We start from the raw sequence: 56801 nt of genomic DNA on the forward strand, positions 1-56801 counted from the left end.
TGTTCATGCCAGCACCTCGGCTTCCGTACGGTCCCGCAGCTCTTCCACGCTCACTCCCGGTGCGCATTCCACCAGCCGCAACCCGTCAGGCGTGACGTCGAGCACGCCGAGGTCGCTGATGATCCGGTGGACGCACGCCTTGCCGGTGAGCGGCAGCGAGCACTCCTTGACGATCTTCGGTGAGCCGTCCTTGGCGGTGTGGTCCATGATCACGATGACCTTGCGCGCGCCGTGGACCAGGTCCATCGCCCCGCCCATACCCTTGACCAGCTTCCCGGGAACCACCCAGTTGGCCAGGTCGCCGCCGGCCGAGACCTGCATCGCCCCCAGCACCGCCACGTCGATGTGCCCGCCGCGGATCATGCCGAACGACAGCGACGAGTCGAAGAACGCCGCCCCGTCCCGCACGGTCACCGTCTCCTTGCCCGCGTTGATCAGGTCGGGGTCGACCTCGTCCTCGGCCGGGTAGGGGCCGACGCCGAGGATGCCGTTCTCCGAGTGCAGGATCACGTCCACGTCGGCCGGCAGGAAGGACGGGATGCGGGTGGGCAGGCCGATGCCCAGGTTGACGTAGTCGCCGTCGCGCAGCTCGGCCGCGGCGCGGGCCACCATCTCGTCACGCGTCCAGCTCATGAGCGCAGCGTCCCTCGTGTCGAAGATGCGGAAATTGTGCGCCGCTCGATGCCCTTGTCGGCGGCCTGCTCGGGGGTGAGCGGGAGCACCCGCTGGACGAAGACGCCCGGCAGGTGCACCTCGTCAGGGTCCAGCTCGGTCAGCTCCTCGACCTCGGCGATCGTGATCCGCCCCGCCATGGCGGCGAGCGGGTTGAAGTTCCTCGCGGCCTTGCTGAAGACCAGGTTGCCGTGCCGGTCGCCCTTCGCCGCCCGGACCAGCGCGAAGTCCGTCGTGATGCCGTACTCCAGCACGTACGGGCGGCCGTCGAACTCCCGCACCTCCTTGGGCGGCGAGGCGACCGCGATCGAGCCGTCCGGGTTGTGGCGCAGCGGCAGGCCGCCGTCGGCCACCGGCGTGCCGACCCCGGCCGGGGTGTAGAAGGCGGGGATGCCGCTGCCGCCCGCGCGCAGCCGCTCGGCCAGGCTGCCCTGCGGGGTCAGCTCCACCTCCAGCTCACCCCCGAGGTACTGCCGGGCGAACTCCTTGTTCTCGCCGATGTACGACGCCGTCACCCGGGCGATGCGTCCGGCCGCCAGCAGCACGCCGAGGCCGCCGCCGTCGACGCCGCAGTTGTTCGACACCACGCCGATGCCGGTCACTCCGGTGTTGTAGAGGGCCTGGATCAGCACGTTGGGGATGCCGCTCAGCCCGAAGCCGCCGACCGCGAACGACGCGCCGTCACGCACGCCGGCCAGCGCCTCCTCGGCGGTCGCGACCACTTTGTCTCTCCGCACGACGCTCCATTCACCGGGAGTGTTCGCATAGTGAACTTTTGTCCACTATTGTGTGGTCGAGTATCTGTAATGAGAGGCGCTCCTGTCAAAGGATCTCGAGGAGGTGGGCGATGGAACCGGCGGGAACCCTGGACCGCGGCCTGGCCGTGCTGCGCGTGCTGGCCGGCGACCCGCGCCGCCGCCTGGGGCCCACCGACCTGGTCCGCGCGACCGGCCTGGCCAGGTCCACGGTGGACCGCGTGCTGGCCACGTTCGCCCATCTCGGCTACCTCCGGCTGGAAGGGCGCGAGGTGCACCTGACGCCGCGCCTGATGGAGCTGGGGGAGGCCTACCTCGCCTGCGGCGGCCTGCGTGACGTGCTGTCCCCGCTGGCCGAGCGGCTGGCCGAGGACCTCGACGAGTCGGTGTCGCTGGCCGTGAAGGACGGCGCCCCCGGGCCGGAGCACGTGCGCTTCATCGGCCAGTTCACCCGGCGGCGCACCATGTCCGTGGCCTTCCGGGTGGGGGACCTGCTGCCCGCCGGCCGGTGCGCGGCCGGGCTCGCGCTGCTCGACCCGGCGGCGTCGTGGGCCGAGGACGACCAGCTCGTCGAGCCGGGCCTGGTGGCCGTCGCGGTGCCCGTACGGGATCCGGACGGCACGCCGGTGTGCGCGGTCAGCGTGGTCAGCCACACCAGCAGGCACACCGTCGCCGGGCTGCGCGAGCACGCCCTGCCCCGGCTGCTCAAGACGGTCGCGGAGATGGAGGCGAGACTGGCCCGGCCGGCCACTGAGCCTCGCAGGGGGATCGCCGCCGAGGACACCTCCCGGGCCGCCAAGAAGGAACTGGGCGCCGGCTACCTGCAGTCGCTGGCCCGCGGCCTGGCCATGCTGGTCGCGCTCGGCACGGCGCCGGGCGGCTCGACCCTGGCCGACGCGGCCAGGGTCACCGGGCAGCCGCGGGCGACCGTGCGCCGCGCCATCCAGACGCTGGAACGGCTCGGCTACGTGGCCGCCGACGGCTCCCGCTTCGTCCTGCTGCCCAAGGTCCTGGAGCTCGGCTACGCCCACCTGTCCGGCCGCGCCTTCCGCGCCGTCGTGCAGCCGCACCTGGCCGACCTGGTCGCCCGCGTCCACGAGTCCGCCTCGGTCGCCGTGCTCTCCGGCGACGACATCGTCTATCTGGCCCGCGTGCCGACCCAGCGCATCATGAGCGTCGACATCACCGTCGGCACCCGTTTCCCCGCGTACGCGACCTCGATGGGGCGGGTCCTCCTGGCCTCCCTGCCCGAGGAGCGGCTGGACGCCATCACCCCCAAGCCCCTGTCACGCCACACCATCACCACCACAGCCGAGCTGAAGGCCGCCGTCCGCCAGGCCGCCGCCGACGGGTACGCCCTGGTCGATCAGGAGCTGGAGGAGGGCGTGCGCTCACTGGCGGTCCCCATTAGGGACCGCGCCGGGCGGGTGGTCGCGGCCGTGAACGTCGCCACGCACGCCAGCCGCGCCACCCCCGATGACCTGGTGCGCGACGTCCTGCCCGCGCTCCAGGACGCGGCCGCCCGCATGGAGGTCGACCTGGCGTACGTCCACGGCCCCGCCTGGAACGGCGCCCTCCCCGAGGCCGCCCGTCTGAGCCGCTGAACCACGGCTCGAGTGGTGACCTAGACGTAGCCGGTGGAGCCGTCGGGCCGGATGGGCAGCACGCGTTCCCATTGGACGTAGTCGTCCGTCCCCAGAGCCGACTAGCGGGAGGCCATGGAGCTCAAGGTGTGGCGGCCTGGTCAACGGGATCCAGCGGAAGAGGGGCTCGCGCAGCTCGACCGCTATCTGGACCGGCTGGATCTCGAGACCGGCTACCTGGTGATCTTCGATCGCCGTCCGGAGGCGGCTCCGATGGAGGAGCGCGTCCGGTTCGATCAGGACCGCACCCCGGCGGGACGACAGGTCACCGTTCTGAGGGCGTAAGGAGCCGGCGGCACGCGGGTCACGGATCGACGGGCAGCCGCCTGGCCGCCACGCCGGCCCAGCCGAGCCCCAACGCGGTGACCAGGAGCACTCCGGCGGCGCCCATGCCGGCCGCCACCAGCCCGGCCAGGCCGGGCAGGATCAGCTGCCCGGTACGATTCCCGACCAGGCGCAGCGACATCGCCCGCCCGCGCAGCCCCGCAGGCGCGGACTCGGCCAGCCATGACATGGTCAGCGGCTGCCCCACCCCGAGCCCGAACCCGAGGATCAGCAGCACGAAGGCCAGCGCCCACAGCGGCATGGGCACGGGCGTGACCAGCATTGCGGCGGCCGCCGCCACCGTGCTCGTCACCAGCAGCCGCCGCCGGCCGACGGCCCGCGACAAGCGGCCCAGGAAGAAGCGAGAGGCCATCGACGCCACGCCGCGGATGGTCAGCAGCAGCCCGATCGTGCCCGAGGTGAGGCCCCGCTCGGTGCCGAACGCGGGCAGGTAGACCAGCGTGATGTCGAGCGCGGCGATGACCACGCAGCTCGTCACCAGGGCGTGCGGCAGGCCGGGCAGGCGCAGCAGGGAGCGCACGCTGCCCGCCGCCTCTCGTTCACCGTCGGCCGGGTGCGGGCTGCGGGTCAGCAGCGCCGACAGCACGACGAGCAGCACGGCCAGACCGCACGACCAGGCGAAGATGCGATCGGTGTCCGGGATCGCCCGCTCCCCGCCGAACGCCGCGATCAGCACCGGGCCGGCGGCCTGGCCCAGCGAGGCGGCGAACGTGTAGTGGCCGAAGGCGGTGTCGTGGCCGCCGCGCCGGGTGGTGTTGGCCACGAGCGCCTGCTGGGCGATCACGCAGCCCAGATGCCCGGTGCCCAGCAGCACTCCGGCCGTGAGCAGCCCCGGGACGGTGTGCCCGATCGTCAGGAACGCGACGCTGGCGGCGGTGAGCAGGATCGCACCGGTCACGGCCAGGCGCCGCTCGCCGTACCGGTCGGCGGCGTGCCCGGCAGGCAGCGCCAGCAGCAGCGGTGCGATCGCGAAGCTCGCGCCCAGCAGGCCGAGCAGCGCCGCGGGGACGTCGAGCTCGATCGCCCGGTACGACATGGTGGGACGCAGCACGAACGTGATGACCTGCGTGGCGGCGGCATGAGCCAGCAACACGGCGGTCACCCGCCTCCCGCGACCGCCCCCCTCAGACATCGCCGCCCCCGCCGCCGCCGCCGCCCCCGCCGCCCTGGTCGCTGCACTCGCCCCGGTCGCCGCGCCCGGCGCCGCCCCGGTCGCTGTGCCCGTCGCCGGGTCCGCAGCCCCCGCCGTCGGCCGGCCGCCGGACTGTGGCTACGGCGTCGATGTGCACACACATGACGCTCCAACCTATCGAGCCGCCTTGGTTGACATCGCAACACCCCTCCCTGGAAACTCTGCCGAAACACCACAAGGTGCCTTCCGTAAACGTTTACAGGAGCGGTCGATGCTCTTACCTCGCCGGCTCGGCGCCGCCACACTGGCCGCACTCGCCGCGCTCTCCCTCCTCGCCGTCCCCGGCGAGACGGACACCCGCGCGCCCGGCACGCTCATCACCGGCTCCGCGCCGTCCCCCGCGCTGGACGGGGAGCGCATCGCTTACACCGCCTACCTCCCGTACGGCTACGACCGCGGCGCCGCCCGCCACCCGGTCCTCTACCTGCTCCACGGCCGCGGCGACACCATGCAGGCGTGGACCCGCGTCAAGAGCGTTCTCGACGACATGATTCGCACCAAACGCATCCCGCCGGTCATCGCCGTCATGCCGGACGCGCCGTGGAGCGAGCGCGGCAACTGGTACGTCGACTCCCGCTACACCGGCGCCGACCTGCCGGGACGTCCGGTGGAGACGGCCCTCACCCGCGACCTGGTGGCCCACGTGGACGCCACGTACCGCACGGCACCGATCCGGGAGGCCCGCCTGGTCGGCGGCTACTCGATGGGCGGCGCGGGCGCGCTGCGGTTCGCGCTCGCCCACCAGGACGTGTTCAGCGCCGCCGCCGTGCTCAGTCCGGCCGTCTACACGCCGCTGCCGCCGTCCGACTCCTCCACCCGCGACTACGGCGCCTTCGGCCGAGGGGAGGAGAAGTTCTCCGACGAGGTCTACCGCGAGCTCACCTATCCGGCGTCGCTGCCCGATCTGGACCCCGATCTGCCGGTGCGGCTGTTCGTGGCCGTCGGCGACGACGAGTACGCCAACCCCGATCCCGCCGACGCCCGCCACGACCTGGACTTCGAGTCCGCCGCCCTCTATAACGCGGCCAGGCGCTCACCCGCCCTGTCCGCGCAGCTGCGCGTCATGGACGGGGGCCACGACTGGTCGGTCTGGACGCCGGCCTTCGAGCAGGCCATGGCCGAGCTCGGCCCCGGGCTGAGCGTCACGCCCCCGACCGGCCTGCCCGCCCCGCTGCACGGCACGGCCGCCACCGACTGGGCGGGCGGCGTCGCGGCCCACCCGGACGGGGCCCTGACCATCGGGTACGCGGCGGGCCAGTCTCCCTCAGGCCGGCTCGACGCCGTGGTGTCCCGGATCGGCGGCTGGACCAGGCAGTTCGGAACCCCGGCGGACGAGCGCCTGTACGGCGTCGCGCCGCTGCCCGACGGCGGCGTGCTCACGGCCGGGTACACGAAGGGCGACCTCGACGGCCGGCACCCGGGCAACGCGGCCGACGACGCGTTCGTGGCCAGGCTCGGCCCCGACGGCACGGTCCGGTGGATCACCCAGTTCGGCGCGCCGGACGCCGCCGACCGCCTCTACGGGCTCGCCGCCGCGCCCGACGGCGGCGCGTACGTGGCGGGCTATACCAAGGGCTCCCTGGACGGGCCGAACAACGGCGACAAGGACGCCATCGTCGCCAGGATCACCCCGGCCGGCGAGCTGTCGTGGCTCAGGCAGTACGGTGGCACGGGCGAGGACAAGGCGTACGGTGTCGCCGCGGACGCCACGACGCTCTACGTCACCGGCAGCGCCACCGCGGCCCCGCCCGGCACCACCGCGCTCGGCGGCCTCGACGGCTGGCTCGCCGCCTTCGCCGCCGCCGACGGCAGCAGGGCGTGGGCCACGACGGCAGGCGGTTCCGGCGACGACCGGCTGAATGCGGTGACCGTCACCACGGAGGGTCTCGCCGTCGCCACGGGCGCGTCGGGCGGCGACGCGTACACGGTGGCCCACACAGGGCAGGGCCGCCGCCGCTGGGAGCACACGCTCGCCACCCCGGCCGCCGACGAGGGCGCCGCCGTGGCGGCGCTGCCGGGTGGCGAGGTGGAGGTCGTGGGCTACACCCGCGGCCGGATCGGGGTGCCGGCAGGCGGCGCCGACGTGCTGACCGCACGCCTGGACGGCCGGGGCACGCAACGTGCCGCCGCCCAGCTCGGCACCGCCAGGGACGACGCCGTCGACCCCTTCGCCGAGCCGAACCTGTACGCCACCACGACCGCCGCCGGCCAGGTGGCGATCTCCGGCCTGACGTGCGGCGCCCCGTCCGGGGGCGCCGCACTGGGCAACGGCGACGTCTTCCTGATCAGCTGAGCTCAGAAGGTCACCAGCGGGTCCCCCACGAAGTCGGCGATGAAGTTGACGAAGAAGAAGCCGAAGAACAGGAAGTTCAGGACGAGGATGATGTAATGCCACGGCCGCGGGCGCGCCGGGCGCGGGAGCTTGCTGTTGAGATACATCAGCAGGAACGGATAGAACAGCGCGCCCAGGTTGGACATGTTGGCCGACCACTCCACCAGCCCCACCGGCAGCGACTGGAAGATGATGATCGAGATGATCACCAGCAGCAGGAGCATGAACGGGTAGTAGAACCGGCGCGGGTCGCCCTCGATCAGCCGGCGCAGGCGGGGGCTGGTGGCGTTGGCGGCGTCCGTCGTCACCCGCACCATCGCCTCGAAGATGCCGAGCTGCGTGGAGAACAGGATCAGCACGCCTACCACCAGCGCGATGTAGAACACCGTGCGCCCGTACTCGCCGCCCAGCGCGCTGGCCACGAACGTCGGGACGTTGGCGCGCGTGGGCCGCTCGCCCGACAGCTGCACCGCCTGGGCCATGAGGATCGTGGGCAGCAGCATGCCGAGGATCGCGCCGACGAAGAACACGCCCCACATGTCCACCATGAGCAGCCGATACCACCGGCGCCACAGGCCCCGGTTGCGCTCGTCGTCGGGGAAGGTGACGCCGCTGGCCAGGATCGGCCGCCGCTCGCCGCGCAGGCCCGAGATGTAGCCGACGCGGTGGCCCATGCCGTAGCCCTTGTCACGGTAGTGACCCATGACGTACCAGTTGAGTCCTGACGCCAGCGCCGTGAAGCCGGCCAGGGCGCCGAGCTGGGTCGCGGTGATCCCGGCGGGCGGCGCGGCGGGGGTGATGAAGCCGCGGATGCCCTCCCACCACTGGCTGAACGGCACCACGAGCAGGTCCACGGCCAGCAGGGCGATCAGGATCGTCCCGACCAGCACCCAGTTCGCCAGCTCCAGCGCGCGGCTGATGCGGCGCGCGGCGGCGGTGATGAGGAACACCAGCACCAGCAGGCCGATGGCCCACCAGCGTGGCTCCGCGTCCCCGGCCGCCGGGGGCACGCCGTGGACCAGTGCGTACACGCCCTGCCCCGCCGACGCGGCCCAGCCGCCCGCGATGAACGCGAAGATCACGATGAAGACCGAGAGCGGCACCCAGAGCGGCCAGCCCGGCGGCACACGCCCCCAGCCGACCACCGGGGTCTCGCCCGTGGCGAGGACATACCGGGAGCACTCGACGTTGTAGAAGGTCTGCAGCAGCGCCGAGACCAGGATGACCCAGCCGACGCCGACGAATCCGTATTGGCCGACGCTCAGCGGGCCCAGCAGCCACTCGCCGCTTCCGATCGAGATGCCGAGTGCGATCAGGCTGGGGCCGACGGCGTATTTGAAGAGCTCCTTGGTGCCGATCTTGGAGACCTTGAAGACCTCCTCAGGCGTGGGCAGGTCGGTGACTTCGAGATCCGGGCGGCTGACTCCGAGTGGGTGCGACATCACTGCCTCCTGTCGTTCAGCGTGATCCCGAACGACGGCCGCATCAAGACCCAATCGGCGATGGACGAACCACGCGTCCTGACGGCCAGCCTTGAAACCGCCCCTATCTCGTGATCTTGCGCAACAGCCTCCGCAACGCGACGCAACGATCTGCGCGTGGCGTTACCGCATGTCCCGGGAATGACTACTTAGAGTGATGATGTGTTGCCATAAGCGACCGCGGGGAGAGATCATGAAAGTCAACCTCATAGCTGCCGGTGGCGCCCTTGCCGCCACCGCGGTCGTCGCCATGGCGAGCCCGGCCGGCGCCCGCCCGGCCGAGTGTGAACTCACCATCGGCGGTCAGGTTCACACCCTCGGCAGCGGCGGCTCGGGCGTTTACGCCGCCCAGCACGAGGTCATCTCCTGCGAGGAGCAGTACAGCGACGACTCGACGAGTGGCTACGACGACGTCAGCACCGACAATGGCAGCAACACGGGCGATCCCGCAGGTTACAGCCTGGGCTACTAGTGGCCCAGGCAGCACCACGGCTCCCTGTCTCGCGCCTGCCCGCTGCGCGCCGCCTACCGGTCGACGATCTCGTTCTTGCCGATGACCACGACCCCGCCCCGGGTCAGGGCGAACCGGGTGCGATCGTATTCAAGGTCGAATCCGATCCGCGCCCCGTCCGGGATCACCACGTTCTTGTCGATGATCGCCTTGCGCACGATCGCGCCCCGCCCGACCTTGACGTTCTCCATCAGCACCGAGTCCTCCACCCGCGCGTGCGAGTGCAGCACCACCTTGGGGGACAGGACGGACCGGATTGCCGTGCCGCCGGAGACGATCACGCCGGGCGACACCAGCGAGTCGATCGCCCGTCCCACGCGGTCGCCGTCGTTGTGCACGAACTTGGCGGGCGGCAGCGGGTCGTGCCCGGTGAAGATCGGCCACTTGTCGTTGTACAGGTTGAACACCGGGTGCGCCGAGATGAGATCCATGTGGGCCTCGTAGTAGGCGTCCAGCGTCCCCACGTCACGCCAGTAGCCCCGATCGCGCTCGCTCGACCCCGGCACGACGTTGTTGGCGAAGTCGTAGACGTCGGCGCCGCCCGACTTGACCAGCATCGGGATGATGTTTCCACCCAGGTCGTGCTTGCTGGTCGGGTCGAGCGCGTCCTCCCGCAGCGCGTCGATCATCGACTGCGTCTTGAACACGTAGTTGCCCATCGAGGCGAACACCTCGTCGGGGGAGTCCGCCAGCCCCACCGCGTCCTTGGGCTTCTCCCTGAAGGCGACGATCCTGCGCCCCTGGGGGTCGGTCTCGATCACGCCGAACTGGTCGGCCAGCGACAGCGGCTGCCTGATCGCGGCCACCGTCACGTCGGCGCCGGAGTCCTCGTGCTGCTCGACCATCTGCCGCGGATCCATGCGGTAGATGTGGTCGGCCCCGAACACGATCACGTGCTCGGGCATCTCGTCGTAGATCAGGTTGAGATTCTGGAAGAGCGCGTCCGCGGACCCGGAGAACCACCGCGGCCCGAGCCGCTGCTGCGCCGGCACGGGCGTCACGTAGTTGCCCAGCATCGCCGACAGCCGCCACGTCCGCGAGACGTGCCGGTCCAGGCTGTGGTTCTTGTACTGGGTCAGGACGACGATCTTCAGGAACCCGCCGTTCGCCAGGTTCGACAACACGAAATCTATGAGCCGATATATCCCCCCGAACGGCACCGCCGGTTTCGCCCGATCCGCCGTGAGCGGCATGAGCCTCTTACCCTCTCCACCTGCCAGCACAACCGCAAGCACCCTCCGGGACCTCATGCCCGAGACGCTACCCTCAAATGGCCGATCTATCGACGAATCCCGGCACGGAGAAGTTCCTTCGTGTCCTGATTTGCCGTTCAATGGCCCGAGCCGGGGTTACCGACCTTGGGCTCGTCGATTGTGTTCCCTATGCTCAGGTTGACCGTAAGGTCGTCTCATGCGTGTTGATCTGCTCAGCCGGGAGTACCCGCCGGAGGTGTACGGCGGCGCCGGCGTGCACATGGAATACCTGGCCAGAGAGCTGAGGCGGCTGGCCGACGTGCGGGTGCGCTGCTTCGGCGCCGACCGCGACGAGCCCGGCGTCGCCGCCTACCGGGTGCCGGGCGGGCTGCAGGACGCCAACGCGGCCCTGCAGGTGCTCGGCGTCGACCTGGAGATGGCCGCCGCCTGCCAGGGAGCCGACGTCGTCCACTCCCACACCTGGTACGCCAACTTCGCCGGGCATGTCGCGAAGCTGTTGCACGGCATCCCGCACGTGGTCACCACGCACAGCCTGGAGCCGCTGCGGCCGTGGAAGGCCGAGCAGCTCGGCGGCGGCTACACGATCTCGTCGTGGGCCGAGCGCACGGCCCTGGCCGCCGCGGACGCGGTGATCGCGGTCTCGGAGGGCATGCGCCGCGACGTCCTGGCCGCCTACCCGGAGATCTCGCCGGACAAGGTCAGCGTCATCCACAACGGCATCGACACCGCCGAATACGTCCCCGACCCAGGCCTGGACGTCCTGCGGAAGCACGGCGTGGACCTGAGCCGGCCCTACGTCGTCTTCGTGGGCCGCATCACCCGCCAGAAGGGCCTGATCCACCTCCTGCACGCGGCACGCTCCTTCGACCCCGACGCCCAGCTCGTGTTGTGTGCCGGCGCGCCCGACACGACGGAGATCGCGGCCGAGGTGACGCAGCTGGTCCGCGACCTCGACCGCGACGGCGTCGTCTGGATCCAGGAGATGTTGCCCAAGCCCGAGGTGATCCAGCTGCTGACGCACGCGACCGTGTTCGTGTGCCCGTCGGTCTACGAGCCGATGGGGATCGTGAACCTGGAGGCCATGGCCTGCGAGACGGCCGTGGTCGCGACCGCCACCGGCGGCATCCCCGAGGTGGTGGCCGACGGCGAGACGGGCCTGCTCGTGCCGATCGAGCAGGGCGCCGACGGCACGCCGCACGACCCTGACCGCTTCGCCGCGGACCTGGCCGAACGCGTCAACACCCTGCTGGCGGACCCGGGCCGGGCCGCCGCGATGGGGAAGGCGGGCCGCGTCAGGGCCGTCGAGCACTTCTCCTGGGAACGCATCGCCCACCGCACCATGGAGCTGTACTCGGCGCTGCGCCCCTGAGCACGGGGGCGGTCAGACCAGGCCCCGGCGGCTGGCCTGGGCGCCGGCCTGGAAGCGGGTCTCGGCGTTGAGCTCGTCGAGGAGGTGGCGCAGGCGGCGGCGGAGGCTGCGCGGGCTGGTGCCGAGCTGGCGGGCGATGGCGTCGTCCTTGAGCCCGGCCGCCAGCAACGCCAGCAGCCTGCGGTCGTCGAGGCCGAGGTCCGTCGCCGGTTCCTCCTCCTGGGCGGGCTCCGGCGAGCTGTCGTGCGACCAGAGCTCGGGGCGCACCGGCAGGGCCTCTCGCCACAGGCGCTCGAACAGCTCCACCAGCGCCACGACCATGGTGGACCCCCTGATCAGCACGCCGCGTGTCAGCGGCGGGTCCATGTGCAGCGGCATGACCGCCCGCCGCCGGTCGACGAGCGCCATCTTGAACGGCAGCGAGGGCAGGATCCGCGCCTCCTCGCCCGCCCTGATCAGGCTGCCCACCTCATCGAGCGCCCCGGTGTGGTCGAACGCCTCCGGCACGTAGATGGTGCGGTAGCGCACGCCGCTGCGGAGCAGGTCGGTCTGCAGCGGGTTGTGGTAGTCCAGCACGTACGGGGGCCGGTCGAAGGTCAGCACCTCCTCCTTGGCCTCCTGCTGCAGCCGGACGTACCAGCGGGCCTGCTCCTCGGGCCCGGCCAGGACCTCGAACTGCCCGCTCCCCTCGGGGTCCGCGCCGACGTTGCGGAAGGCCACCTCCAGTTCGTCGGCCGTGTCGGTGAGCCGGTCCAGCTCGCTCTGCATGCCGCGGACCAGTGAGCGGATCGCGGTGCCCGGGTTCGTCGCCGTCCAGCGGGGCGAGCGCCCCCAGAGGCGGCTGATCAGGCCCCTGGCGCGGAGCCTGCTCAGCGACGACTGGATGCGCCCCGCGCTCTCGCCGCTCCTCATGACGAGCTCCTGCACGGTGATGCCGGGGCAGGCCAGCACGCATCGGTAGACGTGCTCATCGAACGCGCTGATGCCGACGATCTCCAGCGCCCGGCCGTCTTCTAGCATGGCCCCGATCTTGGCCATTTCCGGCAGTTGCCGCAATAGGCCACAGGAACCACCTTGTCCCCAAAATTCACTGGCAGTTAGAAAGCGGGGTGTGCAACAGAGAATCGCCATTCTGGGCGCCGTGCTCCTGGCCGTCACCACGGCCGCCGTACCGGCTCAGGCGGCACCCACCCCGCCCCCCGCCCAGGTAGAGCCCGCCAAGACGATCACCCTCATCACCGGGGACAAGGTCACCCTCCGCGCGCTCCCCAACAAGCAGACCCAGCTCGACATCGCTCCCGCCCCCGGCCGGGAGAAGATCGACTTCGTGCACCGCCGGTCCACGGAGGGGCTCAGCATCGTGCCCGTGGACGCCATGCCCCTCCTGGCGGCGGGCACACTGGACCCGCGGCTGTTCAACGTCACCAAGCTGGCCGCGCTCGGCTACGACGACGCCGCCAGCCAAGGGCTCCCGCTCATCCTGACGTACCCGGAGCAGGCCGGCGCCGCCACGCTCAAGGCCGCGGGCGGGCGTCCGCTGCCCGCGATCAACGGCGTAGCCAGGAACGAGCCACGTACCGGTGCGCTCTGGAAGACCCTGACCGCGCAGGCCAGGACGCTGGCGACGCCCGCGAAGATCTGGCTCGACGGCAAGGCCAAGGTGTCGCTCGACGTCAGCGTCCCGCACATCGGCGCGCCCGCGGCCTGGGCGGCCGGCCACACCGGCAAGGACGTCCCCGTCGCGGTCCTCGACACCGGCTACGACCCCGCCCACCCCGATCTGCAAGGCCTGGTCGCCAAGGCCGAGAACTTCACCTCCGAGCCGGACACGCGCGACCTGCACGGGCACGGCACACACGTCTCCTCCACGATCGCCGGCTCCGGCGCCGCCTCGGGCGGCACGCACAAGGGCGTTGCCCCCGGCGCCCGGCTGCTCATCGGCAAGGTCTGCGACCAGAGCGGCTTCTGTCCCGACTCGGGCATCATCGAGGGCATGACGTGGGCGGCGGAGAACGGCGCCCGCGTCGCCAACCTCAGCCTCGGTGGCCCTGACGCGCCCGGCACCGACCCGCTGGAGCAGGCCGTCGACAACCTCACGGAGAAGTACGGCACGCTGTTCGTGATCGCCGCGGGCAACGACGGGCCCCAGCACCTCGGCTCCCCGGGCAGCGCGGACAGCGCGCTGTCGGTCGGCGCCTCCCACCGCGACGCCGACACGGTGGCCGATTTCAGCAGCACCGGCCCGCGCCCCGGCGACGCCGCGGTCAAGCCGGACCTGATCGCGCCCGGCGTGGGCATCGTCGCCGCCAGGGCCGCCGGCACCGCCGCCGGAGCGCCCGCCGACGACTCCTACACGGCGATGAGCGGCACGTCCATGGCCACCCCGCACGTGGCGGGCGCCGCGGCGATCGTCGCCGGCCTGCACCCCGACTGGAAGGCCGGCCGCATCAAGGCGGCGCTCATGGCGTCCACCGCCCCCGGTGCCGAGCTGGGCGCCTACGTCCAGGGCGCCGGCCGCGTGGACGTCGCCCGGGCCATCACCCAGCAGGTCACGGCCGAGCCGGTCTCGCTCTCCATGGGAGACGTCGAGCTGCCCGACAACGAGCCGAAGGAGCGCACGCTCACCTACCGCAACGACGGCGACGCCGCCCTCCGGCTGGAGCTCGAGGTGACGGCCAAGGACGGGCACGGCGAGCCGGCGACGGTGTTCGCGCTCGGCGCCACCACGGTCGAGGTGCCCGCACACGGCACCGCCCAGGTCACCGTGACCGCCCGGCCCGGCGCCACCGGCATCTACAGCGGCACGGTCGTGGCCGAGGGAGGCGGCGTCACCGTACGCACCGGCATCGGCATGCGTGTCGAACCGGAGAAGCGCGGCCTCAAGCTGACCTTCACCGGCACGGACGGGCAGCCCGCCCAGAACGCCTTCGCCGGGGTGATCGACCTCGACGCCAAGGAACAGACCAACTACGACATCGCCGGCGGCACCCTGGACCTGCGGCTGCTCAAGGGTCACCGCTACACGGTCGTCACCTTGATGGCCGACCACGACGGCACGCTGGTGATGGCCGCCGAGCCGGAGTTCACCCTCGACGCCGACCGCACCGTCGCCGCCGACGCCGGCCGGGCCAAGCCGGTGGACGTGCGTACCGAGGAGCCGACGGCGCGGCTGGCCATCGGCCTGTTCGGCATGCTGCAGCTCATCGAGGGCATGCAGCCCTTCGGCGTGGACGTGGACCTGAACTCCCTGTGGGGCGCGGACCGCATCGAAGGCATCAAGGCCATCCCGACGACCCGCACGGCCAGCAAGAACTTCGCCTACTACCGGTGGACCCAATGGGCCAAGCCCAAGGACGACGGCAGCTATGACGACAGCCCGTACTTCTATCACCTGATGAAGGCCGAGCCGCGCATCCCCGCCGACCCCGGCTACCGCCCCCGCCGCCGCGACCTCGCCGAGGTCACCTCCACCTACGCCACGCAGCACGACGTGAAGTTCGGCGAGCACATGGCGCTGCCCGTGCTGTACGGAACGGAGCTGGCGTGGATGCCCTACAGCCACGTCTCCCGCCTCTCGCTGCCCTTCCGCAGGACCGAGTACTACACGCCCGGCGACACCGGCTGGTACCCGTCCTTCGTCCAGTACCGCACGCCCCCGGACGGCCTGAACGACCTCGACCAGTTCTTCTTCGGCAAGACCACCGTCTACCGGGCCGGCCAGAAGACCACCGACCGCTGGAACAACGGCGTCTTCGCGGCCGGGCTAAGCCCCGGCGGGGACCTCAACTGGCGTGAGGACAACATGCTGCAGTTCGCGGCCGGCCTGTTCGAGGACGGCACCCCCGACCGCATCTCCTACGGCGAGTACGCCTCCCCGCAGGCCAAGCTCTACCGCGACGGAAAGGAGATCTACGCCACCGACTACCTGCCCGGCTGGATCGACGTGCCCGCGGAGCAGAAGGAGAGCGACTACCGGCTCACCATGACCGCCGACCGCGCTTCCGCCCAGACCAAGGTGTCCACGCGGGTCAGCGCCGAGTGGCGGTTCCGGTCGAAGACCCCCGAGCCGGGCAAGCGGCAGGTGCTGCCGCTGCTCGCCGTCAAGATCAGCCCAGAGCTGGACGAGCGCAACCGGGCCGCCGTGGGCCACATGCGCATCCCGCTTCGTCTGCAGCGCCAGGACGGCTCGCCCGACCTGAAGCTGCGCACGCTCACAGTGGAGATCTCCTACGACGACGGCCGCACCTGGCTGCCCACGCTGGTGCATCCGTCGGCCAAGGGCGGCTGGTCCGCCGAGACCTGGCACCCGGCCGGGGCGCGCGGGAGGTTCGCCTCGCTGCGCGTCAAGGCCGCCGACACCGGCGGCAACGCCTTCGCCGAGACCGTCATCAGGGCGTACCAGATCAAGTGATTCAAGCGGAAGGCCCCGCTTCGGCGGGGCCTTCCGGCCATTTAGGTGATGCGCTCGAGGACGACGACCGGGATGTCGCGGTCGGTCTTGCGCTGGTATTCGTCGTAGTCCGGCCACGTGCTCGTCATGAGCCGCCAGAGCGCGGGCTTGTCCTCGTCGCTCGCCGTGTGGGCGCGGGCCTTGAACTTGTCGCCCTTGACCTGCACCTCGACGTCAGGGTTGGCCTTCAGGTTCTTGTACCACTCGGGATGGTCGGGATCGCCGCCCTTGGAGGCCACGACCACGTGGTCGTCGCCGTGCCGCTGGTAGATGAGCGGGGTCGTGTATGGTTTGCCCGATTTGCGGCCTTTGGTGGTGAGGAGGAGGACTGTGGTGTTGTTCCAGTCGTGTCCTTCCGCGCCGTCGGTCTCCTGATAGCGCCGGACATGTTCCTTGCCATAGAGCATGCCGTCCAGCTACCCACCTCCGGCGTGACCTCACCGTTACTCGACGGGGTCTGTACGAGAAGTTAACAAGGCTGGCACACTGCATTTGTGTAAGCGCTTACACCGCCCCATGATGAAAGCGCTTACATAAAGGAGTGGCTCCATGGACGTGACCATCTACGAGGTGGCCCAACGCGCCGGCGTGTCGATCGCGACCGTGTCCAGGGCCCTGCGCGGCACCGGACCCGTCGCGGCCAAGACCCGCGAGAAGGTGCTCAAGGCCGTCGAGGAGCTCAACTTCACGCCCAGCCGCCTCGGCGTCAGCCTGGCCGAGGGCCGGCACGCCGCCAACGGCGTCGTCTTTCCCGATCTCGCCGGCCCTTACTACACCGAGGTGCTGCTCGGTTACGAGGAGGTCGCCTCCGAGCTGGGCCGCTCGGTGGTGATCCTGTCGACCAAGGGCCGCACCAGGGTCAACGACCTGATCAAGGACCTGGCCGGGCGCGTGGACGGCCTGCTGGTCTTCGGCCACGCCGTCCCCGACCCGCTGATCGCCGAGCTGGTCCGGCTCGGCGTGCGGCTGGTGGTCATCTCCCGAGACCCGCTGCCCGGCGCGGACACGCTGCGCAGCGAGAACACCGCCTCGGCGCGGGCGCTGGCCGAGCACCTGGCCGGCCACGGCTACGAGCGCTTCGCGTTCCTCGGCGCGCCCCTGACCAGCGGCGACGACGTGGACGAGCGCTGGCGTGGCGTGCGGTCGGTGCTCGGCGGCGCGATCGAGGCCGTGGCCACGCGGGAGTACACCGTGGAGTGCGGCTTCGACGCCGCCAGGGCGCTGCTCAAGGACAAGCGGCCGGAGGCCATCGTCTGCTCCGACGACGAGGTGGCGCTGGGGGCGCTGCTGGCGGCCGAGGAGCTCGGCCTCGACGTGCCCGGCGACGTGGCCGTCACCGGCTGGGACGACATCATGGCCGCCCGCCACGCCAGGCCCGCGCTGACCACCGTGCGCCAGCCGATGCGCGAGCTCGGCGCCCGCGCCGCCCGCGCGCTCGACGAGCTGATCACCGGCGTCCGCGACACGCCGAGCCACCTCATCCTGACCACCGAGCTGGTCGTGCGCGCCAGCTGCGGTTCCCACCCCCAGGAGGTAAGAACGTGAACACCATCACCCGGCGCGCCGGAGTCCGCGCCACCGGCGGCCTGCTGGCTCTCGCGATCCTGGCCGCGGGCTGCGGCCGCGACGCCGCTCAGGCGCCCGAGCAGGCGCAGAACGTCACGACCGGCAAGGTCACGGGGGAGGTCACGGTCTGGGCGATGGGGGAGGAAGGCAAGGCGCTCGGCACGTTCGTCAAGGACTTCGAGAGCGCCAACCCCGGCGTGAAGGTCAACGTCACGGCGATCGGGTGGGACGTGGCGCACGACAAGATCACCGCGGCCATCGCGGGCGGCGCCACCCCCGACGTGAGCATGATCGGCTCGACCTGGTCGGGCGAACTGGCCAAGACCGGCGCCCTCGACCCCACCCCGCCCAATTTGGTGGACAAGGCGGCGTTCTTCCCCGGCGCGTGGCAGACGGTCGAGCTCAACGGCACGGCGTACGGGGTGCCGTGGTACGTCGAGACCCGCGTCCTCTACTACCGCACCGACCAGGCGAAGAAGGCCGGAGTGGAGCCGCCGAAGACCTGGCGGGAGTTCACCGAGTTCGCCAGGGCGCTCAAGGACAGGGGCGGGGCCAAGGACGGCTTCCAGCAGAGTTACACGCTCGGCGCGTCCTGGCAGGAGACGCTGCCGCTGATCTGGCAGGCCGGCGGCGAGATCGTCAAGGACGGCAAATACACCTTCGACACCCCCGAGGCGGTGACCGCGCTCAAGCAGTACGAGTCGCTGTTCAAGCAGAAGCTCGCCCCGACCAACACGGCCGAGGGCGCCTTCCCGCAGACCTTCATCAAGGGCGAGGTCGGCGGCTTCTTCTCAGGCCCGTGGATGATCGGGGTGCTCAACAACGACGGCGGGCCGGAGTTCAAGGACAAGTTCGACGTCGCCCCCTACCCCAAGGGCCCCGTCTCGGGCACCAGCTTCATCGGCGGCTCCGCCATGGCGGTGTTCAAGAAGGCGAAGAACCGTGACGCCGCCTGGACGTTCCTGCAGTGGCTGAGCGAGCCGAAGGTGCAGGCCAAGTGGTACACGACCGTCAAGGCGCTGCCTGCCGTGCAGGTGGCCTGGCAGGAGCCCGAGCTGACCGCCGACAAGCAGCTGGCCGTCTTCGGCGAGCAGCTCAAGGACGCCAAGACGCCGCCGCCGTTCCCGACGTGGGAGCAGGTGGCCAGGGTGCTCGAGGCGGAGCTGGAGAAGCTGGCCCGCGGCGCCCAGACCCCCGAGCAGACGGCCAAGTCCATCCAGTCGCAGGCCGACACGATCGGGACCGGCCTGTGAACCTGGCGGTTCCCACGACGGGACGGGCGGCGGACGTCGTCCGGATCGCGTTACGCCGGAGCTGGATCGGCTGGATGTTCATCCTGCCGTTCGTGGTGCTGTTCGTGGTGTTCTACCTGGGGCCGCTGCTCGTCGGCATCGGCATGAGCTTCACCGACATGCGCAGCACCGACGTGACGAACCCGTTCGCCGTCGACCTCGTCGGCGTCGACAACTACCTGCGGCTGGTCAACGACGGCGCCATGCGGCGGGCGGCGGTCAACACGCTCGTGTTCGTGGTCACGACGCTGCCGCTGACCATCGGGCTCGGGCTGGCCGCCGCCGTCCTGCTCAACTCGGGTATCGCCCGCCTGCCCGCGGCGTTCTTCCGGCTCGGCTACTACCTGCCGAACATCACCAGCATCATCGGCATCGCCGTGGCCTGGAAGTTCCTCCTGGAGCCGGAGGCCGGCCTGGTCAACCGGCTGCTGGAGCTGGTCGGCGTCCAGGGCCCGAACTGGCTGCAGAACCAGAGCACCGCCCTGCCCGCGATCATCGTCATGACCGCCTGGCGCAGCTTCGGCTTCAACATGGTCGTGCTGCTGGCCGCGCTCCAGACCATCCCGAGAGAGCTGTACGAGGCCGCGGAGGTGGACGGCGCCGGACGCTGGGCCCGTTTCCGCTCGGTGACCGTGCCCTCGCTCCGCCCCGTGCTGCTGTTCTGCACCGTCTACAGCTCGGTCGGGTTCATGCAGTTCCTGGAGGAGCCGCTGGTGATGACCCGCGGCGGACCGCTGAACGCCACGCTGTCGGCGTCGCTGGCGATCTTCAACCAGTTCGGGGTCGGCAACTACGGCTACGCCGGGGCCGCCTCGACGGTCTTGTTCACCGTGATCGTGGCGCTGGCCGTCCTGCAGCTGAGGCTGGGGAGGAACAGGTGAAGAGGACCCGCCGCCAGCACGCGGTCGTCTACCTCGGGCTCACCCTCGGCCTGGCGCTGGTCGTGGGGCCGTTCCTGTGGACCGCGCTCAGCTCGGTCAAGCCCGAGCGGGAGATCAGGCGCGACCCGCCGACGTTCTGGCCCGAGACGTGGACGCTGGACAACTTCGCCGAGCTGTTCGAGCGGGTGAACATCGGCACCGCGTTCGCCAACAGCGTGATCATCGCGCTCGTGCTGGTGGCCACCAACCTGCTGTTCTGCTCCATGGTGGGCTACGCCTTCGCCAAGCTCGACTTCCGCGGCAAGAATCTGGCGTTCGGGCTCGTCCTGGTCCAGCTGGCGATCCCGGCGATCGTGCTCATGATGCCGCAGTTCGTGCTGATCGCGAGACTCGGCATGGTCAACACCTTCATCGGGATCATCCTGCCGACCGTGGTGACCCCGCTCGGCGTGTTCATGATGCGGCAGTTCATCTCCGACCTGCCCGACGAGCTGATCGACGCGGCCAGGGTGGACGGCGCGCGAGAGTTCCGGATCTTCTTCAGGATCATCCTGCCGCTCTGCGGGCCGCCGCTGGCCACCCTGGGGCTGATCACGTTCCTCGGCTCGTGGAACAACTTCCTGTGGCCGGCCGTGGTCGCGCAGAGCGAGAACATGTACACCCTCCCGGTCGCGCTCAACATCCTCAACGGCAACGAAGGCACCCACTACAACCTGCTGGTCGCGGGGTCGGTCGTGGTGATCGCGCCGATCCTGTTCCTGTTCGTGTTCCTGCAGCGCTTCTTCATCCAGGGAATCGCCACCTCCGGACTCAAGTAAGAGGAGCCCCTCATGCGTAAGACCGTCCTGTCCGGCTTAGTCGTGCTGGCGCTCACGGTGCCGGCCGCTCCCGCGAACGCCGACAGCACGCTCCACCGCTACGCGAAGGACACCTGGCGGTCGATGGCCGCCATGGTCGAGCCGGCCACCGGCCTGCCCGCCGACAAGGTGACCGGCGACCTCAAGACCCGGGCGAAGGTCACCTCGCCCACCAACATCGGCACGTACCTGTGGAGCACGCTCACCGCCCGCGACCTGCGCCTGATCACCGGCCAGGATGCCGCCGCCAGGATCGGCCGGGTCCTCACGGCGCTGGAGCGGCTGGAGCGCAACGCCCCGACGGGCCAGTTCTACAACTGGTACGACCCCGCAACCCTCCAGCTCGTCCGCACCTGGCCGGAGACGGGCGACCCGGTCCGCCTGTTCGCCTCCAGCGTGGACAACGGCTGGCTGGCCACGGCCCTCATGATGGTCCGCAACGCCACCCCGCACCATGCCGCCCGCGCCAACCGGCTGCTGACCTCCATGAACTTCACGTCCTACTACGACCCGGCGGCCCGCCCCGACGCCGGCACGGGCCTGCTGCGCGGCGGCTTCTGGCCGGAGCCGCCCGACGGCTGCTACGTCGAGAGCGACTACGCCGGCACCGGCACGACCGTCTACTCCACCTGCCACCATTACGGCGCGCCCGCCGAAACCCGCATCGGCCAGTACGTGGGCATCGCGCTCGGCCAGATCCCGCGCGAGAGCTACTTCGGCCCGTACCGGACCTTCCCCGACAACGGCTGCGACTTCGGCTGGCAGGAACAGAAGCCGGTCGGCTCGTGGAAGCGGTATCTGGGCGTGAACGTCTGGGAGGGCACCTACGGCTACCGGGGCATGCGGTACGTCCCCAACTGGGGCGGCTCCATGTTCGAGGCCCTCATGCCCGACCTCGTCGTCCCCGAGGCGGCGTGGGCGCCGCGCAGCTGGGGCCGCAACCACCCGGTCTTCGTCCAGGCCCAGATCGAGCACGGGCTCAACGAGGCCAAGTACGGCTACTGGGGCTTCTCCCCGTCCAACGACCCGCACGGCGGCTACCGCGAGTACGGGGTGGACCCGCTCGGCATGGACGCGCCGGGCTACACCTCCGACCGCGAGCGCACCAGCACCGACCCCGGCTACGAGGGCTGCCGCCCCGCCCAGCCCGAGCCGGCCGCCTACGGCGACGGCGTGGTGACGCCGCACGCGAGCTTCCTGGCGCTGCCGTACGCGAAGGCCGCGGCCATGGACAACCTGGCCAAGCTGCGCCGCGACTTCGACGCCTACGGCCCCGGCGGCTTCTACGACGCGATCGCCGTCCGCTCCGGCGTGGTGTCGAAGTGGTACCTGGCCCTCGATCAGGGCATGGTCATGGCCGCCCTCGGCAACGTGCTCGCCGGCGGCAACCTGCACCGCTACTTCGCCGGCTCCGGTGTCGAGGCCAAGCTCCGCCCGGTGATGCAGCTCGAAGAATGGGATGTTCGATGAAACGGGGAAGCCATTGAGTAACACGCCCGCCCATCGCGACTGGCAGGACCGCATCGGCCAGGCGTCCGGCGAGATCGCCGCGGCCTCCCGGCCCGACCTGGAGGCCCCGACCGGCCTCCGGGCGGTGCCCGGCGCCGGCGCCGTGACGCTGACCTGGGATCCCGTGCCCGGCGCCATCGGCTACCTGGTGCACAGGGACGGGGAGCCGATCGGGCAGCCAGACGTGGACGTGCCGGCCGTCCCGTCCTGCCGGTACGTCGACACGGGCCGGGGGGCGGCGGACTACGCGGTGGCCGCCATCTCCGCGATGGACACGATCGGGCCCTTGTCCCCGGCGGTCGAGGCCGGGCCCGCCGCGTCCGCCCGGGAGGTCTCCGTCCACGTGGACGCCCGGCGGACGAGCGGTGACCTGCCGCGCCCCTGGAAGCTCATGGTGGGCTCGGAGCACCTGTCGTACCTCCTCAACACCGAGGAGACCGGCGGGCGGCCCATCGGCGAGGAGCTGACCGAGGCGCTGCGGATCACGCGGGACGAGCTCGGCGTCGAGACGGTGCGGGCGCACGGCATCCTCTGCGACGACCTGGGCGTGTACAAGCAGGGAAACGTCTACGACTTCAGCGGCGTGGACCGGGTCTATGACACCGTCACCGGCCTGGGCCTGCGCCCGGTCGTGGAGCTCGGGTTCATGCCGCGGGACCTGGCCGCCGACCCGTCCAAGACCGTGTTCGGCTATGAGGCGATCATCTCGCCGCCCAAGGACTTCGAGGCGTGGGGCGATCTGGTGCGGGCCCTGGTCGAGCACCTGGCCGCCCGGTACGGCATCCACGAGCTGATCGACCACTGGGCCTTCGAGGTGTGGAACGAGCCCAACCTGGCCGTTTTCTGGTCCGGCACGCCCGAGGAGTATTTCCTGCTCTACGACGTCACCGCCGCCGCCGTGAAGAACGTGCACCCCGACCTGCGCGTCGGCGGCCCCGCCTCGGCCGCGAACGGCTGGATCGAGGAGCTGCTCGCCCACGTCGCCGAGTCCGGGGCGGCACTCGACTTCCTGTCCACGCACACCTACGGCAACGCCCCGCTCGACTGGCGCCCGGCGCTGGCCAGGCACGGGCGGGACATCCCCATCTGGTGGACCGAGTGGGGTCCCACGCCGACCCACTTCCACGGCATCGGCGACGGGCCGTTCGGGGCGGCGTTCCTGCTGCACGGCATGAAGTCGGCCGCGGGCAGGATCGGCGCGCTGTCGCACTGGGTGGCCTCCGACCACTTCGAGGAGCTGGGCCGCCCGCCCCGGCTCTTCCATGGCGGCTTCGGCCTCCTCACCGTCGGCAACCTGCGCAAACCCCGCTTCCACGCACTCGCGCTCGCCGCCCGCCTCGGCGACGCCGAGCTGCCGGCCACGTTGGAGGGGGACGTGGCCGGCGTGGAGGCGTGGGCGGCCCGGCACGACGACGGCCGGATCGGCGTGCTGCTCTGGAATGGCACGCTCAACCACTCCCAGGCGACCGGCGCCCCCGAGCTGGCCCGCACGATCACCCTGACCGTCGACGGCCTGGACGGCCGCCCACGCACGCTCACCCACCACCGCATCGACCACGATCACTCCACCATCGAGGCCGTCTGGCACGCTATGGGGGGTGGAGACTGGCCGGCGGACGAGCAGTGGGACAAACTCCGCGCCGCCAACACCCTCGACGAGCTGGACCCGCCCGCCACGGTCACCGGCACCGGTGTCACGCTGCGCTTCGACCTGCCCATGCCGGGGGTGTCCTTCATCGAGCTGTCGGGCTGAGCCGCGGTCCTGTACGGGCGCGTCCGCCGGTGGGACCCTGTGCCCATGACCGATCCGGCCGCGGCGCTCGCCGCCCGCATCGAGCGGTTCGAACAGGCCGCGGATCCCGGGCTGATCTGGGATCCCGCGGCGCTGGACGAGGCCGAGCAGGCGATGCGGGCGTGCGCCGGCGACCGGTCCGACGCCGCCACCTGGCGCCTGATCGGCATGCTCCACCTGGCCCGCTACCGGCTCGACCAGCGGACCACGCAGGACGCCGCGATCGCGGGCGCCTTCTTCGCCGCCGTGGCCGTGGTCGACCCCGGGCGGCTGCCGGAGAAGCTGCGCGGCTCGGGCATGCCGCCCGGCGACTCGGCCGGCACGTGGGCCGGGCTGCTGGAGGAGATCTTCCTGCACGTGGACCCGGCCGCGTACCGGCACGTCGGGCTGCTCATCCACGCCTTGGTCCGCCGTGCGGTGGCCCACCCGACCGTGGACACCGCCGACCGGCTCCAGCAGCTGCTGTTACAGCAGGCCATGCGCTCGGCCGACCCGTCCTGGGCGCCCGGCGCGCTCGCGCTGCTCGGCAGCGGACTGGTCCGGCTGCACGGGCAGACGGGCGCGCGGGAGCTCATCGACGCCGCCGTGCACGTGCTGTTCAGGGCGGCCTTGGGGGCGCCCGGCGAGGTGGCCTACCGGGGGGAGCTGGCCGCGGCGCTCGCGTTGGCGGCGCCCGGCGAGGAGGACCTGGTCAGGGCCTACCTCGCGGCCGCGGAATCGGCGCCGGGCAGCCGCGGCAGGTCGCAGACGCTGCTGGCGCTCGTGGAGCTCACGCGGGCGCGGGCGGCCGGCTCGGTCCTGGACGACGACCTGCTGGCGTTCATCAGGGTGGGGCAGTGCGCGCTGGACTTCTGGCACGAGCAGTGGGCGCATCCCGGGGTGCTGGCGCCGTACGCGGCGGGGCTCCTCGAGTGGTACGTGGTCACGGGGGACGAGCGCTCGCTCGAGGCCGGCCGGGAGATGCTGGACGCCCTGGGCGTCGCCCCCGGCGAGCCGGCCCGCGGACGGGGGGACTCGTTCGCCCAGGTCAGTGACGATTCGGTGGGCCGCCTCGCCGCCGACCCGATCGTGCGCCTCGGCGCCGACCCGATCGCGCGGCTCGCACTGCTGGCCGAGCGCCGGTGGCGCCGCTACGGCGTCACCGGGGAGCAGGCCGACCTGGACGTGGCCATCGACGCCATCCGCGAAGCGGTCGGACCGGCCCCGCCCGGCCACCCCGACCGCGCCCGCCTGCTGGCCACCCTGGCGAACGCGCTGCTCGAGCGGGCCGTGGTCACCGGAGGCGACCCCACGGAGCCGATCACCGCCGCCCGCGCGGCCCTCGCCGCCCACGCCCAGCAGGACCCCGCCCGGCCCGAAGCACTCCTCCTGCTCGCCCAGTCCCTGAGCCTGCGCCTCACCCCCGCGACAGCGGACGAGGCGGTTACCGCACTGCGCGAGACCCTCACCTTCGCCGAACACCTGACGCTCCGCGCCGACGCCTACGGCCGCCTGTCGGAGGTGCTCCAATGGCGCGCCACCCACCCGGCCCCTGCGCCGCCCGAGGGAGCGGGGGCCGAGGACGTGAACGACGCCGTCCTGGCCGCCCGCCAAGGCCTCGAGCTGGCCGTGAAGACCTCCCGCGACCAGGCCCCCGCCCAGCGGCTGCTGTCCCACGCCCTGCTGACCCGCTTCTCCGCCCTGGGCGACGCCCGCGACCTGAGCGAAGCCCTGGCCCTGGCCAGGAACGGCGACGCCGACCTGCTGAACCGGCTGTCCGCCGTACTCGACGGCCCGCCGCCGGCGATGGACGAGCACCTCGTGCAGGCCGCCGTCGAGCTCGCGCTCCTGACCTCGGACGAGGACCTGACGCTCAAGCTCCTCCACTTCGCCGAGCACCAGTTCGACCCGGCCGGTGAACGCGGTCAGGCGCCGGGCGATCGCGGGGGGTTCCTGCTGTCCGCGGCGCTCCGACTGGCCGAGCTGGGCCGCCTCAGAGCCGCCAAGGCCGTGCTGGCCAGGGCGGCGGCCGCGTTCGACGAGGCTGGCGAGCGCGCCAGGACCGCCGACGCGCTCTCCAGGCTCGGCTTCAACCATGCGGAGCTGGACGAGCCGGACCAGGCCCTGGAGGCGTACGAACGTTCGGCGGCCGTCTACGGCGCCCTGGGCGAGACCCGATCCGAGGCCCGGCAGCTCACCGGCATGGGCGTCGTCCTCCTGCGGGCCGGCGACCCGGCCCGCGCCGTCGACCGGCACCTCCGCGCGGCCGCCCTGTGCGCAGCCGCCGGACTGGCCGCCGAGGAGGCGTCACACCAGGCCCAGGCGGCCGACGCCTGCCTGGCCGCCGGCGATCCGGCCGCGGCGGTGGCGTGCGCGGCCCGGGCCCGCGAGATGTACCTGACGCTGGGCGAGCGGAAACCGGCGGCCACCGCGCTGATCCCCGCCGCCCGCGCCGCCGTCGACCAGGGCGACCTCACCGCGGCGGTGGAGCGCATGACCGCCTGCGCCATCGAGCTGGAGGCCGCCGGGGCGTGGGAGGACGCCTGCCGGGCGCTCGACGCGCACGCCGTCCTGCTGGCCGGGCGCGGCCACCGCCCGCAGGCCGCCGCCTGCGAGGCCCGCGTGGTGGAGATCGTACGGCGGAGGGGGGAGCGCCGGGAGCCCGCCGACGAGTGGTACCGCATCGCGCGACGCCGCCGGGCCACCGGCGACGCCGCGGGCGCCAGGGCCGCCTTCGAGCTGGCGGAACGCGAGTACGAGGCGATCAGCCACCATGACGGCTCCGCCTCGGTCCGCTACAACCTGGGCGTGCTCGCGTACACGGAGGGTGATGCCGAGCGGGCGCTGGAGGAGTTCGGGGCGGCGGGGGAGACGTTCGCCCGGATGCGGGCGCCCGCCAAGGAGGCGGTCGCCCTGACCATGCGCGCCTTCTGCCTGGCCGGCCTGGATCGGGTGGACGACGCCCTGCCGGAGCTGCAACGGGCGCTGGAGCTGGCCGTCGGCGAAGGCGACCTCGACGCCCTCTTCGTCGCCACCCTGCACCGCGCCGTGCTCGACCTGCGGCGGGGCGAGTTCGCGGAGGCGGAGGAGCGCCTGCACGCAGCCCTCGGCCCGGCCGTCGCCGACCCGCTAAAGGATGGCGGTGGTTGGTCGGGGCCGATCGGTCCGGCGGGGAGGTGACGGGGCCTCGCCACCTCCGGCGGAGGCGCCGCCGGACTAGTGGTCCATCCACTTCGAGTCCGGCATCAGCGTGGCCACGACCAGGTAGCCGAAGAAGCCGACCGCGAGCCCCACCGCGTAGGCCCCGAACACCTCGGGCACGTCGAACAACGCCGTCACCGCCCCGCCGCCCACCGCGGCCAGCACCGTGGCGAGGTCGGTCAGACCCACGGCGCCCTCCCTGCGGCGCAGCGTCCGGTATGTGATCCAGCCGATCACCAGCCCGAAGCAGATCGCGCCGAGCACCGCCATGGGAACCTCCTCGTCGTTCAGACCGCCACCAGCGGGTTTCGCGCCGTGTGCCGGGGCCCGCCGGAAGGATCTTCGTTCACCATGGCACGCGGCGAGACCTTCTGACTAGAGGTAGGACTTGGCCGCACTCACGAGTTCGGCCGTGCCGTCGGGCGTGTCGACGTAGAGGGCGGCTTCCGGGGTGCGCTCGCGGACGTCCTGGTCGCGGATCGCGAACACGGCCGGAGCCACGCCCACGTCGCCGTAGCGGCTCGCCACGGCCTCGCCGATCGCCTGCCGCACGTCCCCGACCACGTCCCTGACCGTGTGGCCGGAGCCGGAAGCGGCGAGGTAACCCAGCATCCCCGCGAATCGCAGCTCCGTCTCGGCCGCCGGCCGCTGCTCGGGGAGCACGGGCCGGTCCAGCCAGAACACCTTGCCCGTCAGGAACGCCTCGTAGCCGGCGCCCTCGTGGCCCAGCATGCGTGCCGTCCCGGCGAGCAACGCCCCGAACTCGGCCAGGTCCGCCTCAGGCGGCAGGTCCGTCGTGACGAACAGGGGCACGATCAGCGAGTCGACCATAGGCTCATCCCTCCATGAGGAGGCTCATCGTAGGGTGCCCCACCGACAATCCCCGCGCCCGCCACACCGGCCGCTCAGCGATCGATCCACTCGTCCTCGAGTGCCGAGTGCACGATCGAGTCGCGCCACCCGTGCGGCGTGTGCACGTGGTGCCGGATCCGGCCCTCCTCTACCATCCCCGCCGTCAGCATCGCCAGCTGCGCGGGCAGATTGGCCGGCGACCGGGCACCCCAGATCCGGTGCAGCCCGAGCTCCTTGAACCCGAACGACAGCAGCAGCCGCACCAGGTCCGTGCCGACTCCGCGGCCCCACACGTCGGGGTGGAGCCCGAAGCCGATCTCCGCACTGTGCGGGTGCTCGGACTCGATGCTCAGGCGGGCCACCCCGATCAGGTCGCGGCGCTCGGCGTCGACCACGGCCATCACGTAGAGCAGCCGCGGCTGCGCACAGACCGCCGCCATGGCCTCGTCCACCAGGTCCGCGACCTCGCCCAAGGTGCGCGGCGCGAACGGCATGTGCTGCGTGACGGTGGGATCGCCGTAGATGGCGTGCAGCGCGGGCACGTCGGCCTCGGTCACGTCACGGAGGCCGAGTCGATCCCTGTTCCACACCACCTGGCGCATGCGCAGACGGTAACGCGAGTTCCGTGATCTTTACAAGCCCTTGTCAAGTCGCGAGTTGACTGCCGTAAGCTCGCGCGACAAGTTCGGCGACCGCGCTGTGCGAGCCGAGCGGCTCCGCATGCCCGGCGTTGATCTCCACGGCGGCCCGCTCGACGATTCCAGGGGGCGCCTCGTGGCCGATCATGCAGGGCGCGATCGCCAGCCGCTCGGCGCCGGCCGCGCGCAGGCGCTGGGCGGCGACGCTCACGCCCGGTTCGCTGTCGAGCGCGGCGGCCACGACCGGGAGCGTGAGCCGGGAGGCCAGCAGCACCGCGGTGGCCTGCACGGCGCGCACCGCGCGCTCGCCGCCGACGGTGCCGAGGATGACGGCGTCCACGGGGCTGGAGACGTTCAGCAGGCGGACGCGGTCGGCCCGGGCCAGGCCGCGCTCGGCGAGCCGGATGTGCAGGGCCTCGGCCAGCAGCGGGTGCGGCCCGAGCGCGTCGGACACCGCGGCCCCTGAGCCGCCGGCTGCCACGGCCTTGCCGATCTCCGCCATGACGACGGGGTCTTCCCAGGTGAGCAGGGGCACGATGACCACGTCGCGGCCGGTGGGAAGGGAGTCCGCCAGGTCGGCGACGCTCGACAGCCGGACCTCGATCTGGGGGTTGTCCACGCGTACCACGGCGGCGATCTCTTCTGCCACGCCGGCGGTGTCGCCGGGGGTGGCGAGCACGAGCACAGGAGCGTCCGGCGGCAGGGACGTGGGCACGGGCCGGCGGTGGCGACCGCCGCCCGGCCGAGGGGAACGTTCACGTACAGGCAGGCTCACAGGCGGGCAGTTTATGCCCATTCGATGGGTGTTGTTCCGTGAATAGATGGCGATTCCGTCACAACCCTGACCCTGTGCTCGAGATCACATCGTGATCCCTCGGAACGTTGACTTATCCATACAAAACGGAAAGCTTGGAGCAACTAGAAACGCGTTCTAGAGCGATGTCCCACAACCGTCCCCCGGAGGATGGGTCATGAAGCCGTTCTATGTCCGCGAGCTGGGCGTTTACCCGGTCGGTCGCCGCCGGATCTTCCTGCTGGCGATCGCGGTCCTGGCGAGTCTGGTGGCCAACTTCGAGACCACGATCGCCACCATCCTGCCCCTCCTCATGGAGGACCTGGGCATGTCGCTCACCGTCTACGGGCAGATCGCCGCGCTGTCGGTGCTCGTGGGCGGGCTCTCGGCCGGTTTCGGGGGCATCCTGTCCGACCGGTGGGGGCGGGTCACGATCCTGGTGCCCACCCTGACCATCACGGCCGCCTGCAACTTCCTGCTCGCCACCGTGGACTCGGTGGCCGGCCTGTTCTGGATCCGCTGCCTGATGTTGTTCATCGAGGGCGCGGGGATCACGATCACCGCCTCGCTCGTCCGGGACTTCTCGCCGCGGCTGGGCCGGGCGCAGGCGTTCGCGTTCTGGACGTGGGGTCCCGTCGGGGCGTCGTTCCTGGCCTCGTTCATCGCGGGGTTCACGCTGCCGCTGTTCGGCAACGCGTGGCAGTCGCAGGCGATCATCATGGGCGTCGTGTCGCTGGGTATGTGCGGCGTCATCATCTGGAAGATCGCCGAGCCGTCGGCGGCGCTGCGGGCCGAGGTGCTCGAGTCCGAGATGGCCGTGCAGGCCGAGGGGCGGACCCAGCACGGCCGGGTACGTGAGCTGTTCCGGCATCCGCACCTGTGGGCCCACGTCCTCGGCAACACCGGCTGGCAGGTCCTCTACTGGACGTTCGCGATCTTCGGCCAGACCATACTGACGGGCGCGTTCGGCATGGACCCGGCGGCGGCCAACCGGGTGGTGGCGCTGGGCATCGTGCTCAACGCCGTGGCCGTGGTCATCGTGGGCCGGGTCTCGGACCGCATCCAGCTGCGCAAGCCGTTCACCGCCGTGGGCACCCTGCTGACCGTGGCGATGCTCGTGTACTTCATCACCCTGATCGGCCCGGGCGTCCCGGCGGCACAGGTGACGGTCGTGTACGCACTGCTCTACCTGTTCATGGGCGTCGCGTACGTGCCGTGGATGGCCAACTTCTCCGAGAACGCCGAGGACGTCGAATCCCGGCTGCAGGGCTCGGCCCTCGGCATCTGGGGCATGGTCGTCCGCGTCATGATCGTGGTGCTGCTCGTGGTCTCGCCGCTGGTGGTGGAGTCCGGCGGCTGGCAGACGTGGCTCGGTGTGGCGCTCGCCGGACAGGTCGTGTTCCTGGTCTCGATGGTGGCCTTCAAGGGCAGATGGCGTACGGCGCTCAGCGTGCCTGCAGCACAACCGGCCGCGGATTCCCCGGGGCCCACACCGTGATGCCCTGCGGCGGCGACCTCACGTAACCGCGCCCTTCCGCGCGGGCGGCGGTGGCAGCCGCCGCCCGCCTTCGCGGCAATCGAGTGGTGCTTCAGGCGAACGGCCCGACCTGGCCGGGGATCCCGGGGCGCGGCGCGGGCTTCGTCTCTGCGGCGAGGTCGAGGTCGCGGGTCTCCGGCGCGATGGCCAGGCCCAAGGTGGTGACGGCCAGGGCGATGACCACGTAGATCGACACCGCGACTGTGGTCTGGTACGTCTGGAACAGCTGGAGCGCGATGATCGGCGCCAGGGCGCCGCCCACGATGCCGGCCACCTGATAGCCCATGGAGGCCCCGCTGTAACGCAGCCGGGTGCTGAACAGCTCGGCGATGAACGCGGCCTGCGGCCCGTACATCGCGGCGTGCGTGATCAGCGCGGCCACGGCGGCCAGCGCGATCAGCGGGAACGACTTCGTTTCGAGCAGTGGGAAGAACGCGAACACCCACACCGCCGCGCCCACGACGCCCCCGAAGTAGACCGGCCGCCGCCCCACCCGGTCCGACAGCGCCCCGAACAGCGGGATCAGCGCCAGCTGCAGCGCCGAGCCGATGAGGACCGCGTTCAGCGCGTACGAGCGCGGAAGGTCCAGCTGGCCGGTGATGTAGACGATGATGTACGCGGTGAAGGTGTAGAACGCCACGTCCACCCCGATCCGCGCGGTGAAGGCGGACAGCAGCGCGCGCGGGTGCGTCCGCAGCACCTCCAGCAGCGGCATCTTCGCCTTGGCGCCTTGCTGCTCGACCTCGGCGAACAACGGCGACTCGGTGATCTTCAGCCGCACCCACAGGCCCACGAACACCAGCGCGCCCGACAGCAGGAACGGCACCCGCCAGCCCCACGACAGGAACGCCGTGTCCGACTGGACGAATGACAGGAGGGTGAGCAGGCCGGTGGCCAGCACGTACCCGGCCGGCACACCGACCTGCGGCCAGCTGGCGTTGAACCCGCGCCGCCGCCCGTCGCCGTGCTCCAGCGACATGATCACCGCGCCGCCCCACTCGCCGCCGAGTCCGAGTCCCTGAACGAAGCGCAGCAGCGCCAGCAGGATCGGCGCGATCACGCCCACGCTCGCGTAGCCGGGCAGCACGCCGATGAGGAACGTCGAGACGCCCATCACCAGCAGCGTCACCACCAGCACGGTCTTGCGGCCCACCCGGTCGCCGAAGTGGCCGAACACCACGCCGCCCAGCGGCCTGGCGACGAACGCCACGGCATTGGTGGTCAGCGACGCCAGCGTCGCGTTGAACGGGTCGAGCCCGGGGAAGAACAACTTGGGGAAGACCAGCGTCGCGGCCGTCGTGTAGAGGAAGAAGTCGTACCACTCCAGCGACGTGCCGATCAGGCTGGCGAGGATCACCCGCCGGGTCTGTTGCGCGGAGCTTGACATCGATTGCTCCTAAGTTGTCGAGGGGGAGATAGTTTCAACATAAGAATCGTTGAACAATTCGACAAGAGGTTTGCTCCATGATTCCCTGTTAAATGTGGATGACGTCGTCGCTGATCTCTCCCAGGACCGGCCCCGGCTGGGACGCAGCAGCACGGCCGAGCGGGTGGCCGACATCCTGCGCGACCGCATCAGCGAGGGTTTCTTCCGCCCCGGCCAGCGGCTGTCGGAGGAGGCCATCTCCGAAGGGCTCGGCGTGTCACGCAACACGCTGCGGGAGGCGTTCCGGCTGCTCGGGCACGAGCGGCTGCTCGACCACAAGCTCAACAGGGGCGTGTTCGTGTGCCTGCCGTCCGTCGAGGACGTGCTCGACCTCTACCGGGTGCGCCGCGTGCTGGAGGGCGCGGCGGTGCGCCGTCCGGCATCGCCGCGGGCGCTGACCGTGGTCAGAGAGGCCATGCGGGACGCCGAGCGGGCCGCCGCCAAGGATGACTGGCTGGGGGTCGGCACCGCCAACATCCGCTTCCATCAGGCGCTCGTGTCGCTCAACGACAGCCCGAGGATCGACGAGCTCATGCGCCAGCTGCTGGCCGAGCTGCGCCTGGTCTTCCACGTGATGGAGAACCCACGGGCCTTCCACGAGCCGTTCGTCGACCGCAACCGCACGCTGCTCGAGCTGATCGAGGCCGGCAAGCCGGAGGAGGCCGCGGCCTATCTGGACGACTATCTGGACCACGCGCAAGAGCTGCTCGTCCAAGCGTACGAGCCGAACCGCTAACGTTTCCGCATGGACCGGATCTTCACCGTCGACGAGGCCCGCTCCCTGCTGCCCGGTGTGATCGAGGACGCCCGCGTGGTGATCGCCGCCCGCGCCGACCTCGCCGAGATCACCTTCGATCGGCAGGCCAGAGGCGGCTCCGAGCTCGGCGGCATTCCCGAGATGAAGGCGCTCGAGGCCCGCATCGAGGAGATCCTCAGCGGGTGGACCGGCTTGGGGATCGAGGTCAAGGGCATCGCGCCGGTGCTGGTCGACTTCCCCGCGGTGCTCGACGAGGTGTCGGTGCGCCTGTGCTGGATCGAGGGGGAGCGGGAGCTCGCCTGGTACCACCGTACGGACCTGGGCTTCGCCGGCCGCCGTCCGCTCCCATAACCGTCGTGCCGGACGAGGACGCGCCGACGGCCCGCGGGGTCACTTCTTCGCCTGGCCGGACATGACGTCCGTCCCGGCCGGGTTCCCTTCTGAGCCACCGGCCCGTCCCGGCGGCTCCCCGGTCGGTCCAGGAGGTGTGGGCCGGGCATCGGCAGGTGTGTCAGAGGGCTTTCCGGGCGGGCTGGGCGGGGTCTTGGCAGGTGCGGTCTTGGCGGGCGTCGGGCCCCTGGCCGCCGTCGTCTTGGCCGGCGCGACCGTCTTGCCGGGCCGCGTAGCAACAGATTCGCCGGGGTGCGCAGCGGTCTTGCTCCCCCGCGCGGTCGCGCCGACCGCCACCGGCGCCCCCCGATCTGGCGTCGGTCGTACCGTGCCCGTGGGAACGCCGCCCGGCGGCGTACGCCCGCGACCGTCGGCAGGCGTCGCGCCGCTGACAGGCAGAGCGGTGGGCGCGGCGGTGTCCGGCGTGGGGAGGACCGGCGACGCCGCGGGGCGGGCGCTGAGCGCGGCCGGCGGCGGCGCCGTCGTGTACCCCTCAGGCACGGGCACGCGGTCCAGCGTGGGCGAGCTCCCGGGAATCCCCGCCAGCACGGCGGCCATGGCCAGATGGAGCAGCCCGGCGAGCACTGTGGAGATCCGCACCGCACGCGCCCGCCGCGAGCCCCGCTCACCGGGCGCGTCCTGGGACCGCCCGGGCTCCGGGGCCACGTCCAGGCCCGCGGTGGTCACGATCGGTGAGCCCATGCCGACGCCATGCCGAATCCTCCGCTCGGGAACGATCAACCTTCTGATCTAGACATGGATGAGGGCGACGGTCAAGAGGCCCGCCAGCGCGCGTCCGACGGACAGCTGTGGCCGATCCGTGACGAACCGGCCACGGCACGTGCGGGTCTAAACGGGTGAACGAAAGGATCACAGCCATGAGGCATCCCTCAGCGACCGCCGCGCTCCTGGCGGCGGCCGCCCTCGGCGGGCTGGGACTCGTACCCGGCGCCGCCCACGCGCGGACCGCGCCCCCGGTGGCCCGCGCCGCCTGGGTCAAGTCCTGCTACGACAAGAAGGAAGGCGACTCCTTCCCCTGCGGCCACTGGCGGCTGCTGTGGCGCGACGGCAAGCAGACGACCGTCCGCGACGCCGCCATCACCACGATCGACGCTGCGGGCGAGGACGTCCGTGAGTCCGGCACGTTCGCGATCAGCGGGGACGGGCGGGTGCTCGCCTACGAACGGGCCGGCGACCACCGCCTGGTCGTCCGCTCGGCCGCCGGCGGCCCGGCGACGGTGCTGCCCAAGTCGGCCGTGCCCAAGGGCGTCGGCACCGACGAGATCGGCGTCGAGCTGTCACCCGCGGGGGACAAGGTCCTGATCGACTATCTGGACGATCCCACCCGTCTGCCCACTAAGGTCATCACGGTCGCCACCGGCAAGATCACTACGTTGCCCGCCGCGGACACGATTCTCGGCTTCAGCGGCGACGGCGACGAGGTGCTGGCCACCCGCCTCCAGCGCGACAACACCACGGCCATGTACGCCTACCGCCTCGACGGCGGCGCCCCCATCACGAGCACGCCTCCCCAGGTCGTCGCGAACGCCCTCGCGCACGCGCTGGCCCCTGACGGCAAGACCGTGGCGACGTTCACGACGGGCGACACGCACACGAAGCGGCCGCCCAGGGTGCGGATCTACGACCTGGATACCGGGGATCTCTCGGCCGCCGCCGACCTGCCCGTCAGTCCCGGCGCGCTGCCGTACGGTCCGTGGTGGAGCGCGGACGGGCGGCTCAACGTGGTCGTGCAGAGCGGCGAGGACGGGCAACCGGCGGTGATACGGGTGCTCACCGTCGACCCGCACTCCCGGGAGGCCACGCAGGCCGACACGTACACGATCAGCAAGACCAGGCACGCCTACTTCGCCGCGGGGGAGTGACCCACATGAGAACCAAGATCTTCGCGACCCTCGCCGTCGCGCTCGCCGCCCTGGCGGCGGCCCCGGCGATGGCGCACGCCGATCCGCACCACGACAGCATCAGGTACGCCTCCATCAAGAGCTGCGCGGACAAGGACGAGCAGCCCCGGCCGTGCGGCGGCTGGCGGCTCGTCCTGCACGGCGGCGAGCAGATGACGCTGCGCGACGCGCAGGGGGTCGCCCTCGACGCCAAGGGCAGGCCCACCCGCGACTTCCCGGCGCCCATCGCGGTCAGCGGGAACGGGCAGCGGATCGCGTACTACACCAAGACCGGCAGGCTCGCCGTGCGGACGCTTGGCGGCGGCGTCACCCTGCTGCCCAAGGACGCGCTGCCGCGGGTCGGCCAGAACGAGGTGACGCTGGTGCTCTCCGACGACGGCGGCCGGCTGGCCGTGATCTTCAGCAACAAGCCCCGCGCCACCCTCGTCTTCGACACCGCCACCGGCGACCGGCTCGGCACCCTGCCGTCCGACCTGGGCCTGCAGGGCTTCAGCGCCGACGGCGACGAGGTCCTCGCCACCTTCGAGGACGACGAGTCCGTCACCGACCTGATCGTCTACAGCGACGCGGGCGAGCGGCTGCATCGCGCCACGCCGCCGCAGGTCGTCGCGGCGAACGGGCCGCAGGCGCTGGCCGCCGACGGGCGTACGGTGGCGAACCTCGTGCAGGGGGACAAGCCGGAGCTGGTGCTGTACGACCTGGAGTCCGACCAGGTCACCGACCGCAAGAAGATCAAGCTGCCGGCCGGCGACCTCGACATGATCGACTGGACGGGGGACACCCAGGTGACCCTCCACCTGACCCGCCACCTGTCGAACTCCACCAAGGTGACGATCGTCCAGATCGACACCCGGACCGGCGCGGCCACGATCAGGGACCGCTACACGGTGCTGAAGGACACCTTCGTGTTCGCGGCTTGCGGCGGCTGACCCACGCGCCGACCGGCTCCTCGCTCACCTGAAGCCGGCGGTCACGCCGTTCACGCCGAGCTGGTGATGACCGCGAAACGGGCGCCGTGCGGGTCGGTCAGGAACGCCATGCGCCCGACGTCCTCCACGTTCATCGACGGAGCCCGCACCGTGCCGCCGAGCTGCTGCGCCATGGCCACCGTGGCGTCGCAGTCCGGCACCTCGAAGTAAGGCAGCCAGTACGGGGTGTCGCCCGGCTCCAGCTGGGCGAGCCCGGCCATGGACGTCTCCTCGCCGCCCCCGGCGGGGGTGATCACGGGGTAGGACAGGTCGCCCATCGGCAGGTCACGGATGGCCCACCCGAAGACGGCCTGGTAGAAGGAGCGCGCGGCGGCGAGGTCGGGGACGTAGAGCTCCGCCCAGGCGAGCGAACCCGGCTCCGTGACCATCCCGAGCCCCTTGGTCTCGCCCGGCTGCCACACGGCGAACCTGGCTCCCGCCGGATCCGCGAACACCGCCATCCGGCCCTGCCCCTCGATGTCGCGCGGCGGCGCGACCACCGTGCCGCCCGCCTGCTCGATCGTCTTGGCGGCGGTGTCGGCGTCGGGGGTCCGGAAGTACGTCAGCCAGGCCGCGGCCGGGTTGTCCTCGGTGGCGTGGCTTATCCCGGCGACCGTCCTGCCGTCGACCTGGCAGAGGCGGTAGTCCCTGTGCTCAGGCCCGAGCGTGATCGTCTGCCAGCCGAACAGCCCGGTGTAGAAGGCCGCGCAACGGTCGACGTCGGGGCTGTTGACGTCGATCCAGCAGGGGGTGCCCGGCAGGTAGTGCGTGGTGAGCATGGCGTTGGTCCTTCGCGTGACGAAGCGGTGGGTGGCCTCCTCACCTCACGGCGCGGTCTGAGGGCGACGCCACTCGTGTCCGGCGTCTGCCAGCCTGGCATGGCGCGCCGGCGAAAGCGACCTTCTCCTACTGTCGAATATGTGTTTGAACCATGGCCTACACTCGGCACTATGACAGCCGCGTTCCAAGCATCTCTGCTGGGTCTGGACGAAGAGCTCGGCGTCGGGCCGCTCGGCGCCGCAGTCCGCAGGACGCAGCTCGCCCACGGCGCCTGGATCGATCTGCGGCCGGGCTGGCTGTCGGGTGCCGACACGTTGTTCGAGAGGCTCGCCGAGGTGGTGCCGTGGCGGGCCGAGCGGCGGAGGATGTACGACCGGGTGGTGGACGTGCCCCGGCTGCTGAAGTTCTACGACGAGGACGAGACCCTGCCGGACCCGGTGCTCGACGACGCCCGGCGCGCGTTGAACGCCCATTACGGCGAGGAGCTCGGGGAGCCGTTCCGCACGGCCGGGCTTTGCTTCTACCGGGACGGCCGTGACAGCGTGGCCTGGCACGGGGACACCATCGGCCGGGGAAGCACCGAGGACACGATGGTGGCGATCGTCTCGGTCGGCTGCCCCAGGCCCCTTCTGCTCCGTCCGCGCGGCGGCGGCCCCTCGATCCGGCGTGACCTCGGCCACGGGGATCTGATCGTGATGGGCGGCAGCTGCCAACGCACGTGGGAGCACGCCATCCCGAAGACGACCCGCCCCACGGGGCCGCGCATCAGCATCCAATTCCGTCCCCGCGGCGTCCGCTGACCTCCCCGCGGCACCGCGCCCGCGCAGGCTCGGCGGGCAGGCTACTGCAGAGTCAGCTTGGCGACGCGGCCCTGTTCGCCCGACGCCCAGCAAGCCCCGTCCCGCGCGCATGACACCGTGTCGAACGACCCGCCGTCGAACGTCTCCCAGCTCCGTCCGCCCGAATACGTCACATCACTGCCGGACGGCCCCACCGCGACAGCGGCGAACGGCGGGTACGGCAGCCACGTCACCCCCGAGCGGTACGCCGGGGGCGGCGCGGCGGCGGGCTGCCAGGTGGCGCCGCCGTCCCTGGTCACCGCTCCCGCGCTGGGTGACTGCTGGTCCGGCCGGAAGTCGCCGCCGACCGCGATGCCGCGGTGCCGGTCCCGGAAGGCCAGCGCGAACACGCCCCGCGCGGGGTCTCCGGCAGGGATCGGCGTGTCGGCGACCGTCCACGTACGTCCTCGATCTCCCGAGTGGAACACCCGCGCCCGCTCGGCCCCGCCGCCGGCCAGCCACACGTCCCGGCCGCCGGCCGTGACCAGGCACTGCCCGCTGGCCGCGAACCCGGCCTCGCCCGGCAGCGCCTCCGGCATGCCGTCAGAAGGCAGCACCCGCCAGCTCCGCCCGCCGTCCTCCGTGGCCAGGATCCGGAACCTGCCGTCCACGGGGTCGCTCATGGCCAGCCCGTGCCGGGGATCGAAGAACGCCAGGCAGTCGTAGAACGCCCGAGGCTCGTCGTTTCTGAACGTCTCCGTCCAGGTCTGCCCGCCGTCCTCCGTACGGTAGACCCGCGAGTCCGTCCCCTCGCCAATGGACAGCGCCACGGCCCGGCGCGCGTCGAACGCCTCGATGTCGCGGAACTGCAGGGCGGCGGTGTCGGGCGGCGACACGTTCTGCCACGTCCGGCCGCCGTCCACGGTCCTCAGCACCGTGCCACCCGAGCCGGAGGCCCAGACCACGTCGCGGCTGACGGGCGACAGGCCACGCAGGCGCGCGGTCACCCCGGTCTCCTTGAGCTCCCAGCCGAGCCGTGGCGGGCCGGCGTGGGCGGGGAACGGGGCCGCCGCCGCGAGGACGAGGGTCGCTGACAGCGCGCTCAACGCGATTCGAAGCCTCATGTCGGGCAAACTAAACGAAAAGATCAACACCGTCTATGGGCTGATGGATCCAGTTGGCTGATCTACCACGCCTCGCGTCACGCGGCCGGCCGCCCGGCGCCGGAGGGCCGGCACGCCGGGCGTCAGGCGGACTGGCGGCTCGCGCCCCAGGTCAGCAACTCCTCGGCCGTGGCGAAGCGGCGGCTGGAGTCGGACTCCCCGAGCAGCACGCCTACCAGGCGCCGCCCGTCCTGCTCACTCGCGAACGCCAGGCAGAACCCGGCCGCCCGGGTGAACCCGGTCTTCAGCCCGATCGCGTCCGGCGTCGTCCGCAGGAGCCGGTTGGTGTTGCGCCAGCTGTACGAGCGGTGCTCATCGTTGGCGTCCAGCGAGTGGTACCGGGTGCCGGCCGTCTCCTTGATCAGCGGGAGCTCCAGCGCCTTGGCAGCCAGCAGGGCCTGGTCGCGCGCGGTGGAGTAGCCGTCGCCGCCCGGCATGGGGAGGCCGTCGGCGTTGACGTACCGGGTGTCGGTCATGCCGAGCTGGCGGGCGGTCGCGTTCATCTTGGTGACGAAGCCGCCGACGCCGGGGCCGTAGGTGCGGGCCAGGGCGTGCGCGGCATCGGCTCCAGAGGGCAGCATCAGGCCGTACAGGAGCTCGTCCACCGTGAGGCGGTCGCCGGCGCGCAGGTCCGCGGTGGTGCCGCCGCCGTCCTCGGCGTAGGCGACGTCGGCGGGAGCGATCTCGACCACGTCCGTCGGCTTGGCGGTCTTCAGCACGACATAGGCCGTCATCGTCTTGGTGAGGCTGGCGATCGGCATGCGCTCGGCGCTGTTGTCCTCGAACAACACCTCGCCGGAGGAGGCGTCGAGCAGGTAGGCGGCGCGGCCGTACATCGTGGGGGCGTCGACGGCGGTGACGGGAAGGAGCGGCGACGCGCTCGCGTGTGCGGGCGCGGCGAGCCCTGTGACCAGGGCAACAATGCCTGCCAAGGCAGCCAGGATGGCGTTCCGGGTACGCATTGACCCAGACTGCACCGCCCTTGAGGGTGCTTTTGCCGATATAAGCGAAATTAAGGGATAAAACGCCCAAGAAAGCCGATAGTGTCGCGGATTCCGACGAGTAGATCTTTTGGGCAATGTCTAAAGAACCCGGGCTCTACCTGCTGCCGCTCCAGAAACTGTCCGTCACGCGCTCGCCCTGCATCAGCTCAGAGAACAAATCCTCCCACAAGGGCATCACGAGTTCCGGCGCGTACGCCCGAGACGTTTTCGCCGCCTCTTTCCCCATTCGCACCCGCAGCTGACGATCCGCGACGACTCGCTTCAGCGCCCCGGCCAGCGCGTCCACGTCCCGGGGCGGCACCAGCACCCCGTCCACGCCGTCGCTCAGCACGTCCCGCGGCCCGGTCGGGCAGTCGAACGCCACCACCGGCAGTGCGTGCGTCATGGCCTCGATCATCACCATGGGCAGCCCCTCGACCCGCGAGCTCAGCGCGTACACGGAGGCCTCGGTCAGCTCCCGTTCCAGCCGGTCGGTACGCCCGGGCAGCGCCACGTGCTCGCGCAGCCCGTACTGCTCGACGAGCCCGCTCAGCTGGCTCTTGCGCGGCCCGGTGCCGAAGATGCGCAGCCGCCAGTCCGGATGCTCGGCCACCACTTGGGCGAAGGCCGCGATGAGCAGGTCGAACCCCTTCTGCGGCACCAGCCGGCCGGCCGCGACCACGACGGGGTTGGCCTGACGGGAACGGTTCTGATCGACCCTGTGCACGGCGTTCGGGATCTGCACGATCGGCGTCGCGGGGAGCAGCCGCTGGTATTCGAGCCGGTTCGTCCCCGTCAGCACGGTGATCGCGTCGAACCGCCCGTAGTGGCGGGCGATCTCCCTGCGGATGGTGTCGGGGTAGGCCGACAGGTTCATGTGCTCCTGGGCGACCCTGATGACGCTCTTGGGGGTACGGCGGGCGGAGATCAGGTTCAGCGCCGGCCGGTTGGTGACCAGGATGCCGTCGCGCAGCTTGGCGCAGTAGTCCATGGCCGCCCATTCCACCCGCTCGGTGAAGTAGTCGGCCGCGAACTCGCCCCGTGGCACGACCTTGCCGCGCATCCGGCGCCAGGCCCTGCGCCCGATGGAGTCGGGCCGGCGCCCACCACGCTGGTCCACCAGCGTGGTGATCGTGATCCGCGGGTCCAGCGCGAACCGCGGCCTGTCGCGCCGGCGTACCACGCTGACCAGCTCCACCTCGTGTCCCGCCGCGGCCATCGCGTTCGCCTGGTTGACGATCGTGCGAATGGTGCCGCCCATGCCGTACGCGTGCAGCATGAGATAGCGGATCTTCACGAGATGTACCCCCAGGTACGGGAAATCGGCTTGAGCGCGTCCGGGATCTCGTGCTCGGCGGGCAGTTCGCGGGCGGGCTGCACGGTGCCGGATCGGATCTTGTCGCGCCAGTCGCCGAGCCCTTTCTGGATCACGCTCTGCTTGCCGTAGGAGAGCATCTCCGGCTCCCACTCCAGGCCCAGGAACGCGCAGATCTCCCGGGTGACGCGCTCCGGCTCGGCGCTGAGCTCCTCGTACTTGACGGTCAGGCCGGGCAGTGCCTTCCTGGCCCGCTGCACGGCCTTCATGTACCGCAGCGCGTCCAGTGCGGCCTCGTCGGGAGTGCGCTTGTCGGGGCTGGCCTCGTGCCAGGACGTGGCGATCGAGGCGGGGTGGCGCAGCAGGAAGATGAAGCGGGCGTCGGGCCAGCACGTCGCGATGCGCTGGTAGACGAAGGCGTTGGCGGGTGTCTTGTCCACGACGTGCCGTTTGCCGCTGCGGACCAGCTCCCGGTGCAGGACGCGGTCCCACAGCAGATGCTCCAGATCGGCCTGGTTGTGGCCGAGCGCCGCCATCGCCTTCGACGCCAGGCTCGTCTCGAAACTCACCTTCAGGCGTCGTACGTGCAACTCATGAGGAGCGTGCAGCGCCGAGTGGGCGTTCAGTATCGACCGCAGGAGCGTCGAGCCGGACCGCACGGGGGACAGGAGGAACACGGGGGCTTCGAGCAGCCGGTCGGTCAGCGGATCCGCGGGCGGTCGGACGTCGGGAACGGGAGGGGCCGACGGCTCTTTCCCGGCCCGTTCGATCTGGAATCCGGTGAACCTGACCAGCGCTTTGTTCACCTTGCGCTGCCAGTTCATGCCGAGCGAGACTACCGTCACTTCCTGGTGATTGCCTGGCAACCTGACGGTTATGGGGAGGTCGGCGGTGGCTTGACCTCACAGTGGGCGCACCGCCGCCGGCCTCAACGGATGACTATCACTGGCCGGCCAGGCCGGTGTGCGCGACGCCGCGGACGATCTGCCGCTGGAACAGCACGAACACCACGAGCAGCGGCAGCCCGGCCAGCACGACGGACGCCATGATCTGCGCGTACCGCAGGCCGAAGGTGCCCTGCACGACGTTCGCCAGCCCTACCGGCAGCGTCATCGTGTTCGGGTCGGTGGAGACCAGGAACGGCCACAGGAAGTTGTTCCACGTGGTGATGAACGTGAAGATCGACACCGCGGCCAGCACGGGCCGCGACAGTGGCAGCACGATCGTGAAGAACACCCGCCAGCGCCCCGCCCCGTCCACGAACGCGGCCTGCTCCAGCTCCGGCGGCACGTCCTGGAAGAACTTGTACAGGACGTACACGATCAGCGGCGCGGCCACCTGCGGCAGGATGATCGCCCACCAGGTGTCGACCAGCCCGAGGGCGACCATCTCCGCGAACAACGGCGCGATCAGCACCTGCGGCGGCACCATGATCCCGGCCAGGATGACCGCCAGCAGCGCCCGCTGGCCGCGGAACTGCGTCCGCGCGAACCCGTAGGCCGCCATCGCGGAGAACAACACGGTCAGGAACGTAGTGATCACCGCGGTCACGGTGGAGTTGATCGCCCACTTGACGATGCCGCCGGTGCCCAGGACCAGCTGGTAGGAGTCCAGCGTGATCGCGCTGCCGATCCACTCCAGCGGGATCTTCGTGGTCTCGGACTCGGGCTTGAGCGAGACGGCGACGGCCCAGGCGATGGGCGCCAGCCAGATGATCGCCAGCGCCAGCGCCACCACCAGCAGGATGAGCTGGCTGATGCTGAACCGCTTGGTCATGACGAGCCCTCCGCGCGCTTGCGGAACAGCCGCAGCTGTGCCAGGGAGACGATGACGATGATGGCGAACAGGATGTACGACACGGCCGAGGCGTAACCGATGCGGTAACCGGTGAAGCCCATGTCGTAGGCGTACTCGATGATCGGCCTGGTGGAGTCCTCGGGCCCGCCGCCGGTCATGAGGTAGATCTGGTCGAAGACCTTCAACGACGCGAGCAGCTGCAGCACCACGATCAGCGCGGTCGTGCGGCCGAGCAGCGGCAGCGTGATCGAGCGCATCTTGTCCCAGGCGGAGGCGCCGTCGATGGCGGCCGCCTCGTACAGGTGCTGGGGGATGGACTGCAAGGCGGCCAGGTAGAGCAGGAAGTTGAAGCCGACCGTCCACCAGACCGTGGTCAGCACCACCGAGAACATGGAGGTCGACGGGTCGGTCAGCCAGGTGAACTCGGTGCCGAGCGTGCCGTTGATCAGGCCGTAGTCGGGCGGGTAGATCATCTGCAGCCAGAGGATCGACACCACGGCCGACGGCAGCAGGAACGGCCCGAAGAACGACAGCCGCCAGAGCCACTGCACGAACCGCAGATGGTGCACCAGCAACGCGAACCCGAGACCGAGCAGCACCAGCGGGACCGTGCTCAGCACGGTGAAGACCACCGTGTTCCAGAGCGAGCGCCACATGCGCGGGTCGGCGAACGCCTCGGCGTAGTTGTCGAACCCGACGAGGGTGTCGTTGGTGCCGGCGATGTTGACGCTCGACATGCTCATCCGCAGGCCCTGCACGGTCGGCCAGACCAGGAAGGCCACGTAGATGAGCAGGAAGGGCGCGACGAACAGCAACCCGTGCTGGGTCCAGCTGCGCCGGACCTTGGCCTCGGTGGCGGCAGGGGTGGCGGCGGCGGGGGCGGCGACGGTGGTGGTCATCATCGCTCCTGGTCGGGGAAGGGGTTCGGGGCCGACAGGAGCCGGTTCAGCGAGGCCTTGGCCGCGGCCAGGCCATCTTCCGGCGTGCGTTCAGCGCTGATCACCGGGGAGAACGCCTCCCCGAACTCGATCCACATCCGCGACGCCGACCCGGTGAACCACACCTGGGGATCGAGCGCGACCTCGGTGATGACGGAGCGGTACTCCGACTGGGGCTGCAGCGCGAGGTAGTCGGGCTCCTCCAGGGCGGGCAGGTACGCGGGCACGTGCCCGGCGACCGCCCAGTCGGCGCTGTTCTTGATGAGGTAGGCGATGAAGCGGTAGGTGGCCCGCTCGACCTCGGGATCGCGGAAGCGCTGGTGCGGCAGGACGAACGCGTGGCAGTCGGCCTGCGCCGCGCCCGTGCCGAAGACGCTCGGGAAGCGGGTCATGCTGAACGGCGTCTTGCGTTCCTTGAGCCCGGTGGTCTCCCAGTCGCCGTTCCACAGGAAGGCCGACTGGCCGTTGGTGAAGCTGGCCACGGAGGCGCCGTAGTCGGTGCGCGGGTCGCACAGCCCTTCCTGGCCGAGCTGCGCCATGAGCCGCAGCGCCTGCAGCGCCTTCTGGTCGTCGATGGTGATCGTGACGCCGTCGTCCGCCAGCAGGGTGCCGCCGCTCTGCGCATAGAGCGAATACCACACCCGCCAGGGACCCACGGTGCCCAGGCCGAGCGCGTCGAAGACCAGCGGCGGCTTGCCGCCCAGCGTCTCCTTGACCTTGCGCAGCATGGCCAGCAGCTCGTCCTGGTTGCGGGTGGGCAGGAGCTTGCCGTCCGAGCCGAGCAGTCCCGCCTTGCCGCAGATGTCGGTGTTGTAGTACAGCACCATCGGGTGGGCGTCGAACGGGATCGCGTACAACACGCCGTCGAGCTGGGCGCGTTCCCAGATGGGCGGGCTGAAGTCGGCGGCGCGCAGGCCGGCCTCCTCCAGCAGTTTCACGTTGATGGGGTCGAGGATGGCGCCGGCGCCGATCCCGGCCAGCCGGGCCAGGTGGAAGGTGGCCAGGTCGGGCGACCGCCCGCCGGAACCGGCCATGGCGATCTTGGTGTAATAAGGCTCGCCCCAGGCGAGCACGTTCTCTTCGACGAAGATGTTCGGGTTGTCCTTGGCGAACGCCGAGACCATCTGGTTCATGATGATGCCGTCGCTCGCACCGAGGAAGTGCCAGTACTGGACGCGGGTCTGAGCGGAGCCGAGCCCTACCGGGATGGCGCATCCGGCGGCCGCGGCGCCGACCAGCGCCAAGCTGCCGCCGAGGAGGCTCCGGCGGGTGACTTTGGGGGGATCTTGCACGGTTGCCTCGATGTTTCGTCGGGGTTAACCGGAGTGTTAGCGGTAACAAGAAGGATGTCAAGGCTTTGATCGCAACCCGTTTTCGTGATCGCACGACCTTGACCAGCCGTGCTGATAACGCTAACAATCTGTGCGAAGTAACGCCCGCGAAACAGGAGCCACCTTCGTGCATCAGGCCCAGCTCACGATCGATCCCGCGTTCAAAGTCGCTCCGGTGCGCCGGCGTACGTTCGGCACGTTCGTCGAGCACCTCGGGCGCTGCGTCTACACCGGCATCTACGAGCCGGGGCACCCGACGGCCGACGAGGACGGCTTCCGCCGCGACGTGCTGGACCTGACCAGGGAGCTGGGAGTCTCCACGGTCCGCTACCCGGGCGGCAACTTCGTCTCCGGCTACCGGTGGGAGGACGGCATCGGGCCCAAGGACCAGCGCCCGCGCCGGCTCGACCTGGCCTGGCACAGCACCGAGACGAACGAGGTCGGCGTCGACGAGTTCGCGCGCTGGTGCCGCAAGGCCGGCGTCGAGCCGATGATGGCGATCAACCTCGGCACCCGCGGCATCGAGGCGGCGCTCGACCTGCTGGAATACTGCAACCACCCGTCCGGCACCGCGCTGTCCGACCTGCGTGCCGCCAATGGTGCCAAGGAGCCGCACGGCATCAGGATGTGGTGCCTGGGCAACGAGATGGACGGCCCCTGGCAGACCGGGCACAAGACGGCCCGCGAGTACGGCAGGCTCGCCGCCGAGACCGCCCGCGCCATGCGCATGGTGGAGCGCGACCTGGAGCTGGTGGCCTGCGGCAGCTCCAGCTCCTCCATGCCGACCTTCGGCGCCTGGGAGGCCGAGGTGCTGGAGGAGACTTACGACCTGGTGGACTACATCTCCTGCCACGCCTACTACGAGGAGAAGGACGGCGACCTCGGCAGCTTCCTGGCCTGCTCGACCAATATGGAGTACTTCATCCGCTCGGTCGTGGCCACCGCCGACCACGTCGGCGCCCGGCTCAAGTCGCGCAAGCGCATCGACGTCTCCTTCGACGAGTGGAACGTCTGGTACCTGTCGCGCTTCCAGAACGCCGAGCCCCCCGCCGACTGGCCGGTCGCGCCGCCGTTGCTGGAGGACCACTACCACCTGGCCGACGCGGTCGCGTTCGGCGGCCTGCTCATCACGCTGCTGCGCAACAGCGACCGGGTGACCGCCGCCTCGCTGGCGCAACTGGTGAACGTGATCGCGCCGATCATGACCGAGCCCGGTGGGCGGGCGTGGAAGCAGACCACGTTCCACCCGTTCGCGCAGGCGTCCAGGCTCGCGGCGGGCGATGTGCTGCGGATCGAGCCGGTGTCGCCGACGTACGAGACGGCCGAGTTCGGCGAGGTGCCGCTGCTGCACGCCGTGGCCACGCACTCCGCCGAGGGCACGACGGTGTTCGCGGTCAACCGCTCCACCGACGGGCCGCTGTCCCTGAAGATCGACGCGCGAGCCCTCGGCGGGAAGCGGATCATCGAGGCCACCACGCTGACGGACGCCGACGTCTACGCCCGCAACACGGCCGACGGCCCGGACCGCGTCACACCGAAGCCGAACGCGGACGTCGAGCACGACCCGATGCGCGTCCTGCTGCCCCCGGTCTCCTGGAACGTGATCAGGATCGGCTAGCGGTGCTCTCGCGGACGATGAGCTCCGGCTCCACCAGCCGGCGGGCGTCGGGCTCGGCGCCCGCCATCCGGTCCAGCAACATGTGGAAGGCGTGCCGGCCGACCTCCTGGAAGTCCTGCCGCACGGTCGTCAGCGGCGGCCAGAAGTAGGCGGCCTCGGGGATGTCGTCGAACCCGGCCACGCTCACGTCCTCGGGGACGCGCCGCCCCGCCTCCCGCAGCGCGCGCAGCACGCCGAGCGCCATCTGGTCGTTGGCCACGAACACGGCGGTGACCTCGGCGTTCCGGGCGAGGTCGCGGCCGAGCTGGTAGCCGGAGCGCGCACTCCAGTCGCCGCGCAGGATCTCGGGCACCGGCCGGTCGGCGGCTTCCAGCACGCCGCGCCAGCCCGCGATGCGGTCGTTGGCGTCGAGCCAGTCGGCCGGTCCCGCCACGTGCCAGACCGTCTCGTGGCCGAGGCTGAGCAGGTGCCTGGTCACGCGGGCGGCGCCGGCCCTCTGGTCCACCTTGGCGACCGGCACGGGGATGTCGTCGCCCGCGTCCACCGCGACCACCGGCATCTCGGGCGGCAGGTGGCGCAGGCCGTCGGCCGCCGACTCGTGCGGCGCCACGATGATGACGCCGTCGACCGCCTGGGCGCGCAGCCGCTGCACGCCTTCCTCCATCGACCTGCGGTTGAGCGAGCTCAGGCTGGCGATGCTGACGTTGTAGCCGGCGTGCCTGGCGGCCTGCTCGATGCAGTAGAGCGTCGAGGCGGGGCCGTAGAGCGTGGTGTCGATGCTGACCACGCCGAGCACGCCGGAGCGGCCGGTGACGAGCTGGCGGGCGGCCTGGTTGGGCCGGTAGTCGAGCTCCTTGACGGCGGCCAGCACGCGGGCCCGTGTCTCGGCCCTGACCCGTTCGGGCGCGTTGAGCACACGCGAGACGGTCATCGTGGAAACGCCGGCGAGAACGGCCACGTCCACCAGCACCGCAGGCCTGCCGTCCCTGGATTTCACCGCGGCTCACCCCCTTGGCGGTAACGCTAACAGGCCGAAGGGGCGAGCGCGCGATCATATTCGCCCGGTTTCTGCGCCCGGCGCTGGCGGTAACCGCCATCGCCCTGAGCGCGGTCGCGGTCTCCTCCACGCCGGCGTCGGCGGTGTCCCGCTCCTCCATCGTCTCCATAGCGGAGAACGAGCGCGACAACTCCTCACGCAACCACGAGTCGCCGATGGGCAGTGGCTGCAACTTCTACACCGGCTACTTCCGCCCCTGGAAGCCCGCCGACGGCTGCCCGAGCTCCGACGGCGTCCAGTGGCGCGACAGCGACTGGTGCGCCGACTTCGTGAAGTACGTGGCCAGAAGTACGGCACCTGGCACACCCGCGGCAGCGGCTACACGCCCCAGGCCGGGGACGCCGTTGTCTGCGCCCGCACCCAGAGCAACTCCTACTCCCGCTCCAACATCGACATCGTCGGCTACAGCGCCCCTGTCGGAGGGACGCGTGCCTCCTCGTACGAGGCTGACTTCGACGGCAACGGTGTCGGGGAGATCTTCACGACGGCGGACGGCGCGTTGCACGTCTGGAACGGCAAGGGCGGCAACAGCTTCGGCAACGCCATCGAGATCGGCCCGGGCTGGGCTCCGTACGTCTGGCATCTCCGAATCCAAGGACCCCGGGAGCGATCCCGGGATCCTTCTTTTTCGCGGACATACCGGCGACATACCGGCGATCTCTAGAATCGCCCCCGGGATCGGCGATGCCTTTGGGAGTACCGATGGAGATACGCCTCCTGGGTCCGATTGAGGTGTGGTGCGACGGGCGGCAGCTTGCCCTCGGGGGACGCAAGCCGCGAGCCTTGCTCGCCGCCCTGCTCCTCGACGCCGGACGGGCGGTCACCGTCGAGCGGCTGATGGAGGCGATCTGGCGGGACGACCCGCCGCAGACCGCCCGAGGCGTGCTCCACACCTACGTCGCCTCGCTGCGCAGGGCCTTCGAGAGCGCGGGCCGGCCGGGAATCATCGTCTCCCACCAGGTGGGATACACCGCCGAGATCCCTCCCGACGCCCTGGACAAGAACGTGTTCGAACGGCTCGTGAGCCAGGGACGGCGAGCCGCGCGCGAGGAGAGCCACCGCGAGGCCGGGGAGGCCTTCCGCGCGGCGCTGGCGCTGTGGCGGGGCCCGGCCCTGGGCGGGCTCGGCGACACCTACCTGAAGGCCGAGGCCGCCAGACTCGAGGAGGTACGGCTCGCCGTACTGGAGGAGCGGATCGCGGCCGATCTGGCGACGGGCGGCGGCGAGGGCCTGATCGACGAGCTGACCGAGCTGGTCGCGGCACATCCGGTCCGGGAGCGGCTGCGCCGCGACCTCATGGTCGTGCTCTACCGGGCCGGCCGCCAGGCGGACGCGCTGGCGGTCTACCAGCAGGGCCGGGTGGCGCTGATCGACGAACTGGGCATCGAGCCGGGGCCCGAGCTGCGGCAGGCGCACGAGGCCATCCTGCGGTCGGACACCGCTCTTCTCGCCGGTGCGGCGACAGCCGTACCTCCCAGGCAGTTACCCTCGTCACTGCCCGACTTCACCGCCCGCGAGGACGAGCTCGGCGCCTTGTGCGACCGGCTCACCAGGCCGGACTCCACGCCGGTCTGCGTGATCTTCGGGCCGGGCGGTGTCGGCAAGTCGGCACTCGCTCTGCGCGCCGCACACGAAGTCGCGCGCTTCTACCCCGACGGTCAGCTGCATGTCGAGCTGCGCGGCACCAGCGAGGCGCCCGCCACCCCGCTGGAAGTCCTCGGCCGGCTGCTGCGGGAGCTGGAGCCCGGCGTCCCGCCGCCCGGCACCATGGAAGAGCGCGCCGCCCGCTACCGCACGCTGCTGGCCGGCCGGCGCGAGCTGGTCGTGCTGGAGGACGCCGCGACCGAGAGCCAGGTCCGGCCGCTGCTGCCAGGCGCCCCCGGCTGCGGGGTGATCGTCACCTCTCGCAACCGGCTCACCGGCCTGGCCGGGGTCACGGTGCTCGAACTCGGCCTGCTGCCTGACCAGGATGCGTTGCACCTCCTGGGGCAGATCACCGGCGCGGAGCGGATCGCCGCCGACCCGGACGCCGCACAGCGGGTCGTCCGGCAGTGCAGCGGCCTGCCACTCGCGCTGCGCATCGCGGGATCAAGGCTGGCCTCGCGCCGCCAGTGGTCAGTGGCACGCCTGGCCGACCGCCTGGCCGACGAGCAGCGCAGGCTCGACGAACTGGCCGTCGGGGACCAGGAGGTACGAGCCACCATCGCCCTCAGCTACAACCTCCTGTCATCCGAGGCCAGGACCGCGCTGCGCCGCCTGGGCCTGCTCGGCCTGCCGTACATCCCGGTGTGGGTGGCGGCGGCCGCCGCGGAGACCGGCCTGGACGAGGCAGAGCGGGTGCTGGAGCACCTCGTCGACGCCTCCCTCGCCACCGTCGTGGAGAACCGCTACCGGCTGCACGACCTGATCCGGCTGTTCGCCCGGGAGCGCGCCTACGAGGAGGAGCCGGCGCCAGAACGCACGGCGGTGGTGCGCCGCGTGCTCGGCGGGTGGCTGTGGCTCATCGAACGGCTCGGCGAAGCCGTACCCAACGGAGTCCCCGTACACCGCACCTCCCCGGATCTCGCGCGGCCGCTGGACCCGCAGGTGCTGCACGGGGCACTCGCCGACCCGCACGCCTGGCTGCGTGGGGAGGAGGAGACGCTCATCGTCGCCGTGGAGCTGGCGGCGGCGATGGACCTCGACGACATCGCCGTCGAGCTGGCCGCCACACTGTGCTCCACGGCCCTCGAAGGCAGCCGGTACGTCTTCGACAACCCCTTCGCGGCATGGCACCGCACGCACGAGGCCGCCCTCGCCGTCGCCCGGCGCATGGACAACACCCTGGGCGAGGCGATCCTGCTCGCGGGACTCGGCCGCCTGTACTACGAGCGCGACCACTTCGCCGAGTCCCGCGACTACCTCAGCCAGGCGCTGTCGCTGTTCCGCGCCGCGCAGGACACCAGAGGCGAGGCCGCCACGCTCGCCGCCCTCGGCGCCTCCTGCCGTGAGCAGGGATACCTGCCCGAGGCCCTGCACTTCCTGGAGCGGGCGAGCCGGCTGTGGAGCGACCTCGCCGACCCGGAGGCCCTCGCGCACGTCAGGCGGCTGGCCGGCAGCGTCCACCTGGAGCGCGGCGACTACCCGGCCGCCTGGAGCGAGCTGACCTCGGCACTGTCGTTGTACCAGGACGTGGGCAGCCGCCGCGGGGAAGGACTGACCCTGCGCACCATGTCCCTCTACCACCGAGCGCGCGGCGAGCTGGCGGAGTCGCAGGAGCTGTGCGAGCGGGCGCTGGAGATCTTTCGCGAGCTGGGCGACAGGCTGATGGAGGCGTACGGCCTGTCCGCTCTGGCCAAGACCCAGGTACGGCTGCGCCAGTTCGACGCGGCGGGCCGCGCACTGGCGGAGGTCCTCCCGGTGACGCGCATGCTCAACGACCGCTGGGGCGAGGCGTGGACGCTGCGCACGCTCGGTGAGCTGGACCTGGCCGAGGGGCGGCTTTACCAGGCCAAGAGCCGCCTGGAGGAATCAATGGCGCTCTGGGGAACGCTGCGCGCCGCCCTGTCTCGCGCGCGCACCCTGCGCGACCTGGCCCAGGTGCACGAGGCACTCGGCGACGACGCCGCCGCGGCGACGGCCAGGGCGGAGGCGCTGGAGATCTTCCGGCTGCACGAGGCGCGGGAGTATCGCGAGCTCGGTGGAGAGGGATTACAGCGTTTTTGAAGCGGGCGGATGCATCATGAAGCCTCCCTGTCACCACCTGGAGGTCTCCATGCCCGACATCGTGCTCCTGTCCGACCCGCGGATCGCCGAGGTGCCGGTGAAGGAGTGCGGTGAAGCCCTGGTGGATCTGCGGACCCTGCCGGCACTCCGGGTCGACGAGCGCCTGGCCGACCCGGAAGGAGCCTTCGCGCGCGTACGGCTGAGCGTGGCCGACCGCCTGATCGCCGCCCAGGCACGTCTGCCCCGTGCGCTCCGGCTGCTGGTGGTGGAAGGATTCCGCCCGGTTTCCGTCCAGGAGAAGTATTTCGCCGCGTCCGTGGCCAGACACCGGGGAGCCAACCCCGGCTGGGACGACAGGCAGGTCTATGTGGAGGCCAGCCGTTACGTCTCCCCGCCGCAGGTGGCCCCGCACGTCACCGGAGGCGCCGTCGACCTGACCCTGTGCACGGCCGCCGGCACGGAGTTGCCCATGGGGACGCAGGTCAACGCCACCCCTCCGGAGGACACCGACGCGTGCTACACCGCCTACTGCGGCATCTCCGCTGAAGCCCGCCGCAACCGCGACATCCTGGCGACCGCCATGGCCTCCGCCGGTTTCGTCAACTACCCCACCGAGTGGTGGCACTGGTCCTACGGCGACCGTTACTGGGCCCTGATCACTGGCGCCCGCTACGCCTGTTACACCATGACCCAGATCCCCGCCCCTTGAGCGCGCCTTCCCGCGCGAGATTGTGCCGTCACTTCGGGGCCGCGTCGGGGAGGCGGTCGCAGATGGCGTCCTTCGGCGGCGGCTCGTTCGTGTCGAGCACCCCGCAGCGGACGACCGGCTTGGCATACCCCCACGCTGTTTTCTCCACCTTCATGATGGCGACCACCTTGTTCACCGGACCGTGCCGCTCCGACGGGGCAAAGTCGATCACACCGCCAGATCCCTCCCAGGATGAGCTGCCGGAGGTACGGGAGAGCCGGTAGAGGATGTCGCCCCTGCTGGGCAGCCCCTGATCGGTGCTGGCTGCGAGATAGGCGGCATTGGCGGCCTGGTACACCACGCTGATGGCGTCGTAGGTGAGGATGAGGTTCTCGTCCGCGGCCTTCCTGTGCGCGCCCTGGAGCAGCCTGCCGACGAACGCCGTCGGCTTGGCGGAGCCGGCCGACCAGAGGGCCCGGTTCGCCAGTGCCAGGTGGTAGACCTCGACCTGCTTCATGTTGGCGATCTCGGCGCCGTGGTCGACCACCACCTTGACGACGTCGTCACCGGCGATCACCTTGAGCACACCGGTCCCGCAGGCCTTGCCTTCGATCGCGACGAGGAAGTCGCGGAACTCCGGGGCGCGCCCCGCGTACATCAGGACGTCCGGCTTGAGCTCGCAGGCCTTCACCGCTGCCGCGGAGATCCCGCCGGCGTTCACGGTGTAGGAGAGGCGGTCCTTGACGTCGACGCCCTGCTGGACCAGCGTCGTCTCGAGGTCGGCGGCCAGGTTGTTGGTGTAATCGTCGCTGGGCGAGCCGTCCTGCACGATGACCGCCGACGTGAGCTTGAGCCTGCCGGCGAACCTGGCCGCCAGCGAGGCCTCGCGGAAGTTGGTGGGGCCCACGTGGAAGTAGTACGGAGACGGGTTGCCGGTGTCATCGAGGTAGCCGAGCCGATCCGCGGTCGCCGTGCCGGCCACCATCGGGATCTTCGCGGCGTGCAGCACGTCGACTGCCTGCCTGACTCCCTCGACGCTACGGCCAAAGCCGACCACGCCCATGACGTGCCGGTCGGCTTCGGCCAGCCTGGTGATGAGCTCCGCCGTCCGCCGGCCCTGCCGGAAGTTGTCGCCCGCGTTGGCGATCAGCACGCGCAGCCGCGGGGTGCCGGAGACCGTGCGCTGGTATTCCTCGACGGCCGCGAGTTCGGATATCGCGCTCGCCAGGCGGGTGTCGTCCGCCGCCGCCTTCTTGATCGAGAACTCGCCGAACAGGACCACGCTGACGTACCTGCCCGAGCTCGTGGCAAAGTCGTTGTTTTCGTCGATCTTCTTGATGAGGTTCTTCACCTCGCCGTCGAACAGGTCGTCCGGCGTGTCTTCCGCCGCGTTGACGACGCCCACGCACTCTCCGTCGATCCGCTCCACCCAGGCAAGGCCGCCACAGTGCGCGTCCCTGTCCTGCTGGGCCCAGAAGACCCAGGCGAGGGGCGCGGTGACCAGGAGGAGAACGGCGCCCCAGTATCCGAGCGCGCGCAACCGGCTCCGTACCAGCCGCGGCTTGTACGTCTGCGCCAGCTGGTCCGAGGGCGGGTCGGAAGACCGGAGGTCGAGCCTCAGGCGGGGAAGGCGCCGCTTCGCCAGCTCCTGCCATTTCTTGACCGCGACGTCGAGGTCGCTGAACTCCAGGGGCTTGGCTGATGTCGCGGTGGTGAAGTCGTCGGGCACGGAGGCCAGCACGATCATCGGGGGCAGTAGCCCGGTCTCCTCCGTGGTCTTCTCCAGGAGGTGAAGGAAGTCGGCGTTCACCCCCGACGAATTCTTGATCTCGAGGAGTACGAGGGAGTACAGCCCCCGGCCCCAGCTCGGCCAGGGAATGACCCACTTCTTGTACGCCGTGCGCATGTCGCCGCAGAGCGCATGGACCAAGAGCAGCTCGAGATCCGGGTCGCTCGCCTTCGCCAGGCGTGAGGCGTAATCGGGGAGCCGCTCGAACGGGGCGCGCCGCAGATAGGGCTGCTTGCGGAACCAGCCGGTGAACAGCGATCCCCTGATCGACAGCACCCCCATCGCCGCGGTGCCGATCACCGCCACCGTGCCGCCCAGCAGCCACGGAATGATGCCGACGAGGTCGGATGCGCCGCCCACCCACCAGACGGCGAACGTCCCGAGCGGGACCCACGTGGTGGCCGCGCGGGTCAGGAAGTCGGCTGTGGTCCTGACATTGTGGTCGCCGCCGCGATTGCGCCTCCTGAGCCGCTTCTTCCACTCCCCGTAGCCGCCCTCCTCAGGCTGCTTCTTCGCCCACAGGACGAACTGGACGAAGGGGAAGCGGGGCGCGGGCAGGAAGGATCCGCCTACCGGCTTGCCCAGCTTGCGGTCTCCCGCCAGGGCCTCCACCAACTCGCTCACATTCGCGTGAGCGCCCTCCTCGACCGAGGCGTACGGCACGTCGCCCTTAAAGGGCTTGGCCAGCTTTGTCAGCGCCTCGAACGCGTGCTCGCCTGTCACCAGCACGATGGGGAGTGGTGGGTCCGCTCGCCAGAACGCCGGCCGCCGAATGAGTCCAGCGATGACACCGCGCAGATCGGCCACGTGGACGTCCTCCCCTGAGTCTTACCGTCCGCACCCCGGTCAATCCATTCTGTCAAGCTCAGCCGCGCTGGACAGGCATATGGCACGAAGCTTCTGAAACGACGCTAAGGACCCACCGATGAACGGGCGGGCATACGGCTCCGCAGCGGAAGATCATCGAAGAGACGCAGGCGAGAGTCGAACTCGCTCGGACGGGCTTTGCAGGCCTGCCTCCGCACCCGCGAACTGCGCCAAGTCCACCCGGCCCTCACAATGGCGAGGCGGATCGTGCGCGAGGACGGAGTCGAACCGCCACAGCCGAAGCGTCCGGTTTACGGCCGGGTGGGCTCCCCAGGTGCCCAGCTCGCGCGAGAGGGAATGTGTGCGTAACACATTCAAGTAGCCCAGCAGACAAGTAGCCCCAGCAGGATTCGAACCTGCAACAGACCCGGCTTCGTAGGCCGGCGCTCTATCCATTGAGCTATAGGGCCGGTCCGGCGGGATTCGAACCCGCACCGCCCGGCTCCTTAGGCCGGCGCCTCTCCCATTGGGCTACGGACGCTTCAGAGCCGCAGCGGGGACTCGAACCCCGTCCTGCTGGTTGGAAGCCAGCTGCCTTACCAGTTCGGCCTCTGCGGCGTGGACCGATGTCTTCCGCTGTGGAGTTGTCAAAAAGCAAGGAAAGAGAAAGGCCGCCTGGGTATGTCCCTGGCGGCCTCCGGATCATCCTTCGTTTCGGATTACCCCGAAGCCTGCCCGATGAGCGCGCAGCCGGACACCGCAGGCCGGCGATAGAGGCACCGTTCCTGCCCGAGTGCGGCGGCTGCGTAGCGCATGGCTGGCCTTTCCATGACGTTGCGGGGGCGGCTGGGATCCGCCCCTTCCTTTCGACGTGGATCCACGTTAACGAGGGGCATTCGGTGAATGCCACTCATTTATTACCAGGACGCGTTCGCGGCCGTTTCGGTTCAGCCCGAGGCGGCGGAGCTGCTGCGGTCCCTGTCGATCATCCAGCTCGGGGTCTGCCGGGTCACCACGGAGCCGGTGACGCTGGGCGGTGATGAAGGCGGTGGTGGCCAGTGGGCAGCCTCGAGTCCCACATGACACATTGCTCCATGTTGGGCAGACTCGTCCCATGCACAACGGACGGTTATTTACCATCGTCGGCGGGATATTCGGTCTCGTCGGGCTGGTGCTGCTCTGCGTCGGCATCGCGCTGGCCGCCTCTACGGCGAGCTTCCTGGCCTCGGCCAACCAGACCGAGGGTACCGTGGTCGAGCTGACCGCACGGACCACCACGACACGGAGTTCCGGCGGCCATATCCGCCGCGACACGTCGTGGTACCCGACCGTGGAGTTCACCGTCGACGCCAGGCGGTACTCGTTTCAGAGCTCCACTGGCAGCAACCCACCGTCCCACAAGGAAGGCGAAAGCGTACCTGTCGCCTACGACCCGGACGATCCGTCCAACGCGCGGGTTGCGTCGTTCTGGTCCGCGTTCCTCGCTCCGCTGATCGTCGGTGGACTAGGCGTGGTGTTCACGCCGATTGGTGCGGTCTTGTTCGCCAAAGGACGACGGATCGCTCGGCTGCGAGCCTAATCGCAACCTGGTCGATGTGGACGCCAGTCGTACCGCTGCTCGGCCGGCAGGAAGTCATCGGTGCCGACAGCAACCGTGATCAACCCGGAACAACAACAAGCCCCAGCTCCCGGCAGGTGCCGTGAGCTGGGGCTTGGTTCCGTGGGGG

Annotated in this window: 50 protein-coding genes and 5 tRNA genes (1 of these 55 running past the window's edge); 25 read left to right on the top strand and 30 right to left on the bottom strand. The window is 70.8% G+C overall.

Annotation, left to right across the window (positions count from 1 at the left end; translation table 11 throughout):
• The 3 genes in view from OHA25_RS31130 to OHA25_RS31140 are tightly spaced (each overlapping or abutting the next) and all read right to left on the bottom strand, a layout consistent with a single transcriptional unit that may run on beyond the window.
• Window positions 1-7, bottom strand: partial view of a thiolase family protein gene (locus tag OHA25_RS31130; RefSeq protein ID WP_327580518.1) — the 5' portion only. 1139 nt of this gene lie to the left of the window's left edge; the window shows 7 of its 1146 coding nt (coding positions 1-7); it begins with the start codon at window positions 5-7; its stop codon lies off the left edge, out of view.
• Window positions 4-633 (bottom strand): CoA transferase subunit B, encoded by a 630-nt coding sequence (locus OHA25_RS31135; protein ID WP_327580519.1) that lies wholly within the window; start codon window positions 631-633, stop codon window positions 4-6. The genes OHA25_RS31130 and OHA25_RS31135 overlap by 4 nt, the downstream gene beginning before the upstream one ends.
• Window positions 630-1409, bottom strand: coding sequence for a CoA transferase subunit A (locus tag OHA25_RS31140; protein WP_327580520.1), 780 nt, complete (start codon window positions 1407-1409; stop codon window positions 630-632). Before OHA25_RS31140 ends, OHA25_RS31135 begins: the two co-directional genes overlap by 4 nt.
• Before the next feature lie 110 nt (window positions 1410-1519).
• Between OHA25_RS31140 and OHA25_RS31145 the strand changes: the two genes are divergently transcribed.
• Both OHA25_RS31145 and OHA25_RS31150 read left to right on the top strand, forming a co-directional pair.
• A complete protein-coding gene (locus OHA25_RS31145) occupies window positions 1520-3031 on the top strand; it encodes an IclR family transcriptional regulator domain-containing protein (protein ID WP_327580521.1) in 1512 nt (503 codons plus the stop codon).
• Window positions 3032-3145: 114 nt separating this feature from the next.
• Window positions 3146-3355, top strand: coding sequence for a hypothetical protein (locus OHA25_RS31150; protein WP_327580522.1), 210 nt, complete (start codon window positions 3146-3148; stop codon window positions 3353-3355).
• A 19-nt stretch (window positions 3356-3374) separates the two neighbouring features.
• Here OHA25_RS31150 and OHA25_RS31155 read toward each other — a convergent pair whose 3' ends face one another.
• Both OHA25_RS31155 and OHA25_RS31160 read right to left on the bottom strand, forming a co-directional pair.
• On the bottom strand, window positions 3375-4517 hold the full coding sequence (locus OHA25_RS31155; RefSeq protein ID WP_327580523.1) for an MFS transporter: 1143 nt from the start codon (window positions 4515-4517) through the stop codon (window positions 3375-3377).
• A gap of 22 nt (window positions 4518-4539) precedes the next feature.
• Window positions 4540-4704, bottom strand: coding sequence for a hypothetical protein (locus OHA25_RS31160; RefSeq protein WP_327580524.1), 165 nt, complete (start codon window positions 4702-4704; stop codon window positions 4540-4542).
• A gap of 114 nt (window positions 4705-4818) precedes the next feature.
• Between OHA25_RS31160 and OHA25_RS31165 the strand changes: the two genes are divergently transcribed.
• Window positions 4819-6900 (top strand): alpha/beta hydrolase-fold protein, encoded by a 2082-nt coding sequence (locus OHA25_RS31165; RefSeq protein WP_327580525.1) that lies wholly within the window; start codon window positions 4819-4821, stop codon window positions 6898-6900.
• A gap of 2 nt (window positions 6901-6902) precedes the next feature.
• Here the strand turns inward: OHA25_RS31165 and OHA25_RS31170 are convergent, their stop codons facing one another.
• Entirely contained in the window at window positions 6903-8381 is a 1479-nt protein-coding gene (locus OHA25_RS31170; RefSeq protein ID WP_327580526.1) for an Nramp family divalent metal transporter, read from the bottom strand.
• A gap of 232 nt (window positions 8382-8613) precedes the next feature.
• Here OHA25_RS31170 and OHA25_RS31175 point away from each other — a divergent pair, with 232 nt between their 5' ends.
• Entirely contained in the window at window positions 8614-8892 is a 279-nt protein-coding gene (locus OHA25_RS31175) for a hypothetical protein (protein ID WP_327580527.1), read from the top strand.
• A gap of 53 nt (window positions 8893-8945) precedes the next feature.
• Here the strand turns inward: OHA25_RS31175 and glgC are convergent, their stop codons facing one another.
• Complete coding sequence (gene glgC, locus OHA25_RS31180) at window positions 8946-10181, bottom strand: glucose-1-phosphate adenylyltransferase (RefSeq protein WP_327580528.1); 1236 nt, start codon at window positions 10179-10181, stop codon at window positions 8946-8948.
• Window positions 10182-10341: 160 nt separating this feature from the next.
• Between glgC and glgA the strand changes: the two genes are divergently transcribed.
• The gene (glgA, locus tag OHA25_RS31185; RefSeq protein ID WP_327580529.1) at window positions 10342-11514 is read left to right on the top strand and encodes a glycogen synthase; all 1173 of its coding nucleotides are present in this window, start codon (window positions 10342-10344) and stop codon (window positions 11512-11514) included.
• A gap of 12 nt (window positions 11515-11526) precedes the next feature.
• Here glgA and OHA25_RS31190 read toward each other — a convergent pair whose 3' ends face one another.
• Window positions 11527-12534 carry a TrmB family transcriptional regulator gene (locus tag OHA25_RS31190; protein ID WP_327580530.1) on the bottom strand — a complete coding sequence of 336 codons (1008 nt, stop codon included), beginning with the start codon at window positions 12532-12534 and terminating at the stop codon, window positions 11527-11529.
• A 91-nt stretch (window positions 12535-12625) separates the two neighbouring features.
• Between OHA25_RS31190 and OHA25_RS31195 the strand changes: the two genes are divergently transcribed.
• Window positions 12626-15925, top strand: a complete 3300-nt coding sequence (locus OHA25_RS31195; protein ID WP_327580531.1) for a S8 family serine peptidase — start codon at window positions 12626-12628, stop codon at window positions 15923-15925.
• A gap of 41 nt (window positions 15926-15966) precedes the next feature.
• Here the strand turns inward: OHA25_RS31195 and OHA25_RS31200 are convergent, their stop codons facing one another.
• Window positions 15967-16371, bottom strand: a complete 405-nt coding sequence (locus tag OHA25_RS31200) for a nitroreductase family deazaflavin-dependent oxidoreductase (RefSeq protein WP_327580532.1) — start codon at window positions 16369-16371, stop codon at window positions 15967-15969.
• Between the two features lie 142 nt (window positions 16372-16513).
• Here OHA25_RS31200 and OHA25_RS31205 point away from each other — a divergent pair, with 142 nt between their 5' ends.
• From OHA25_RS31205 to OHA25_RS31235, 7 genes are read left to right on the top strand one after another with little or no spacing between them, the layout of a single operon-like run.
• On the top strand, window positions 16514-17509 hold the full coding sequence (locus tag OHA25_RS31205) for a LacI family DNA-binding transcriptional regulator (protein WP_327580533.1): 996 nt from the start codon (window positions 16514-16516) through the stop codon (window positions 17507-17509).
• A complete protein-coding gene (locus OHA25_RS31210) occupies window positions 17506-18783 on the top strand; it encodes a sugar ABC transporter substrate-binding protein (RefSeq protein WP_327580534.1) in 1278 nt (425 codons plus the stop codon). The genes OHA25_RS31205 and OHA25_RS31210 overlap by 4 nt, the downstream gene beginning before the upstream one ends.
• The gene (locus OHA25_RS31215; protein WP_327580535.1) at window positions 18780-19703 is read left to right on the top strand and encodes a carbohydrate ABC transporter permease; all 924 of its coding nucleotides are present in this window, start codon (window positions 18780-18782) and stop codon (window positions 19701-19703) included. Before OHA25_RS31210 ends, OHA25_RS31215 begins: the two co-directional genes overlap by 4 nt.
• Window positions 19700-20521, top strand: coding sequence for a carbohydrate ABC transporter permease (locus OHA25_RS31220; protein WP_327580536.1), 822 nt, complete (start codon window positions 19700-19702; stop codon window positions 20519-20521). Before OHA25_RS31215 ends, OHA25_RS31220 begins: the two co-directional genes overlap by 4 nt.
• 12 nt (window positions 20522-20533) lie before the next feature.
• Complete coding sequence (locus OHA25_RS31225) at window positions 20534-22030, top strand: glucoamylase family protein (RefSeq protein WP_327580537.1); 1497 nt, start codon at window positions 20534-20536, stop codon at window positions 22028-22030.
• A gap of 13 nt (window positions 22031-22043) precedes the next feature.
• Window positions 22044-23822 carry a GH39 family glycosyl hydrolase gene (locus OHA25_RS31230; protein WP_327580538.1) on the top strand — a complete coding sequence of 593 codons (1779 nt, stop codon included), beginning with the start codon at window positions 22044-22046 and terminating at the stop codon, window positions 23820-23822.
• A 45-nt stretch (window positions 23823-23867) separates the two neighbouring features.
• Entirely contained in the window at window positions 23868-27020 is a 3153-nt protein-coding gene (locus OHA25_RS31235; protein WP_327580539.1) for a tetratricopeptide repeat protein, read from the top strand.
• Window positions 27021-27056: 36 nt separating this feature from the next.
• Here the strand turns inward: OHA25_RS31235 and OHA25_RS31240 are convergent, their stop codons facing one another.
• The 4 genes from OHA25_RS31240 to OHA25_RS31255 form a co-directional block, all read right to left on the bottom strand.
• Complete coding sequence (locus OHA25_RS31240) at window positions 27057-27311, bottom strand: hypothetical protein (protein WP_305923548.1); 255 nt, start codon at window positions 27309-27311, stop codon at window positions 27057-27059.
• Window positions 27312-27416: 105 nt separating this feature from the next.
• A complete protein-coding gene (locus OHA25_RS31245) occupies window positions 27417-27872 on the bottom strand; it encodes a hypothetical protein (RefSeq protein WP_327580540.1) in 456 nt (151 codons plus the stop codon).
• Window positions 27873-27946: 74 nt separating this feature from the next.
• The gene (locus tag OHA25_RS31250; protein ID WP_327580541.1) at window positions 27947-28495 is read right to left on the bottom strand and encodes a GNAT family N-acetyltransferase; all 549 of its coding nucleotides are present in this window, start codon (window positions 28493-28495) and stop codon (window positions 27947-27949) included.
• 43 nt (window positions 28496-28538) lie between these two features.
• Window positions 28539-29246 (bottom strand): sirohydrochlorin chelatase, encoded by a 708-nt coding sequence (locus OHA25_RS31255; RefSeq protein ID WP_327580542.1) that lies wholly within the window; start codon window positions 29244-29246, stop codon window positions 28539-28541.
• Window positions 29247-29502: 256 nt separating this feature from the next.
• Here OHA25_RS31255 and OHA25_RS31260 point away from each other — a divergent pair, with 256 nt between their 5' ends.
• Entirely contained in the window at window positions 29503-30822 is a 1320-nt protein-coding gene (locus tag OHA25_RS31260; RefSeq protein ID WP_327580543.1) for an MFS transporter, read from the top strand.
• Between the two features lie 91 nt (window positions 30823-30913).
• On the opposite strand, the gene OHA25_RS31265 is transcribed toward OHA25_RS31260, so the two are convergent.
• Window positions 30914-32248: an MFS transporter gene (locus OHA25_RS31265; protein WP_327580544.1), complete on the bottom strand. Its 1335-nt coding sequence runs from the start codon at window positions 32246-32248 to the stop codon at window positions 30914-30916.
• A 94-nt stretch (window positions 32249-32342) separates the two neighbouring features.
• Here OHA25_RS31265 and OHA25_RS31270 point away from each other — a divergent pair, with 94 nt between their 5' ends.
• Both OHA25_RS31270 and OHA25_RS31275 read left to right on the top strand, forming a co-directional pair.
• Entirely contained in the window at window positions 32343-33023 is a 681-nt protein-coding gene (locus OHA25_RS31270; protein ID WP_327580545.1) for a GntR family transcriptional regulator, read from the top strand.
• A 9-nt stretch (window positions 33024-33032) separates the two neighbouring features.
• On the top strand, window positions 33033-33395 hold the full coding sequence (locus tag OHA25_RS31275; RefSeq protein ID WP_327580546.1) for a DUF2203 domain-containing protein: 363 nt from the start codon (window positions 33033-33035) through the stop codon (window positions 33393-33395).
• A gap of 39 nt (window positions 33396-33434) precedes the next feature.
• Here the strand turns inward: OHA25_RS31275 and OHA25_RS31280 are convergent, their stop codons facing one another.
• Window positions 33435-34136: a hypothetical protein gene (locus tag OHA25_RS31280; RefSeq protein WP_327580547.1), complete on the bottom strand. Its 702-nt coding sequence runs from the start codon at window positions 34134-34136 to the stop codon at window positions 33435-33437.
• Window positions 34137-34312: 176 nt separating this feature from the next.
• Between OHA25_RS31280 and OHA25_RS31285 the strand changes: the two genes are divergently transcribed.
• Complete coding sequence (locus tag OHA25_RS31285; RefSeq protein ID WP_327580548.1) at window positions 34313-35317, top strand: TolB family protein; 1005 nt, start codon at window positions 34313-34315, stop codon at window positions 35315-35317.
• Window positions 35318-35322: 5 nt separating this feature from the next.
• Window positions 35323-36285 carry a hypothetical protein gene (locus OHA25_RS31290; protein ID WP_327580549.1) on the top strand — a complete coding sequence of 321 codons (963 nt, stop codon included), beginning with the start codon at window positions 35323-35325 and terminating at the stop codon, window positions 36283-36285.
• A 50-nt stretch (window positions 36286-36335) separates the two neighbouring features.
• Here OHA25_RS31290 and OHA25_RS31295 read toward each other — a convergent pair whose 3' ends face one another.
• The gene (locus OHA25_RS31295) at window positions 36336-37103 is read right to left on the bottom strand and encodes a VOC family protein (RefSeq protein ID WP_327580550.1); all 768 of its coding nucleotides are present in this window, start codon (window positions 37101-37103) and stop codon (window positions 36336-36338) included.
• A gap of 171 nt (window positions 37104-37274) precedes the next feature.
• Between OHA25_RS31295 and OHA25_RS31300 the strand changes: the two genes are divergently transcribed.
• Window positions 37275-37904 (top strand): alpha-ketoglutarate-dependent dioxygenase AlkB, encoded by a 630-nt coding sequence (locus OHA25_RS31300; RefSeq protein WP_305923560.1) that lies wholly within the window; start codon window positions 37275-37277, stop codon window positions 37902-37904.
• 41 nt (window positions 37905-37945) lie between these two features.
• Here the strand turns inward: OHA25_RS31300 and OHA25_RS31305 are convergent, their stop codons facing one another.
• The 7 genes from OHA25_RS31305 to OHA25_RS31335 form a co-directional block, all read right to left on the bottom strand.
• A complete protein-coding gene (locus tag OHA25_RS31305) occupies window positions 37946-39007 on the bottom strand; it encodes a WD40/YVTN/BNR-like repeat-containing protein (protein ID WP_327580551.1) in 1062 nt (353 codons plus the stop codon).
• A 122-nt stretch (window positions 39008-39129) separates the two neighbouring features.
• Entirely contained in the window at window positions 39130-39978 is an 849-nt protein-coding gene (locus OHA25_RS31310) for a D-alanyl-D-alanine carboxypeptidase family protein (protein ID WP_327580552.1), read from the bottom strand.
• A gap of 166 nt (window positions 39979-40144) precedes the next feature.
• Entirely contained in the window at window positions 40145-41326 is a 1182-nt protein-coding gene (locus tag OHA25_RS31315) for a glycosyltransferase family 4 protein (protein WP_327580553.1), read from the bottom strand.
• Window positions 41323-42189, bottom strand: coding sequence for a sulfotransferase family protein (locus tag OHA25_RS31320; RefSeq protein ID WP_327580554.1), 867 nt, complete (start codon window positions 42187-42189; stop codon window positions 41323-41325). The genes OHA25_RS31315 and OHA25_RS31320 overlap by 4 nt, the downstream gene beginning before the upstream one ends.
• A gap of 97 nt (window positions 42190-42286) precedes the next feature.
• Window positions 42287-43120 (bottom strand): carbohydrate ABC transporter permease, encoded by an 834-nt coding sequence (locus OHA25_RS31325; RefSeq protein ID WP_327580555.1) that lies wholly within the window; start codon window positions 43118-43120, stop codon window positions 42287-42289.
• Window positions 43117-44040: a carbohydrate ABC transporter permease gene (locus OHA25_RS31330; protein WP_327580556.1), complete on the bottom strand. Its 924-nt coding sequence runs from the start codon at window positions 44038-44040 to the stop codon at window positions 43117-43119. Before OHA25_RS31330 ends, OHA25_RS31325 begins: the two co-directional genes overlap by 4 nt.
• On the bottom strand, window positions 44040-45371 hold the full coding sequence (locus OHA25_RS31335; protein ID WP_327580557.1) for an extracellular solute-binding protein: 1332 nt from the start codon (window positions 45369-45371) through the stop codon (window positions 44040-44042). The genes OHA25_RS31330 and OHA25_RS31335 overlap by 1 nt, the downstream gene beginning before the upstream one ends.
• A 166-nt stretch (window positions 45372-45537) precedes the next feature.
• On the opposite strand from OHA25_RS31335, the gene arfA reads away from it, so the two are divergent.
• Complete coding sequence (gene arfA, locus OHA25_RS31340) at window positions 45538-47028, top strand: arabinosylfuranosidase ArfA (protein WP_327580558.1); 1491 nt, start codon at window positions 45538-45540, stop codon at window positions 47026-47028.
• Here arfA and OHA25_RS31345 read toward each other — a convergent pair.
• Window positions 47015-48025: a LacI family DNA-binding transcriptional regulator gene (locus OHA25_RS31345; RefSeq protein WP_327580559.1), complete on the bottom strand. Its 1011-nt coding sequence runs from the start codon at window positions 48023-48025 to the stop codon at window positions 47015-47017. The two genes, arfA and OHA25_RS31345, sit on opposite strands and share 14 nt — an antisense overlap.
• A 316-nt stretch (window positions 48026-48341) precedes the next feature.
• Here OHA25_RS31345 and OHA25_RS31350 point away from each other — a divergent pair, with 316 nt between their 5' ends.
• From OHA25_RS31350 to OHA25_RS31360, 3 genes are read left to right on the top strand one after another with little or no spacing between them, the layout of a single operon-like run.
• Window positions 48342-48749 carry a hypothetical protein gene (locus OHA25_RS31350; RefSeq protein WP_327580560.1) on the top strand — a complete coding sequence of 136 codons (408 nt, stop codon included), beginning with the start codon at window positions 48342-48344 and terminating at the stop codon, window positions 48747-48749.
• Window positions 48750-48787: 38 nt separating this feature from the next.
• Complete coding sequence (locus tag OHA25_RS31355) at window positions 48788-51790, top strand: AfsR/SARP family transcriptional regulator (RefSeq protein WP_327580561.1); 3003 nt, start codon at window positions 48788-48790, stop codon at window positions 51788-51790.
• A gap of 16 nt (window positions 51791-51806) precedes the next feature.
• A complete protein-coding gene (locus OHA25_RS31360) occupies window positions 51807-52499 on the top strand; it encodes a M15 family metallopeptidase (protein ID WP_327580562.1) in 693 nt (230 codons plus the stop codon).
• A gap of 28 nt (window positions 52500-52527) precedes the next feature.
• On the opposite strand, the gene OHA25_RS31365 is transcribed toward OHA25_RS31360, so the two are convergent.
• The 6 genes from OHA25_RS31365 to OHA25_RS31390 form a co-directional block, all read right to left on the bottom strand.
• A complete protein-coding gene (locus OHA25_RS31365) occupies window positions 52528-55074 on the bottom strand; it encodes an ABC transporter substrate-binding protein (RefSeq protein WP_327580563.1) in 2547 nt (848 codons plus the stop codon).
• Between the two features lie 162 nt (window positions 55075-55236).
• A tRNA-OTHER gene (locus OHA25_RS31370) sits at window positions 55237-55306 on the bottom strand.
• Between the two features lie 36 nt (window positions 55307-55342).
• Window positions 55343-55423 (bottom strand) — tRNA-Tyr (locus OHA25_RS31375).
• Window positions 55424-55469: 46 nt separating this feature from the next.
• Window positions 55470-55544, bottom strand: a tRNA-Arg gene (locus OHA25_RS31380).
• Window positions 55543-55613 (bottom strand) — tRNA-Leu (locus OHA25_RS31385). The genes OHA25_RS31380 and OHA25_RS31385 overlap by 2 nt, the downstream gene beginning before the upstream one ends.
• A 7-nt stretch (window positions 55614-55620) precedes the next feature.
• Window positions 55621-55692: transfer RNA gene (locus OHA25_RS31390), tRNA-Gly, on the bottom strand.
• A gap of 285 nt (window positions 55693-55977) precedes the next feature.
• Here OHA25_RS31390 and OHA25_RS31395 point away from each other — a divergent pair.
• Together OHA25_RS31395 and OHA25_RS31400 are read left to right on the top strand one after the other, a co-directional pair.
• Window positions 55978-56157 carry a hypothetical protein gene (locus tag OHA25_RS31395; RefSeq protein ID WP_327580564.1) on the top strand — a complete coding sequence of 60 codons (180 nt, stop codon included), beginning with the start codon at window positions 55978-55980 and terminating at the stop codon, window positions 56155-56157.
• 31 nt (window positions 56158-56188) lie between these two features.
• A complete protein-coding gene (locus tag OHA25_RS31400) occupies window positions 56189-56653 on the top strand; it encodes a DUF3592 domain-containing protein (protein ID WP_327580565.1) in 465 nt (154 codons plus the stop codon).
• Window positions 56654-56801 lie beyond the last annotated feature (148 nt).

Origin of the sequence: Nonomuraea sp. NBC_00507 (assembly GCF_036013525.1) — a bacterium.
Classification (GTDB): domain Bacteria; phylum Actinomycetota; class Actinomycetes; order Streptosporangiales; family Streptosporangiaceae; genus Nonomuraea.

Excerpts from the sequence above, each read along its gene's own strand:
- OHA25_RS31285 (WP_327580548.1), top strand. The coding sequence starts at position 34,313 with ATGAGGCATCCCTCAGCGACCGCCGCGCTCCTGGCGGCGGCCGCCCTC.
- OHA25_RS31330 (WP_327580556.1), bottom strand. The coding sequence starts at position 44,040 with ATGACCACCACCGTCGCCGCCCCCGCCGCCGCCACCCCTGCCGCCACC.
- OHA25_RS31200 (WP_327580532.1), bottom strand. The coding sequence starts at position 16,371 with ATGCTCTATGGCAAGGAACATGTCCGGCGCTATCAGGAGACCGACGGC.
- OHA25_RS31225 (WP_327580537.1), top strand. The coding sequence starts at position 20,534 with ATGCGTAAGACCGTCCTGTCCGGCTTAGTCGTGCTGGCGCTCACGGTG.
- OHA25_RS31260 (WP_327580543.1), top strand. The coding sequence starts at position 29,503 with ATGAAGCCGTTCTATGTCCGCGAGCTGGGCGTTTACCCGGTCGGTCGC.
- OHA25_RS31400 (WP_327580565.1), top strand. The coding sequence starts at position 56,189 with ATGCACAACGGACGGTTATTTACCATCGTCGGCGGGATATTCGGTCTC.
- OHA25_RS31275 (WP_327580546.1), top strand. The coding sequence starts at position 33,033 with ATGGACCGGATCTTCACCGTCGACGAGGCCCGCTCCCTGCTGCCCGGT.
- OHA25_RS31205 (WP_327580533.1), top strand. The coding sequence starts at position 16,514 with ATGGACGTGACCATCTACGAGGTGGCCCAACGCGCCGGCGTGTCGATC.
- OHA25_RS31190 (WP_327580530.1), bottom strand. The coding sequence starts at position 12,534 with ATGCTAGAAGACGGCCGGGCGCTGGAGATCGTCGGCATCAGCGCGTTC.
- OHA25_RS31145 (WP_327580521.1), top strand. The coding sequence starts at position 1,520 with ATGGAACCGGCGGGAACCCTGGACCGCGGCCTGGCCGTGCTGCGCGTG.
- OHA25_RS31360 (WP_327580562.1), top strand. The coding sequence starts at position 51,807 with ATGAAGCCTCCCTGTCACCACCTGGAGGTCTCCATGCCCGACATCGTG.
- OHA25_RS31240 (WP_305923548.1), bottom strand. The coding sequence starts at position 27,311 with ATGGCGGTGCTCGGCGCGATCTGCTTCGGGCTGGTGATCGGCTGGATC.
- OHA25_RS31245 (WP_327580540.1), bottom strand. The coding sequence starts at position 27,872 with ATGGTCGACTCGCTGATCGTGCCCCTGTTCGTCACGACGGACCTGCCG.
- OHA25_RS31395 (WP_327580564.1), top strand. The coding sequence starts at position 55,978 with ATGCCACTCATTTATTACCAGGACGCGTTCGCGGCCGTTTCGGTTCAG.
- glgC (WP_327580528.1), bottom strand. The coding sequence starts at position 10,181 with ATGAGGTCCCGGAGGGTGCTTGCGGTTGTGCTGGCAGGTGGAGAGGGT.
- glgA (WP_327580529.1), top strand. The coding sequence starts at position 10,342 with ATGCGTGTTGATCTGCTCAGCCGGGAGTACCCGCCGGAGGTGTACGGC.
- OHA25_RS31170 (WP_327580526.1), bottom strand. The coding sequence starts at position 8,381 with ATGTCGCACCCACTCGGAGTCAGCCGCCCGGATCTCGAAGTCACCGAC.
- OHA25_RS31290 (WP_327580549.1), top strand. The coding sequence starts at position 35,323 with ATGAGAACCAAGATCTTCGCGACCCTCGCCGTCGCGCTCGCCGCCCTG.
- OHA25_RS31135 (WP_327580519.1), bottom strand. The coding sequence starts at position 633 with ATGAGCTGGACGCGTGACGAGATGGTGGCCCGCGCCGCGGCCGAGCTG.
- OHA25_RS31150 (WP_327580522.1), top strand. The coding sequence starts at position 3,146 with ATGGAGCTCAAGGTGTGGCGGCCTGGTCAACGGGATCCAGCGGAAGAG.
- OHA25_RS31300 (WP_305923560.1), top strand. The coding sequence starts at position 37,275 with ATGACAGCCGCGTTCCAAGCATCTCTGCTGGGTCTGGACGAAGAGCTC.
- OHA25_RS31235 (WP_327580539.1), top strand. The coding sequence starts at position 23,868 with ATGACCGATCCGGCCGCGGCGCTCGCCGCCCGCATCGAGCGGTTCGAA.
- OHA25_RS31265 (WP_327580544.1), bottom strand. The coding sequence starts at position 32,248 with ATGTCAAGCTCCGCGCAACAGACCCGGCGGGTGATCCTCGCCAGCCTG.
- OHA25_RS31250 (WP_327580541.1), bottom strand. The coding sequence starts at position 28,495 with ATGCGCCAGGTGGTGTGGAACAGGGATCGACTCGGCCTCCGTGACGTG.
- OHA25_RS31305 (WP_327580551.1), bottom strand. The coding sequence starts at position 39,007 with ATGAGGCTTCGAATCGCGTTGAGCGCGCTGTCAGCGACCCTCGTCCTC.
- OHA25_RS31280 (WP_327580547.1), bottom strand. The coding sequence starts at position 34,136 with ATGGGCTCACCGATCGTGACCACCGCGGGCCTGGACGTGGCCCCGGAG.
- OHA25_RS31175 (WP_327580527.1), top strand. The coding sequence starts at position 8,614 with ATGAAAGTCAACCTCATAGCTGCCGGTGGCGCCCTTGCCGCCACCGCG.
- OHA25_RS31165 (WP_327580525.1), top strand. The coding sequence starts at position 4,819 with ATGCTCTTACCTCGCCGGCTCGGCGCCGCCACACTGGCCGCACTCGCC.
- OHA25_RS31325 (WP_327580555.1), bottom strand. The coding sequence starts at position 43,120 with ATGACCAAGCGGTTCAGCATCAGCCAGCTCATCCTGCTGGTGGTGGCG.
- OHA25_RS31355 (WP_327580561.1), top strand. The coding sequence starts at position 48,788 with ATGGAGATACGCCTCCTGGGTCCGATTGAGGTGTGGTGCGACGGGCGG.
- OHA25_RS31295 (WP_327580550.1), bottom strand. The coding sequence starts at position 37,103 with ATGCTCACCACGCACTACCTGCCGGGCACCCCCTGCTGGATCGACGTC.